48 protein-coding genes (2 of these 48 cut by a window edge) are annotated in these 57,671 nt (G+C 72.4%); 15 read left to right on the top strand and 33 right to left on the bottom strand.

The genetic code is table 11. The annotated features are described in order from the left end of the window. Both E0H26_RS16530 and truB read right to left on the bottom strand, forming a co-directional pair. Positions 1–755, bottom strand: the 5' portion of a protein-coding gene (locus E0H26_RS16530) for a bifunctional riboflavin kinase/FAD synthetase (RefSeq protein ID WP_131304540.1). Its footprint begins 175 nt before the window's first position; only the first 755 of its 930 coding nucleotides appear in the window; its start codon is at positions 753–755; its stop codon lies off the left edge, out of view. 68 nt (positions 756–823) lie between these two features. Beyond that, entirely contained in the window at positions 824–1,708 is an 885-nt protein-coding gene (gene truB / locus E0H26_RS16525) for a tRNA pseudouridine(55) synthase TruB (RefSeq protein ID WP_131304539.1), read from the bottom strand. A 145-nt stretch (positions 1,709–1,853) separates the two neighbouring features. Between truB and E0H26_RS16520 the strand changes: the two genes are divergently transcribed. Next, complete coding sequence (locus E0H26_RS16520) at positions 1,854–2,174, top strand: hypothetical protein (protein ID WP_131304538.1); 321 nt, start codon at positions 1,854–1,856, stop codon at positions 2,172–2,174. Here the strand turns inward: E0H26_RS16520 and E0H26_RS16515 are convergent, their stop codons facing one another. From E0H26_RS16515 to rimP, 10 genes are all read right to left on the bottom strand, one after another. Further along, positions 2,175–3,524, bottom strand: a complete 1,350-nt coding sequence (locus E0H26_RS16515) for an MATE family efflux transporter (RefSeq protein WP_131304537.1) — start codon at positions 3,522–3,524, stop codon at positions 2,175–2,177. Positions 3,525–4,075: 551 nt separating this feature from the next. Then, positions 4,076–4,285, bottom strand: a complete 210-nt coding sequence (locus E0H26_RS16510; RefSeq protein WP_181445169.1) for a DUF6186 family protein — start codon at positions 4,283–4,285, stop codon at positions 4,076–4,078. Next, the gene (locus E0H26_RS16505; protein ID WP_131304671.1) at positions 4,285–4,692 is read right to left on the bottom strand and encodes a hypothetical protein; all 408 of its coding nucleotides are present in this window, start codon (positions 4,690–4,692) and stop codon (positions 4,285–4,287) included. The genes E0H26_RS16510 and E0H26_RS16505 overlap by 1 nt, the downstream gene beginning before the upstream one ends. A 64-nt stretch (positions 4,693–4,756) precedes the next feature. Continuing rightward, positions 4,757–5,752: a DHH family phosphoesterase gene (locus E0H26_RS16500; RefSeq protein ID WP_240742227.1), complete on the bottom strand. Its 996-nt coding sequence runs from the start codon at positions 5,750–5,752 to the stop codon at positions 4,757–4,759. A 128-nt stretch (positions 5,753–5,880) separates the two neighbouring features. Continuing rightward, positions 5,881–6,366 carry a 30S ribosome-binding factor RbfA gene (rbfA, locus tag E0H26_RS16495; protein ID WP_131304536.1) on the bottom strand — a complete coding sequence of 162 codons (486 nt, stop codon included), beginning with the start codon at positions 6,364–6,366 and terminating at the stop codon, positions 5,881–5,883. Between the two features lie 144 nt (positions 6,367–6,510). Beyond that, positions 6,511–6,804, bottom strand: coding sequence for a DUF503 domain-containing protein (locus E0H26_RS16490; protein ID WP_131304535.1), 294 nt, complete (start codon positions 6,802–6,804; stop codon positions 6,511–6,513). Between the two features lie 90 nt (positions 6,805–6,894). Next, positions 6,895–9,891 (bottom strand): translation initiation factor IF-2, encoded by a 2,997-nt coding sequence (gene infB, locus E0H26_RS16485; protein WP_131304534.1) that lies wholly within the window; start codon positions 9,889–9,891, stop codon positions 6,895–6,897. 115 nt (positions 9,892–10,006) lie between these two features. Next, complete coding sequence (locus tag E0H26_RS16480; protein WP_240742226.1) at positions 10,007–10,282, bottom strand: YlxR family protein; 276 nt, start codon at positions 10,280–10,282, stop codon at positions 10,007–10,009. A 49-nt stretch (positions 10,283–10,331) separates the two neighbouring features. After that, positions 10,332–11,375, bottom strand: a complete 1,044-nt coding sequence (gene nusA, locus E0H26_RS16475) for a transcription termination factor NusA (RefSeq protein WP_131304532.1) — start codon at positions 11,373–11,375, stop codon at positions 10,332–10,334. After that, positions 11,372–12,016: a ribosome maturation factor RimP gene (rimP, locus tag E0H26_RS16470; RefSeq protein WP_131304531.1), complete on the bottom strand. Its 645-nt coding sequence runs from the start codon at positions 12,014–12,016 to the stop codon at positions 11,372–11,374. Before rimP ends, nusA begins: the two co-directional genes overlap by 4 nt. 220 nt (positions 12,017–12,236) lie before the next feature. Here rimP and E0H26_RS16465 point away from each other — a divergent pair, with 220 nt between their 5' ends. From E0H26_RS16465 to E0H26_RS16435, 7 genes are all read left to right on the top strand, one after another. Beyond that, a complete protein-coding gene (locus tag E0H26_RS16465; RefSeq protein ID WP_131304667.1) occupies positions 12,237–12,695 on the top strand; it encodes a hypothetical protein in 459 nt (152 codons plus the stop codon). After that, on the top strand, positions 12,692–13,132 hold the full coding sequence (locus tag E0H26_RS16460) for a ferritin-like domain-containing protein (RefSeq protein WP_131304530.1): 441 nt from the start codon (positions 12,692–12,694) through the stop codon (positions 13,130–13,132). Before E0H26_RS16465 ends, E0H26_RS16460 begins: the two co-directional genes overlap by 4 nt. Before the next feature lie 66 nt (positions 13,133–13,198). After that, on the top strand, positions 13,199–13,780 hold the full coding sequence (locus E0H26_RS16455; RefSeq protein WP_131304529.1) for a PadR family transcriptional regulator: 582 nt from the start codon (positions 13,199–13,201) through the stop codon (positions 13,778–13,780). A gap of 29 nt (positions 13,781–13,809) precedes the next feature. Then, the gene (locus tag E0H26_RS16450; protein WP_131304665.1) at positions 13,810–14,577 is read left to right on the top strand and encodes an ABC transporter ATP-binding protein; all 768 of its coding nucleotides are present in this window, start codon (positions 13,810–13,812) and stop codon (positions 14,575–14,577) included. Next, the gene (locus E0H26_RS16445) at positions 14,574–17,321 is read left to right on the top strand and encodes an ABC transporter permease (protein ID WP_240742213.1); all 2,748 of its coding nucleotides are present in this window, start codon (positions 14,574–14,576) and stop codon (positions 17,319–17,321) included. Before E0H26_RS16450 ends, E0H26_RS16445 begins: the two co-directional genes overlap by 4 nt. 20 nt (positions 17,322–17,341) lie before the next feature. Next, positions 17,342–17,842, top strand: coding sequence for a nitroreductase family deazaflavin-dependent oxidoreductase (locus E0H26_RS16440; protein WP_131304528.1), 501 nt, complete (start codon positions 17,342–17,344; stop codon positions 17,840–17,842). Between the two features lie 71 nt (positions 17,843–17,913). Continuing rightward, positions 17,914–18,633, top strand: coding sequence for a nucleotidyltransferase domain-containing protein (locus tag E0H26_RS16435; RefSeq protein WP_131304527.1), 720 nt, complete (start codon positions 17,914–17,916; stop codon positions 18,631–18,633). A gap of 162 nt (positions 18,634–18,795) precedes the next feature. Here E0H26_RS16435 and E0H26_RS16430 read toward each other — a convergent pair whose 3' ends face one another. Further along, positions 18,796–19,509, bottom strand: a complete 714-nt coding sequence (locus E0H26_RS16430) for a VIT1/CCC1 transporter family protein (RefSeq protein ID WP_131304526.1) — start codon at positions 19,507–19,509, stop codon at positions 18,796–18,798. After that, a complete protein-coding gene (gene map, locus E0H26_RS16425) occupies positions 19,506–20,363 on the bottom strand; it encodes a type I methionyl aminopeptidase (protein ID WP_131304525.1) in 858 nt (285 codons plus the stop codon). Before map ends, E0H26_RS16430 begins: the two co-directional genes overlap by 4 nt. Before the next feature lie 94 nt (positions 20,364–20,457). Here map and E0H26_RS16420 point away from each other — a divergent pair, with 94 nt between their 5' ends. Beyond that, positions 20,458–20,772, top strand: a complete 315-nt coding sequence (locus E0H26_RS16420; RefSeq protein ID WP_131304524.1) for an STAS domain-containing protein — start codon at positions 20,458–20,460, stop codon at positions 20,770–20,772. Between the two features lie 21 nt (positions 20,773–20,793). Here the strand turns inward: E0H26_RS16420 and E0H26_RS16415 are convergent, their stop codons facing one another. From E0H26_RS16415 to pcaF, 8 genes are all read right to left on the bottom strand, one after another. Then, positions 20,794–24,444 (bottom strand): SpoIIE family protein phosphatase, encoded by a 3,651-nt coding sequence (locus tag E0H26_RS16415; protein ID WP_131304523.1) that lies wholly within the window; start codon positions 24,442–24,444, stop codon positions 20,794–20,796. Positions 24,445–24,606: 162 nt separating this feature from the next. Further along, positions 24,607–25,374, bottom strand: coding sequence for a 3-oxoacyl-ACP reductase (locus E0H26_RS16410; RefSeq protein ID WP_131304661.1), 768 nt, complete (start codon positions 25,372–25,374; stop codon positions 24,607–24,609). Between the two features lie 2 nt (positions 25,375–25,376). Further along, on the bottom strand, positions 25,377–26,732 hold the full coding sequence (locus E0H26_RS16405; protein WP_131304522.1) for an aldehyde dehydrogenase family protein: 1,356 nt from the start codon (positions 26,730–26,732) through the stop codon (positions 25,377–25,379). Positions 26,733–26,849: 117 nt separating this feature from the next. Continuing rightward, the gene (locus E0H26_RS16400; RefSeq protein WP_131304521.1) at positions 26,850–28,214 is read right to left on the bottom strand and encodes a glutamine synthetase family protein; all 1,365 of its coding nucleotides are present in this window, start codon (positions 28,212–28,214) and stop codon (positions 26,850–26,852) included. Positions 28,215–28,756: 542 nt separating this feature from the next. Beyond that, the gene (locus E0H26_RS16395; RefSeq protein WP_131304520.1) at positions 28,757–29,257 is read right to left on the bottom strand and encodes a DUF456 domain-containing protein; all 501 of its coding nucleotides are present in this window, start codon (positions 29,255–29,257) and stop codon (positions 28,757–28,759) included. Positions 29,258–29,333: 76 nt separating this feature from the next. Then, the gene (locus E0H26_RS16390; RefSeq protein WP_131304519.1) at positions 29,334–31,469 is read right to left on the bottom strand and encodes a putative bifunctional diguanylate cyclase/phosphodiesterase; all 2,136 of its coding nucleotides are present in this window, start codon (positions 31,467–31,469) and stop codon (positions 29,334–29,336) included. 4 nt (positions 31,470–31,473) lie between these two features. Then, complete coding sequence (locus E0H26_RS16385; RefSeq protein WP_131304659.1) at positions 31,474–32,292, bottom strand: SAM-dependent methyltransferase; 819 nt, start codon at positions 32,290–32,292, stop codon at positions 31,474–31,476. Positions 32,293–32,406: 114 nt separating this feature from the next. Next, positions 32,407–33,609: a 3-oxoadipyl-CoA thiolase gene (pcaF, locus tag E0H26_RS16380; protein WP_131304518.1), complete on the bottom strand. Its 1,203-nt coding sequence runs from the start codon at positions 33,607–33,609 to the stop codon at positions 32,407–32,409. 106 nt (positions 33,610–33,715) lie between these two features. On the opposite strand from pcaF, the gene E0H26_RS16375 reads away from it, so the two are divergent. The 3 genes from E0H26_RS16375 (at position 33,716) to E0H26_RS16365 (ending at position 36,572) form a co-directional block, all read left to right on the top strand. Continuing rightward, positions 33,716–34,681 carry a glutathione S-transferase family protein gene (locus E0H26_RS16375; RefSeq protein ID WP_131304517.1) on the top strand — a complete coding sequence of 322 codons (966 nt, stop codon included), beginning with the start codon at positions 33,716–33,718 and terminating at the stop codon, positions 34,679–34,681. After that, entirely contained in the window at positions 34,674–35,426 is a 753-nt protein-coding gene (locus E0H26_RS16370; protein WP_240742212.1) for a DUF998 domain-containing protein, read from the top strand. Before E0H26_RS16375 ends, E0H26_RS16370 begins: the two co-directional genes overlap by 8 nt. A gap of 78 nt (positions 35,427–35,504) precedes the next feature. Then, the gene (locus E0H26_RS16365; protein WP_131304516.1) at positions 35,505–36,572 is read left to right on the top strand and encodes an NADH:flavin oxidoreductase/NADH oxidase; all 1,068 of its coding nucleotides are present in this window, start codon (positions 35,505–35,507) and stop codon (positions 36,570–36,572) included. A 57-nt stretch (positions 36,573–36,629) separates the two neighbouring features. Here the strand turns inward: E0H26_RS16365 and E0H26_RS16360 are convergent, their stop codons facing one another. Next, positions 36,630–40,295 carry an ATP-binding cassette domain-containing protein gene (locus E0H26_RS16360; RefSeq protein WP_131304515.1) on the bottom strand — a complete coding sequence of 1,222 codons (3,666 nt, stop codon included), beginning with the start codon at positions 40,293–40,295 and terminating at the stop codon, positions 36,630–36,632. A gap of 149 nt (positions 40,296–40,444) precedes the next feature. Then, entirely contained in the window at positions 40,445–41,284 is an 840-nt protein-coding gene (locus tag E0H26_RS16355; protein WP_131304514.1) for a GNAT family N-acetyltransferase, read from the bottom strand. Positions 41,285–41,447: 163 nt separating this feature from the next. Between E0H26_RS16355 and E0H26_RS16350 the strand changes: the two genes are divergently transcribed. Next, entirely contained in the window at positions 41,448–42,032 is a 585-nt protein-coding gene (locus tag E0H26_RS16350) for a PadR family transcriptional regulator (RefSeq protein ID WP_131304513.1), read from the top strand. A gap of 205 nt (positions 42,033–42,237) precedes the next feature. On the opposite strand, the gene ispG is transcribed toward E0H26_RS16350, so the two are convergent. The 8 genes from ispG to E0H26_RS16305 all read right to left on the bottom strand — a co-directional run bounded on the left by ispG (position 42,238) and on the right by E0H26_RS16305 (position 53,770). Further along, a complete protein-coding gene (gene ispG, locus E0H26_RS16345) occupies positions 42,238–43,410 on the bottom strand; it encodes a flavodoxin-dependent (E)-4-hydroxy-3-methylbut-2-enyl-diphosphate synthase (protein WP_131304512.1) in 1,173 nt (390 codons plus the stop codon). A gap of 9 nt (positions 43,411–43,419) precedes the next feature. Further along, positions 43,420–44,670: a M50 family metallopeptidase gene (locus E0H26_RS16340; protein WP_131304511.1), complete on the bottom strand. Its 1,251-nt coding sequence runs from the start codon at positions 44,668–44,670 to the stop codon at positions 43,420–43,422. Next, entirely contained in the window at positions 44,670–45,881 is a 1,212-nt protein-coding gene (dxr, locus tag E0H26_RS16335; protein ID WP_131304510.1) for a 1-deoxy-D-xylulose-5-phosphate reductoisomerase, read from the bottom strand. Before dxr ends, E0H26_RS16340 begins: the two co-directional genes overlap by 1 nt. A 262-nt stretch (positions 45,882–46,143) precedes the next feature. Continuing rightward, positions 46,144–48,081 (bottom strand): hypothetical protein, encoded by a 1,938-nt coding sequence (locus E0H26_RS16330; protein ID WP_165521891.1) that lies wholly within the window; start codon positions 48,079–48,081, stop codon positions 46,144–46,146. Positions 48,082–48,696: 615 nt separating this feature from the next. After that, the gene (locus tag E0H26_RS16320) at positions 48,697–49,326 is read right to left on the bottom strand and encodes an endonuclease V (protein WP_240742225.1); all 630 of its coding nucleotides are present in this window, start codon (positions 49,324–49,326) and stop codon (positions 48,697–48,699) included. Between the two features lie 65 nt (positions 49,327–49,391). Then, the gene (locus E0H26_RS29585) at positions 49,392–49,886 is read right to left on the bottom strand and encodes a hypothetical protein (protein ID WP_206025172.1); all 495 of its coding nucleotides are present in this window, start codon (positions 49,884–49,886) and stop codon (positions 49,392–49,394) included. A 572-nt stretch (positions 49,887–50,458) separates the two neighbouring features. Beyond that, positions 50,459–53,023 carry a M14 family metallopeptidase gene (locus tag E0H26_RS16310; RefSeq protein ID WP_131304507.1) on the bottom strand — a complete coding sequence of 855 codons (2,565 nt, stop codon included), beginning with the start codon at positions 53,021–53,023 and terminating at the stop codon, positions 50,459–50,461. Positions 53,024–53,206: 183 nt separating this feature from the next. Beyond that, positions 53,207–53,770, bottom strand: coding sequence for a GNAT family N-acetyltransferase (locus tag E0H26_RS16305; protein ID WP_131304506.1), 564 nt, complete (start codon positions 53,768–53,770; stop codon positions 53,207–53,209). Positions 53,771–53,865: 95 nt separating this feature from the next. On the opposite strand from E0H26_RS16305, the gene E0H26_RS16300 reads away from it, so the two are divergent. Continuing rightward, positions 53,866–54,693 carry a YhjD/YihY/BrkB family envelope integrity protein gene (locus E0H26_RS16300; RefSeq protein WP_131304653.1) on the top strand — a complete coding sequence of 276 codons (828 nt, stop codon included), beginning with the start codon at positions 53,866–53,868 and terminating at the stop codon, positions 54,691–54,693. 100 nt (positions 54,694–54,793) lie between these two features. Beyond that, positions 54,794–56,389 carry a phytoene desaturase family protein gene (locus tag E0H26_RS16295; protein ID WP_131304651.1) on the top strand — a complete coding sequence of 532 codons (1,596 nt, stop codon included), beginning with the start codon at positions 54,794–54,796 and terminating at the stop codon, positions 56,387–56,389. An 85-nt stretch (positions 56,390–56,474) separates the two neighbouring features. Here the strand turns inward: E0H26_RS16295 and E0H26_RS16290 are convergent, their stop codons facing one another. After that, positions 56,475–57,671, bottom strand: partial view of a Rieske 2Fe-2S domain-containing protein gene (locus tag E0H26_RS16290; protein ID WP_131304505.1) — the 3' portion only. The gene runs 390 nt beyond the window's last position; only the last 1,197 of its 1,587 coding nucleotides appear in the window; its start codon lies beyond the right edge, outside the window; the stop codon is at positions 56,475–56,477.

Raw genomic sequence — 57,671 nt, 5'->3', positions numbered from 1 at the left:
CCGGAGAAGGTCGGGTTCGTACCGATCGACACGGCCGCCGCCAGCGGCTGCCGCAGGCCCCGGCGGACCAGCCAGGCGGCGTAGATGCCGTCGGCGGGAATCGCGGCGTACCGGTGGCAGAGCAGGTTGGCGGTGGGAAAGCCCAGCTCACGGCCGCGCTGGTCGCCCCGGACCACCACGCCCTCCAGCCGGTGCGGGCGCCCCAGCGCGGCGGTCGCCGCGGTCACGTCGCCGGCATCCACGCACGAGCGGATGTACGTCGAGGAGAAGACCGTGCCGTCCTCGGCGACCAGCGGGGCGCCCTCGACGGCGAAGCCGAACGTACGACCGAGCCGCTCCAGCAGTGCCACGTCCCCGGCCGCCCGGTGCCCGAACCGGAAGTTGTCCCCCACCACCACCAACGCGGCGTGCAGGTGTTCGACCAGCACGTCGTGGACGAACGCCTCGGCGGGCAGCCGGGAGAACTCGGGGGTGAACGGCACCACACAGAGCACGTCGACGCCGAGCGCCTCGATCAACTCCGCTTTGCGCGCCGGCTCGGTGAGCACCGCCGGATGGGAACCCGGCCGGACCACCTCCGCCGGATGCGGGTCGAAGGTGACCACGACCGACTGCACGCCCAGTTCACGGGCGCGGGCCACGGCGTGCCCGATGGTGGCCTGATGGCCCTTGTGCACGCCGTCGAAGACGCCGATGGTGACGACCGACCGCCCCCAGCCTCCCGGCGCCGCGTCGTACCCCCGCCACCGCTGCATGCTGTTCCTCTCCTGTCGCCGGTTCTGCCGCTGTCCGGCCCGGCCATCGGCCAGGTCGGCGGTCCCGGTCAGGCCGGGGCGAGCACGATCTCCGCGCGGGCCCGGCCGGCCCGCTCGCTGACGATAGCGATCAACCCGCCGGCCGGATCGAAGACCGCGTACGGCCCGGCGAGGCCGACCGCGTCGAGCGGTCCGCCGTGGGAGAGCACCTTGGCCTCGTTCGCGGTGGCGTCCCGACGGGCGAAGAACCGGCCGGCCGCGACCGCCAGCGGCAGATCGACCACGTCCGGTGCCCGCCGCTCCAGTTCGTCGAGAGTGGCGGACTCGGCCAGCGCGAACCCGCCCACCGCGGTACGTCGCAACGCGGTGAGGTGGCCACCGACCCGCAGCGCCAGGCCCGCGTCCCGGGCGATGGCCCGGATGTACGTGCCGGTCGAGCAGGCCACCTCGACGTCGACATCCACCACGTCGGGCTGGTCACGCCGGATCGCCAGCACGTCCAGCCGGGACACGGTGACCCGCCGGGCCGGCAGGTCGACGCTCTCGCCGTCGCGGACCCGCTTGTACGCCCGCTGCCCGTCGATCTTGATGGCGCTCACCGCGCTCGGCACCTGGTCGATCTCCCCGGTCAGCGCGCCCAGGGCGGCTCGGATCGCCTCGTCGGTCAGCCCGCCGGCCGGCGTGGTGGCGATCACGTCGCCTTCCGCGTCGTCGGTGACGGTGGACTGCCCGAGCCGGATGGTGGCGGCATAGCACTTGTCCGCGCCGATCACGTACGTCAGCAGGCGGGTCGCCCGCCCCACCCCGATCACCAGCACGCCGGTGGCCATCGGATCGAGGGTGCCCCCGTGCCCCACCCGGCGGGTCCGCGCGAACCGGCGGATCCGGGCCACCACGTCGTGCGACGTCATGCCGCCCGGCTTGTCCACCACGATCAGACCGTCTGTGCTCACGACGTGCAAGCCTGCCAGATCGGCTCGGCGCCCCCGGCAGCGGACGACCGCCCGCCGAAACCGGATTTACGACGTGGAGCCGCACTGCCACGATGGGCGCATCGGCGTCGGTCGAGCTGGCGCCGCAGACCACGGGGAGACCGAGATGACCAGCGACGGCACACCCGCCGGCAGGCCGACAAGCGAAGAGCCGCCGCGCCTGCGTACGCCCCGGCAGCCGACCACGTTGCCCGACTGGATGCTCGACCCGCCGCCACCGAGGCGCACCCTGGGCGTTCGGGTCGCCGAGGCGGTCGCCGCGCTGCCCGGCGCGGCGCGGGTCCGCCGCCGCTGGTGGGCCTGGCAGGACCGGGACCGGCTCTACCAGCGGTATCCGAACAGCTTCAAGTTCGTCGCCATCGTCGTCTCCTGGGTCGTGGTGATGGTCCTGGTGATGCTCATCTACGCCCTCTACAGCCAGGCGTGATCAGGCGGCGCTACCGGCGTGGCGCTCGGTGCGGACCGCGCCGGTCACCGCCCAGGCGCCGCCACCCAGGCGCAGCAGCAGCCCGATCAGCCGGATCACGGTGAACAGCAGCAGGCCGGCCCAGATGCCACCGAGGCCGAGGCCGAAGGCGTGCGAGAGCCAGATCGCCGGGAGGAATCCGCCCAACGCACCGGCCACGGTGAGATTCCGCAGATAGCGAATGTCGCCGGCACCGATCAGCACGCCGTCGAGCGCGAACACCACCCCGGCCAGCGGCAGCATGGCGACGAACCAGGGCCAGGCCACCAGCGCCTGCTCGTGCACCGACGTATCAGAGCTGAACCAGGTCGGTACGACGCCCGTGCCGGCCGCCGCGAGCACGGCGAACGCCACGCCGCAGACCGCGCCGAACCGACCGATCCGCTGCGCCAACGCGCGGGCCGCCGCGGCGTCGCCGGCGCCGAGCGCGGCCCCGACCAGCGCCTGCGCGGCGATGGCCAGCGCGTCGAGCACGAGCGCCGCGAAGAACCAGAGCTGTATCGCGATCTGGTGGGCGCCGACCGCGGCGGCGCCGAAGCGGGCGGCGACCGCCGTCGCGGACAGGAAGCTGGCCTGGAAGGCCAGGCCACGGATCAGCAGGTCACGGCTGAGCACGAGTTGCTGGCCGATGATCCGGGGATGCGGACGCAGTGACACCCGCTCGGACACCAGTGCCGCGACGAAGAGTACGCCGGAGAGGGTCTGGGCGATCACGTTCGCTACCGCGCTGCCGTTCAGGCCCATCCCCACCGGGTAGACCAGCACCGGACAGAGCACCGCGGAGAGCAGGTTGGGGCCGACCACGAACAGCAGGGGCCGGCGGGTGTCCTGCACGCCGCGCAGCCAGCCGTTCCCGGCGGCGGCGAGCAGCAGGCCGGGTGCGCCGAACGCGGCGATGCGCAGCCACTCCCCAGCGGCGGTGCCGACTTCGCCACCGCCGGCCAGGGCACCGGTCAGCGCCGGGCCGCCGACCTGCATGCCGACGACGACCAGCATCCCCAGGCCGAAGGCGAGCCACGAGGACTGGACTCCCTCGGCCACCGCGGCGGCCCGGTCTCCGGCACCGTAGCGGCGGGCCGCGCGCCCGGTCGTGCCGTACGCGACGACGGTGCCCACCCAGGCGGTGAGGGTCATCACCGTGCCACCGACGGCGACCGCGGCCAACGGCACCCGGCCCAGGTGCCCGACGACAGCGGTGTCAACCAGGACGTAGAGCGGCTCGGCGGCGAGCACCACGAGGGCCGGCAGGGCGAGCGCGGCGATCCGGCGCGGCGAGGCGACCCGGTCGACGGGCACGGTGGGCTGGTTCATCGCCGCTGATCGTGGCACGCGATGAGTAAGGAGGCAAGGCGGTAGCGCTACTTACCGTCCGCGCGGGTTGCGCCGGGCTCGCCGGCGGGCAGCGGACGATCCGGCGGCGCGGACCGGTCGAGCAAAGTGGGTGGCTTGCCGGGCGGCGACGCCGTACGCACGAGGCGGCTCGGCGTCACCGCCGGTCGGGTACGGTCACTGACGGGTGTCCATGGAGGTCTGCAGGGCACGACGGGCCTGCTCACGGGCCTCGTCAGTGGTCTCCGGCTTGGGCTTGGCGGGCATGGTGGACCCCTTCCAGGGCGCGCACCGCCGAGCGCGGCGGCGCATCACGGGCGGTGTTACGAAGGCGTCCGGCCCGCCACTCCGGGGTCACCGGAACAGTGGATGGACACCGTACGGCCCGGGTCGGTCGACCCTGGAGGAAAGCGGCTCAGGGTATGGCTCCGCCGTCCTGACCTGCGCCAAGGCGGCGCCGGCCGATACCCAAGTTATCGTTCAGGTCCACATGTTGCGCGGTGTTCCCGACATCTGGACGGGTCGGGTCGGCGTCACCGGGCCAGGAAATGCCAGCCGACCCACCACCAGAAGCCGAACAACCCGATCCGCCCGACCGGTACGGGGCCCACCTCGTAGCGCATCACGTACGCGCAGACCTCACCGAGGGTCGGAATCCGTGAGCCCTCCCGTCGGGCCAGCCACTCGACCAGGCCGAACAACGCCAACCCGACCAGGAATCCGCCGATCGCCAGCGCCCGCATCATCGCCGCACCAGCCCCCAGAACGCCGACAGCCACACCAGCCAGGCGGCGGATCGCACCAGCCGGTCCTCCAGCAGCGGGTCCGCCAGCCGGGAGAAGGTGGGAAAGTCGTCACCGGCCGCCGCGAAGAACGTCGCCCCCTCGAAGACGCCGAACACCAGCACCGGCAGCGTCCACCAGACCGCACCCGAACTCAGCCGCTGCGGCGCCGGTCGACGTGGCGCGCGGTTGCTCAGACCCAGCCAGATCAGCGCCCCGCCGGCGCCGAAGACGTAGAGGTTGGCCTCCGTCGAGAAGGACGGGAAACGACCGCCGACCAGGGAAAGAGCGACGAGCACCGGCACGCAGACGACCGGACGCTCCCAGGTGCGGGGTGCCTCGACGGTGAGGTCGTGGGGCTGCTCCATCATCCGATTCTCCCGATCCTGGCCAGGGACGGAAACCCCAACACCCCCGGAAGCACCCCTGACATCACCGCTGCTTGTCGATGTCACCTCTGGTCGCGGGCACGGCCAACTCCGTCCGGATCCGGTCGACCACCTCGTCGACCGTCCCGCGCCCGGTGAAGCCGGCGGCGAGCCGGTGCCCGCCACCGCCCAGCGCGACGGCCACCCGACTGACGTCCACCGCACCCTTGCTGCGCAGGGACACCGCCCACTCGGCCGGTCCGGTCTGCTTGACCACACAGCTGACGTCGGCCTCCGCGGTGCACCGGACCGGGTCGATCAGGGCCTCCAACACGTACGGCCGTTGGTCGTGGCGGGCCAGGTCGTCCAGCGTCGCGTAGGTCCACACCAGGCCATGACCGGCAGCGGCGGCGGGCTCCAGCCGGGCCCGGCCGAGCACCTCGCCGAAGAGTCGCACCGCGCCGAACGGACGACTATCGAAGATCCGCCGGGAGATGTCGCCGGGGCGGATGCCGGTGGCCAGGAGGCGGGCCGCCATCTCGTGCACCGCCACGGTGGTCGCGTCGAACCGGAACGAGCCGGTGTCCGTGCTCAGCGCCACGTACAGGCATTCGGCGATGCCGGCGTCGAGTGAGACGCCGAGCCGGGCCAGCAGTTCCTCCGCGACCACCGACGTCGCCGCGGCGGCCGGGTCGACCAGGTTGACGTCACCGAAGCCGGTGTTGGAGGCGTGGTGATCGAGTACCAGAGCGATGCCCGTGCCGGTCAGCCGGCCGGCCAACTCGCCGAGCCGCGACTCGCTGGCCGCGTCGAAGCAGATGACCAGATCCGGCTCCGGGTCAGCCGCCGCCGCCGGCACCAGCAACTCCAGACCGGGCAGCCCGCGGAACGGTTCGGGGACCTCCGGCGGGCCCGGAAAGGTCGCCTGTAGCCGATCGACACCGAGCCGGCGCAGACCGAGCCCGAAGCCGAGCATGCTGCCCAGCGCGTCACCGTCCGGATTGACGTGGCAGATCAGCAGCACCCGACCGTCGGCGGGCAACCGACGCACCGCCGCCACCGCCGCGGCCCAGTCGGCCTCGGTCGGACCGGCCGAACCCGCCGCCGCACCGTCGACGCCAGCCCGAGCCGGCCCCGGCGGCGTGGCAGCCGGTTCCACCTCGGTCGCGGCGCCGGCGGAGGGGGCGGTCACCGCCGGTCCCCGCCCCGGGCCTCGTCGCCGCCCTCGGACTCCGTCGAATCCTCGGCGTCCTCGTCGTCCTCCAGGCGGTACGGCTGGGCCTCACCGGCGTACGCCGCCCCGGCCGCGAGGCGCTGCACCTCGGCGTCGGCGTTACGGGCCGCCGCGAGCAGGTCGTCGATGTGCTTGACCTGATCCTGCACGTCGTCCAGGACGAAGGTCAGGGTCGGCGAGTGGCGCAGCCCGAGTGCCTTGCCGACCGTGCTGCGCAGCATGCCCTTGGCGCTGTCCAACGCGGCGGCGGTGCCGGCCTGGGCCGCCGCGTCGCCGAGCACGGTGTAGAAGACCGTGGCGTCGCGGAGGTCGGCGGTGATCCGGGCGTCGGTGATAGTGATCATGCCGAGCCGTGGGTCCTTGATCTGACTCCGCACCACCGACGCGACCAGTTCACGCACCCGCTCCGCGTGCCGGCGTACCTTGGCCGGATCCGACATCTCGCCACCTCCACGGCGTCCCACTACCGGCCGGGCCGGTTGACGCCAACGCCACCGGGCCGGGACCGGCCCCCAACACTTCGAACCCTACCCGCGCCGCACCGACCGCCGCGCGGCGCGGCGGATGGCAGTGACCGCCCCGGGTCAGTCGTCCTCGCCGTACCACCGGCGACGCACCGACAGCAGTTCGGCCTCCGGCCGACCGGCCACCAGACGCTCGCAGGAGTCGAGCACCTCGCGGGCGTGGGCCGCCTCAGCGGCCACCACCGCCACACCTATCTCCGCTCGCCCGTGCAGGTCGAGCGCGCCTACCTCGGCAGCCGAGACCTCGAACCGGCGCAACGCCGCCACGATCGGCCGCACATACGATCTCTTGGCCTTCAGCGACCGGGAGTCACCCGGTAGCAACAGGTCGAATACTGCGGTTGCGGTGTACATCGTCTGCGGACACTACCCGTACCCCACCCCACATGATCAAGGGGTTTACGCCGACCGGCGTAAACCCCTTGACCAGTGCTCACCGCAGGATCAGGCGCGAACCTTCTCCCGCATCTCGAAGGTCTCGATGATGTCGCCGACCTGGACGTTGTTGTAACCGGCCAGGGTCAGACCACACTCGAAGCCCTCGCGGACCTCCGTCGCGTCGTCCTTGAACCGCTTGAGCGAGCTGATCGTGATGTTGTCCGCCACGACCGTGCCGTCGCGCAGCAGGCGCGCCTTGGCGTTGCGCCGGATGATGCCCGACCGGACGATGCAACCGGAGATGTTGCCGATCTTCGACGAGCGGAAGACCTCGCGGACCTCCGCGCTGCCCAGCTCGACCTCTTCGTACTCCGGCTTGAGCAGGCCCTTGAGCGCCGCCTCGATCTCCTCGATGGCCTGGTAGATGACGGTGTAGTACCGGATCTCCACGCCCTCGCGGTCGGCCATCTCGCGGACCTTGTTGGAGGCCCGCACGTTGAAGCCGATGATCGTGACCGGCTCGGACGAGGCGCTGGCGAGCATGACGTTGCTCTCGGTGATCGCGCCGACGCCCCGGTCGAGGACCTTGAGCTGGACCTCCTCGGGGATGTCGAGGTTGAACAGCGCGTCCTCCAGGGCCTCCACCGAACCGGAGACATCGCCCTTGAGGATGAGGTTGAGCGACGTCTTCTCGCCCTCCTTGAGCTGCTCCATGAGCGTCTCAAGGGTGGCCCGGCCACGGGAGTTGGCGAAGGCCGCCGCCCGCCGTCGTGCCTGGCGCTGCTCGGCGATCTGCCGCACCGTGCGGTCGTCCGCCGCGGCGAGGAAGGTGTCGCCGGCGCCGGGCACCGCGGTCAGACCGAGGACCATGACCGGACGCGCCGGACCCGCCTCGGTGACCTGGTTGCCGTTCTCGTCGAGCATCGCCCGGACCCGGCCGTGCGCCCCACCGGCGACGATCGAGTCGCCCGCCCGCAGGGTGCCCTTCTGCACCAGCACCGTCGCCACCGCACCACGGCCCTTGTCCAGGTGCGCCTCGATGGCCACACCCTGCGCCGGCCCGTCGGTCGGAGCGGTCAGCTCCAGCGACGCGTCGGCGGTGAGCAGCACCGCTTCGAGGAGATCCTCGATGCCGATGCCGGGCTTCGCGGCCACGTTGACGAACATGGTCTCGCCGCCGTACTCCTCGGCGACCAGGCCGTACTCGGTCAGCTGCTGGCGGACCTTGTCCGGGTTGGCCTCCGGCTTGTCGACCTTGTTGACCGCGACCACGATCGGCACGTCCGCCGCCTTGGCGTGGTTGAGCGCCTCGATGGTCTGCGGCATCACGCCGTCGTCGGCCGCCACCACCAGGATCACGATGTCGGTGACCTGGGCACCACGGGCACGCATGGCGGTGAACGCCTCGTGACCCGGGGTGTCGATGAAGGTCACCGCCCGGTCCTCGCCCTCGTGCGGGACGTGGACCTGGTACGCGCCGATGTGCTGGGTGATGCCACCCGCCTCGCCGGCGACCACGTTGGCCTTACGGATCGCGTCGAGCAGCTTGGTCTTACCGTGGTCGACGTGACCCATGACGGTCACCACCGGCGCACGGCTGACCAGGCGGTCCTCCGCGACCTCGGCGTCGAGGTCGATGTTGAACTGCGCGAGCAGCTCGCGGTCCTCGTCCTCCGGGCTGACGATCTGCACGTTGAAGCCGAGGTGCTCACCCAGCAGCAGCAGGGTGTCGTCGGAGCACGACTGGGTCGCGGTGACCATCTCGCCCAGGTTGAACATCTCCTGGACCAGCGAACCCGGGTTGGCGTTGATCTTGTCGGCGAAGTCCGACAGCGAGGCGCCACGGGAGAGCCGGACCATCTGCCCCTGACCCCGGGGAGCACCCGAGCTCATGGTCGGGGCCGACAGGTTGTCGAACTCCTGTCTGCGCTGCTTCTTGGACTTGCGACCACGGGTCGGCTTGCCACCCGGACGCCCGAAGGCGCCCGCGGCACCGCCGCCACGGCCACGACCGCCGCCACCCGGGCGACCGCCGCCACCGGCCGGCGCACCCGGACGGAAGCCACCGCCGGCGCCGGCACCGCCGCCGCCACCGGGACCGCCACGGTAGCCACCGCCACCGCCGCCACCACCGGGACCGCCACGGTAGCCACCGCCAGCGCCGCCACCGCCGCCGCCACCGGGACCGCCACGGTAGCCACCGCCACCGCCGCCACCACCCGGACGACCGGCGCCACCGCCGGGACGACCCGCACCGGGGCCACCCGGACGACCGGGGCGCTGGCTCGGCATCGAAGCCGGGCTGGGCCGCGGCGGCATCGACGCCGGACTCGGCCGCGGCGGCATCGACGCCGGACTCGGCCGGGGACCGCCGGCACCGGCGGCCGGCGGCCGCTGCTGCTGGCTGCCCTGGATGCCGAACGGGTTGTTACCGGCGCCACGCGCCGGCGGACGGCCCTGCCGGCCGCCCGGGCCGGAGGTGGGCCCACCGGGGCGACCCGCAGCCGGCGAACCCGGGCGGGGCGGCATGTTGCCGGGACCCGGACGGGGACCCGGACGGGCGCCACCCTCGGCCGGAGGCTCCCGGCGGACGTTCTCGCGCTGCTGCTGGCGGGCGGCCTGCGCGGCCTTGACCGCGGCCTCCTGCTCAGCCTTCAGCGCGGCCGCACGCGCCTCGGCGGCGGCCACCTCGATGTCGTGAGCACTCGCCGGCTTGGCGACCGGGGCCGCCGGTGGCGGCGGGCCGGGCACCGGGGCCTTCGGCTTGGGCCCGGGCATCGCCGGACGCCGGGGCGGCGTCGGCTTGGCGGTGATCCGGGGCTCGCCGGGGGTCGGCGACGGGGTCGGTGCCGCCGGAGCCGGTGCGGCCGACGGCGGAGCCGTCGGGGCGGCACCGGAGCCACCGGAGACGAAGGCGCCCCGCAGCCGCCGGGCGACCGGCGCCTCGACGGTGCTGGACGCGGACTTCACGAACTCGCCCATTTCCTTCAACTTGGCGAGAACGGTCTTGCTTTCGACCCCGAGCTCCTTTGCAAGCTCGTGTACGCGGGCCTTACCTGCCACTGCACTCCTCACTCCGAGGTCGTGCGGGCAGCACCCGCAGCGACCTCACTCGTGCACTTGAAGCCTGGTCATTTCTGGGACTTCATCGTGTGCTCATGTCGGTCGTCCTACCTTGCTAGCGACCCTCGCCCGGTCGGGTGACCGGACGTGGTGGTTGACGCGTCAGGTACTCCGCGAGGGCTCCGTCATCCGGAGCCCCGGCGAGACGCAGCGCCCGCCCGAAGGCGCGACGCCGCACTGCCTGCGCGAAGCAGGCCGGATCCGGGTGCATGTTCGCTCCCCGACCCGGCAGTCTGCGGGTCGGGTCGGGCCGGAGGCTGTAGCCAGCCTCGTCGTCGACCGCGACGATCCGCAGTAGTTCACTGGCCGGCGCACGCCTTCGGCAACCCACACAGGTGCGCTCCGGCTGCGCGCGTCGTGCCACTGCTGGAAGTCTACCCCTAGCTGCCCGAGACCGCGCCGCCCGGCTCCCGGACCTGATCGGCTCCCGAGCGACCACTGGCGCTGGCCTGTTCGGCGTCCGACCGGATGTCGATCCGCCAACCGGTCAACCGGGCAGCAAGCCGGGCATTCTGCCCCTCCCGCCCGATCGCGAGCGACAGTTGGAAATCCGGCACGGTCACCCGCGCCGCCCGGTTCGCCAGGTCCACCACCTCGACCCGCAGGGCCTTGGCGGGTGAGAGCGCGTTGCCGACGAAGGTGGCCGGGTCGTCCGACCAGTCGATGATGTCGATCTTCTCGCCGTGCAGCTCACTCATCACCGCCCGGACCCGCTGACCCATCGGGCCGATGCAGGCGCCCTTGGCATTGACCCCGGCTGCGGTGGAGCGCACCGCGATCTTCGTACGGTGACCTGCCTCACGGGCGATCGCACTGATCTCGACGGTGCCGTCGGCGATCTCCGGCACCTCCAGGGCGAAGAGCTTCTTCACCAGGTTCGGGTGCGTACGGGACAGCGTGATCTGGGGGCCGCGCATTCCCTTGGCGACGTGCACCACCACGCACCGGATCCGCTCGCCGTGGGTGTACCGCTCTCCGGGCACCTGCTCGGACTGCGGCAGTACGCCCTCCAGCTTGCCCAGGTCGACGGTGACGATGCCCTTCTCGGCCCGCGCCTCGTGCGCCTGCACCACACCGGTCACCAGGTCGCCGTCGCGACCCACGTACTCACCGAAGTGCACCTCGTCGGTGGCCTCCCGCAGCCGCTGGAGGATCACCTGCTTGGCGGTCATGGCGGCGATCCGCCCGAAGTCGTGCGGGGTGTCGTCCCACTCCCGTACGACGGCGCCCTCCGGCCCCATCTCCTGGGCGTAGACCAGGGCCACGCCGCTCTTGCGGTCGATCTCCACCCGGGCGTGCGACTGGGCGCCCTCGGTGTGCCGGTACGCGGTCAGTAGCGCGGTCTCGATCGCCGCGAGAATCGTGTCGAACGGGATCTCCCGCTCGCGCTCGAGTGCGCGCAGCGCCGCGAGGTCGATGTTCACCTCTCCTCGTCCTCCACATCGTCATCGTCGTCGACGTCTTCTGATTCGGGCAGCTCGTCGAGGCGGCTGAATTCGACCTGCACCCGGCCCGGGCCGAGTTCGGTGTAGGACCATTCGGCACGCTCGCCGTCGATCTCCAGCAGCACGCGCTCGTCGTCCGCGGCGGTCACCCGGCCGGTGACCTGCCGGTCGCCCGCCGGTCCGGTACCGGACTCCGCCGCGCCCCGGACCGTCACCCGGACCAGCCGGCCGACGTTACGCCGCCAGTGCCGGGGCAGCGTCAGCGGGCGATCCACGCCCGGGGAGCTGACCTCAAGCTGGTACTCCCCGGCGACGATGTCGCCACCGGTCTCCTCGGCCGCGTCCAACGCCGCCGAGACCGCTCGGGAGACGTCCGCCACCGCGTCCAGGTTGATTCCGCCGTCGGCGTCGACGATCACTCGGACCACGTGCCGGCGGCCGGCCCGGGACACGGACAGGTCCTCCAGGTCGTAGCCGGCGCCGTCGACCACCGGGCCGATCACCGCGCGTAGCCGTTCCCGGCGGGCGGCGAGGTCACCCCGGGGAGCCTGACCGCCTCGCGGAGCCGGGCCGCCACGGGGTCGCCCCGTTGTTCTGGTGGCACGGCCACGCTGCGTCATCTGTCCGACCCTTCCACTGCTCGTCGGCCGCCATGCCGGCACGCCACCGGAGCGGACGCGCCGGTGGCTGCGCAGAGCGTAACGCGCCGGCCCGGGGACGGCCCGAGCGGCGCACCGACGCCACTGCCGTACACGGGCCGTGGCGATGGTGTTGACTTGTCCGGTGGTGATGGGCAGAACGACTCGGCGGGACGAATCGTCCCCGCTTACCCGACGCGCGGTGCTGCGGGTCGGCGCCTTCCTGGCGCTCGGCGGGGCCACCGCGCCGCTGACCGGATGTGATCTCCTCGACCGCGACGAGCCACCGCCGCCGGACCCGCTCGCCCCGCTGCTCGACGAGTCGCTGCGGCTCGCGGCCGGGCTGCGCGCCGCCGCCGACGCCCATCCCGACCTGGCGGTCCGACTCGTCCCGTTGGCCGAGACACATGAGGCGCACGCCACAGAACTCGCCCGGGTGACCGGCACGGCCACCCCGTCACAGCCTTCACCGGGATCGACCGCCCCACCGTCGCCAGGGACACCGGCGGGCCCGGCCACCACCCTGACCACGCTGCGCAAGGCCGAACGCGCCGGCCGGGACTCGGCGGCCGCCGCCTGCGCCGCGGCGCCCGGCGAGCGGGCCGCCTTGCTCGGCTCGATCGCCGCCGCGCGGGCCACCCACCTGGAGGCGCTCAAGTGACGACCGCACCGACCGCCGAGGAGACCCTCGCCGCCGCGCTGACCGCCGAGTACGCCGCGATCTGGGCGTACGGCCCGATCGGCGTACGCCTCGCCGACGCCGAACGCAAGGCCGCCGCCGAGGCGGAAGCCGCACACCGCAGCCGGCGGGACGCCCTGGTGGTGCAGTTGAGCACCGGCGGCGGCCGGGTGCCACCGGACCGGCCCGGGTACGCGCTGCCCTTCCCGGTCACCGACCGGGCCAGCGCGCTACGGCTCGCGGTCGAGGTGGAGGAGCGCACTGCGGCGTTCTGGCGGGCGGTGCTGCCGACCAGCACGGGCGCGGAGCGGGATCGGGCGCTCTCCGCCCTGATCGAATACGCGGTACGGGCGACCCGCTGGCGTCGCGCCGCCGGGATCACCCCGCTGACCGTGGCGTTTCCGGGCCGCCCGAGCTGAGCCACCGGGCGACCGGCGAGCCACCTGCGGTTGCGGACGGCATACCAGGTATGCATACTCCGCTGCATGTCCATCCGCCATGGTCTGCTCGCCCTGCTCGAACGCGGCCAGATGTACGGCTACCAACTGCGGGCCGCGTTCGAGGAGTCGACCGGCTCGACCTGGCCGCTGAACATCGGACAGGTCTACACGACCCTGTCCCGGCTGGAGCGCGACGGCCTCGTCCGATCCCTGCCCGAGAGCGAGGCCGGGCAGCGGCCGTACGAGATCACCGATGCCGGACGGGCGGACCTGGCCCTGTGGTTCGCCACACCGATCAGCCGCACCGACCGTCCCCGCGACGAGCTGGCGATCAAGTTGGCGCTGGCGTTGACCACGCCCGGCGTGGACGTCCGCACGGTGGTGCAGAACCAGCGCACCGCCACCATGCGCGCGTTGCAGGAGTTGACCCGGTTGAAGTACGCCAGCGACCGGCCGGAGGATCTGCCCTGGCGGCTGGTGCTGGACGCGATGATGTTCCAGGCCGAGGCCGAGGTGCGCTGGCTCGACCACTGCGAGACCAGCCTGGCGCGGCACCGCCCCCCGGCTTCTGGCCCAGCGCCCACCTCCGAGGCGGTGGGCCGCACGGGTGAGGAGGCACGACGGTGAGTACGGCCAACGAGCCGACCCTGCCAAGTCTGGGCACTCCGCCGGGAAACGCGGGAACCGGCGACGGCGCCCCGGCCGATGCCGTGCTCGAACTGCGTGACGTGCACCGCACCCACGGCAGCGGTCCGGCCGCCGTGCACGCGCTGCGCGGAGTCAGCCTGGTCGTACGCCCCGGCGAACTGGTCGCCGTGATGGGCCCGTCCGGCTCCGGCAAGTCCACCCTGCTCACCCTGGCCGGCGGGCTGGACAGCCCGACCGCCGGTGCGGTGTACGTCGAGGGGCAGTCGCTGCACGCGCTGGACCGCAGCGGACTGGCCCGGTTGCGCCGCCGCCGGATCGGCTACATCTTCCAGAATCTCAACCTGATCGGCAGCCTGACCGCCGTGGAGAACGTCGCGCTCCCCCTCGAACTCGACGGGACCGGCGTACGGCGGGCCCGCCGGCTGGCGTTGGACGCGCTGACCGAGGTGGGCATGTCCGAGTTGGGCGACCGGTTTCCGGACCAGCTCTCCGGCGGCCAGCAGCAGCGCGTCGCGATCGCCCGGGCGCTGGTCGGCGAGCGCCGCCTGGTCCTCGCCGACGAGCCGACCGGGGCGCTGGACTCGCAGACCGGGGAGGCGGTCCTGCGGCTGCTCCGCCGCCGGGTCGACGCCGGTGCGGCTGGCGTCCTGGTCACCCATGAGGCACGGCACGCCGGCTGGGCGGACCGGGTGGTGTTCCTGCGCGACGGTGTGGCGGTCGACTCGACCGCTCCGCTGGCCGGCATCGAGTCCCTGCTCTCCGGCAGCGGCCGGTGAGCGACGAGGGACACCAGGGTCTCGGCAGGGCGCGGTCGGCCGAGTTCCTCGGGTCGTGGCGGGCCGCACTGCGCATCGCCCGCCGGGAGGCGAAACGGGCCCGCGGGCGCACCGCCCTGGTGCTGGGCATGATCATCTTGCCGGTGCTGGCGCTCACCTTCGTCGCGGTCAGCACGGACATGGCCCGGCTCACCCCCGCCGAGGAGCTGGATCGTCGGCTGGCCGGCGCGGACGCGGAGCTGCGCGTGATGCCCGACCTTGGCCCGATCCGGCAGAGTGCCGACGGCCGCAATTGGTGGCCCGAGAGCGCCGCGACCGAGGACACCGAGGACACTGCCACGCCGGTCAGTGCGGAGGATGTCGTCGCGCTCCTGCCCACGGGCAGCCGCGTCCTGCCGATCGTCCGCTGGATGCCGTTCGCCGCCTGGGTTGACGGCCGGGTCCACGATCACCTGGCCGCGACCGTGGTCGACCTCACCGATCCGCTCGCGCGCGGGCTGACCCGGATCCACACCGGCCGGGTGCCCGCCAGCGCCGACGAGATCACGGTGAACCCGGCTGCCCAGCGCCAGCTCGGCGTCGCCCTCGGTGACCAGCTCAGCGCCGCAGACGGCAGCCGCCGCTGGACCGTCGTCGGGGTGGTCGAGTTCCCCGAACAGTTGAGTCCGGCGGTCATCCTGCATCCCGCCGGGTCACCGTCCGAGCCGTTCGTCGAGCCGGTCTTCCTGGCCGACCTGCCGGGCCCGATCACCGCCGAACTCTTCGCTCAGCTCAACGCCCGGGGCGTGTTGGTCACCGCACGGCTCACCACACCGCCTCCGACGGTAATCGAATCCGAGCAGCACAGCGGCCTGCCGGCGGACGAGAATCTCGGCATCGGGCTGCTGCTCGGCGGGCTCGGACTGCTTGAGGTGGTGCTGCTGGTCGGTCCGGCCTTCGCCGTCGGGGTACGGCGCCGACGGCGGGAACTCGCGCTGGTCGCGGTGGCCGGCGGCGACGCCGCCCAGCTACGCCGGGTGGTGCTCGCCGACGGCGTGGTCCTGGGCACCATCGGTGCCTCGATCGGGATCGCGCTCGGGGTGGGCGTGGCCTTCGCCACCCGACCGCTGGTCGAGCAGTTCGTCTTCGCACAGCGTTTCGGCGGGTACCGCGTCTGGCCCGCAGCCCTCGTCGTGATCGGGCTGGTCGCGGTGCTCGCCGGGGTGCTGGCGGCGCTGGCGCCGGCCTGGACGGCCGCCCGGCAGGACGTGGTCGCCGGGCTGGCCGGCCGGAGAACGCCGCCGGTGCACTCGCGCCGGTGGCTGGTCATCGGCGTACTGCTGGCCGCCGGTGGGGCCGGCGTGGCCGCGCTCGGTGCGGTGGTGACCCGACAGTCGATCATCCTCGGCGGGCTGCTGATCGGTGAACTCGGGCTGGTCTTCGCCACTCCGACACTGGTCGGCATGGTGGCCCGGCTCGGCCGGTTCCTTCCGCTCGCGCCCCGGATCGCGCTACGCGACGCCAGCCGCAACCGGTCCTCCGCCGCGCCGGCCATCTCCGCGGTGATGGCCGCGGTCGCCGGCAGCGTCGCCCTCGGTCTCCTCCTGGCCAGTGAGCAGGCGCGCAACGAGGAACGGTACCGGCCCGCGCTGCCGGATCGCAGCGTGTTGGTCACGCTCAACGAGGCGCCTGGCAAGAACCCGCCACCCGCGCTCGACAAGATCACCGGACCGGCGCGGGAGCACCTCGACGCCCGGGCGATCGTTCCGCTGCTCTCGGCCGGTTGCCTGCCGGACTTCACCAGCTGTCAGGTCAGCGCCACGCTACCGGCCGAACGAGCCTGCCCGTGGCGGGCCGACCAGCCGCTCAGCGAGGGCGAGCAGCGCTGGGCCCGGACCGACCACCGCTGCCAGGGCTCGCCCGACGACCACTACGGTCCGTACTTCCGGGTGGCCGTCGACGACGGGCGGGCACTGCCGATCCTCACCGGCGCCGGGCCGGACGAGGTGGCCGCCGCCACCGCCGTGCTGCGGGCCGGTGGGGCGGTGTTGACCGATCCACGCTACGTGCTGGACGGTCGACTGGAACTGCGCCTCCTGCGCGGCCCCGGCGGGGACCTGGCAGAGCCCACGCGGACCCTGGAGGTGCCCGGCCACGCCCTGCACAACGAACTCGGCGGGGACTGGCTGGTGCTCTCCCGGGCCGCGGCCGACCGGCTCGGGCTCGTGACCGGGCACATCGGCTGGGCGATCGATGCCGGCGCCGCAGTCGAACCGGACCGCCGGGACCAGTTCTCCGCCGCGATCCGGCCGCTCGGATCGCTCGGGGTGGAGATATCGGACACTCGCGGCCGCAGCGACAGCGTACAGTTGCTGCTCCTGCTGGCCGGGGTGTCCGCAGTGGTCACGGTGGGTGCCGCAGGCATCGCCACCGGACTGGCGGCGGCCGAGGGACGAGCCGACCTGTCCACCCTCGCCGCGGTCGGCGCCGGCCCGGCCGTACGCCGGTTGCTCTCGCTCTGCCAGGCCGGCGTGATCGCCGTACTCGGTTCGGCGCTGGGCATCGTCGCCGGTATCGGCGCGGCGATCATCGTGCTGAGCTTCACCAACCAGCGGTACGCCGCCGCCTGGCCGATCGAACCGGGGTATCCGCTGGTGGTGCCCTGGCTCACGCTCGGCGTACTGGTCGCGGTGCCGTTGGTGGCGATGCTCGGGGCGGCGCTGTTCACCCGTTCCCGGCTGCCGGTGGAACGACGACTGGACTGAACGTACGGCACACTGTGCGGATGTCCGCACTGGGAGCCCTCACCCGCCGGCTCGGCCGACACCGCTGGTTCGGCACCGCCATGCGCCTGCTCGTGCCCGCCGACCGGGCCATCGGGCGGCTGACCCGTGGCCGGGTGGTCGCGCTCGGACTCGTGCCGTCCCTGGTGATCACCACCACCGGGCGCCGCTCCGGCAAGCCCCGCAGCAACCCGCTGCTGTACGTGCCCGACGGTGACGGGTACGTGGTGATCGGCTCCAACTGGGGGCAGGCCCAACAGCCGGCCTGGGCACTCAACCTGCTCGCCCTGCCCGAGGCCGAAGTGGACGTCGCGGGGCGCCGGATGCCGGTGCGCGCCGAGTTGGCCACCGGTGCCGAACGCGACCGGCTGTGGCGACTGCTGGTCGAGGAGTGGCCGGCCTACCAGGCGTACGTCGAACGGGCCGGCGGGCGGGAGATCCGGATCTTCCGGCTGGTGCCGGCCGAGCGCGGCACCCCTGGAGCGCCGGGCACCGCGCACTAGGGTGGGGCGGTAACCGGATCGTCGCTTGCGGCGACGGTGGACACCGGCGACGCTATCGCGGGGTGGTCGGCATGGACGAGGTCCGAGAAGACCGGGACGATCCGCGGTGGACCGTGGCCGAGCGGGTCGCCGCGGCGGCCCGGCGCCGCTTTCCGGCCGACGTGCTCGCGGTGGCCGTACACGGCCCGCTGGCACACGGCGACGACGACGGTGGTGGCGACGGCGAGGTCGGGCTGCTGCTGGTCACCTACCGCCCGGGCACCGGGCCGCCCTCGGCCACCCGCCGGGTCGACGGGGTGCTGGTCGACCTGACCGTGGTCGCCGCCGAGGAGCGACTGGCGCAGGCCCGGCAACTGACCTCACGATGGCCGCTGACCGCCGACCGCTACGTGACCACCCGGGCGTTGCACGATCCGACCGGCTGGCTGCGTACGCTGCGCGACGAACACCTCGGACGGTTGGCTCGGGCCCGGCCGGCGGAGTTCACCACCGCCGCCCGTGCCGCCTGGTACCGGGGCAGCGCGGCGCATGCCCGGGCCGCCCGGCTCGCCGAGTGGTACGAGACGGACCAGGCACTGCTGATGCTCGGCGCGGCCCGGCTGGCGGCGGCCACGGTGAACGGCCTGCTCAGCCGCACCTACTTCCGTGATCGTGGCGACGCGATCCGGCGCACCGGCCTGGCCGGCGCCGACATGACCGAGATAGCCGCCGTGCTGGCCCGCCAGTCCGCCGAACTAGCCGCCCGCGGCCACCCCACCGACGGCACCATCGACGACCTCCTCACCCCCTAACCCACGCCCCGCCCCGCCCCGCCGCCCCCCGCCTCGCCGCGCCCCGCCTTGGCTCGGCGATCTTGCACTTTCGGTCGCCGAGATGCGGCTTTTGCGGCTTCTATCCCGACCGGAAGTGCAAGATCGGCGAGGGGGTGGGGGGGCGGGGGCGGGGGGGTGGGGTTAGAGGCCGCCTTGGATGCCGATGAGGGTGCCGATCGCGTAGGTGGCGGCGGCGGCTGCGGCGCCTAGGAGCAGCTGGCGCAGGCCGCCGGTCCACCAGCGGCGGTTGGTGAACCGGGACACCACCGCGCCGGCGACGAAGAGGCCGAGGCCGCCGACCGCCAGGGCCAGCGCCAGGCTGGTCGCACCGAGCAGGTACGGCAGCAGCGGCACCAGCGCGCCGACCGAGAAACAGAGGAACGACGAGAACGCCGCCGTCCACGGGTTCGGCTGCTCGTCCGGGTTGACGCCCAACTCCTCCTGCACGTGCACGCGCAGGGCCTGCTCCGGGTTCTGGCGTACCGCCTCGGCCATTTGGCGGGCCAGGTCCGCCGGTAGTCCTCGGGCGACCCAGATCTCGGCCAGTTCCCTGGCCTCGCCCTCGGGGTTGCGTTCCAGCTCGCGCCGTTCCTTGGCCACCTCGGCGGCGATCTGCTCGTTGGCCGACCGGACGCTGGTGTACTCCCCGAGCGCCATCGAGATCGCGCCGGCGACCAGGCCGGCGGTGCCGGTCAGCACGATGTTGCGCGGCGACACCCCGCCGCCACCGACGCCCGCGATCAGGGCGATGTTGGTCACCAGGCCGTCCATCGCCCCGAACACGGCCGGCCGGAGCCAGCCCCCGGACACGTCCGCGTGGTGCGGCTCCCGAAGCGCCGCCGGGGTCTCGGTCATGGCAGGGTCAGGATCTCGTGGCCGTCCTCGGTCACCAGGATGGTGTGCTCGAACTGGGCGGTCCACTTCCGGTCCTTGGTGACCACCGTCCAGCCGTCGTCCCAGAGGTCGTACTGGTAGGTGCCGAGGGTGATCATCGGCTCGATGGTGAAGGTCATGCCCGGCTCCATCACGTCGGTGGGCCGAGGGCTGTCGTAGTGCGGCACGTAGAGACCGCTGTGGAACGCCTCACCGATGCCGTGGCCGGTGAAGTCGCGGACCACGCCGTAGCCGAACCGCTTGGCGTACGACTCGATGACCCGGCCGACGACGTTGATCTGCCGGCCCGGCGCGACCGCCCGGATGCCGCGCATCATCGCCTCGTGGGTCCGCTCGACCAGCAGCCGAGCCTCCTCGCTGACCTCACCGACGCAGAAGGTGGCGTCGGTGTCGCCGTGCACCCCGCCGAGGTACGCGGTGACGTCGACGTTGATGATGTCGCCGTCGGCCAGCACCGTCGAGTCGGGGATGCCGTGGCAGATCACCTCGTTGAGGCTGGTGCAGCAGGACTTCGGGAAGCCCTTGTAACCCAGCGTCGACGGGTACGCGCCATGATCGACAAGGAACTCGTGCACCACCCGGTCGATCTCGTCGGTGGTCACGCCGGGCTTGCAGTGCTCCCCGGCGAGCTGCACCGCCTGGGCGGCGAGACGCCCCGCGACCCGCATCTTCTCGATGATCTCCGGCGTCTGCACGTGCGACCCCTGCCATGGCCGGGGCGCCTTCTTGCCGACGTACTCGGGTCGGGCGATGTGGGCGGGCACCGGCCGCCACGGGGAGAGCCTGCCTGGGGTCAGCGGCGCACGGACGGTCATGCGGCAAGCCTATCGCCGACCGCTCGGCGACCCCCACCACCGTCCGTGGCCGAGGGTTGTTGCCCCATTAGGACCACTGTGTCAAGGTGTCTGCGTGGATCAAGGGGGCGCACCTCCCGTCTTCTCCGCCGTCGCGGAGACCGACGATGATCACCTCAGAGTGGTGGTCACCGGCGAGGTCGACATGGCCACCGCCGACACCATGCTGCAGACCGCCCTGCGCGAGCCGGCCGCCCGGGTGACGCTCGACCTGCGCGCGGTCACCTTCTTCGACTCGGCGGCCATCCACGCGGTGGTCCGGCTCGCCGGCCACTATCCGGACGCCCTCACCGTGCTGCCGTCCCGGCAGGTCAACCGGGTACTCACGATCGCCGGCCTGGGCGGGCAACCCTGGCTGCGGGCGGACTGACCGACCCGGCACACCGCGGGTTCAGTCGCCCAACTGCCGCCGCAGGGTGACCTGCGTCCCCTCCGGGGTACGGCTGACCGACAGCTCCCCGAGTGCCCGGATCAGCGACAGCCCCCGGCCCCGGAAACCCGACCCGGTCGACTCCCGCCACCGGCCGGTGTCCCGCACCGTCGCCACCACCTCCCGGTTCTCCACCCGCACCTCGACCTCGATCACCGGCTCCACCGGGTCGACCGGATGCTCGATCGCGTTCGCCGCCGCTTCGGACACCGCCACGGTGAGGTCGAACAGGTCGGTCTCGCTCACCCCGTGCGCGACGAGGAAGTCCTCCAGCCGCTTACGCAGCACGCTCAGCCGGGTCGGGTCGGCGGGCAGCCGCAGCGCGAAGCGGTGGAGTTCGGTCGCCTCCAGGGCGAGCACCGCCACGTCGTCGCGGCGCGGCCGGTCGGCGACCCGGTTGACCACCGCGTCGACCAGGTCCGCCACGTGGTCACCGGGCCGGGCGGCGTCGGCCCGCAACTGGGCCAGGGCCGCGTCGATGGCGACGTGCCGGTCCTCGATCAGCCCGTCGGTGTACAGCAGCAGACGGTCACCGGCCCGCAGCTCGCCGGAGACCGTCTCGTACCCCGCCCCGGGGATCGCCCCGACCGGTGGTCCGAGCGCCCGGCAGTGCAGAAACGCCACGTCGTCACCACGGATCAGCAGGGGCGACGGGTGCCCGGCGCTGGCATAGCGCAACTGACCGGTACGCGGACTGAACCAGAGGCAGAAGACCGTGGCGAACGAACGCGAATCGGTCGAACCCACCAGCCGGTTCAGCCGGGTCAGCGACTCGCCGGGGTCGAAACCCTCCAGGACGTACGCGCGCAGCGCGTTGCGCAGCTGGCCCATCGCGGCTGCCGCCGGTACGCCCTTGCCGACCACGTCACCGATCACCAGCACGAGTTCGTCGTCGTCCCGGGCGACCACGTCGTACCAGTCGCCGCCGACCTCGACATCGGCGCTGCCCGGCAGGTAGCGGCTGGCCACCACGGCGCCGGGCAGTTGCGGCAGCGTACGGGGCAGCAGGCTGTGTTGCAGGGTGGTGGCGATGCGGTGCTCGGCCTCGTAGAGCTGGGCGTTCTCCAGTCGGACGCCGACCAGCCGGGCGAGCTGGGTCAGCGCGGCCTCGTCGGTGCCGATGCCCTCCACCGCCGGCCGCCACACCCTCAGCTCACCGAGCTGCCGGCCGGCGACGCCGGTCAACGGCAGCACGAAGGACGGCTCGACCGGGGCGGCGCCGCCACCGTCGGCCTCGTAGCGTGCCCCACCGGCGGCGACCACCACCCGGACGGCCTCGGCGAAGCTGAGCGCGTGCCGGGCCGCGACCTGGAGCACATCGGCCGTGGATCGGGCGGTGTTCACCGCGACCGCGGCGTCGGCGAGGGCCCGCAGTCGCCGGATGATCTGGCCACGCAACTGGCCCAGTTCCACGTTGGCGCGGACCCGGGCGATCAGCTCCTGCCCGGAGAAGGGCTTGGTCAGGTAGTCGTCGGCGCCGACCGCCAGCCCGGCCACCTCCTCCGCCGAACCGGCGCGGGCGGAGAGCAGCACGATCGGCACGTACCGGGTGCGGGGGTCGGCGCGCAGCGCGGCGACCAGGCCGAACCCGTCCAGCCGGGGCATCATCACGTCGGTGAGCACCAGGTCGAAGGCGGCGTCGGTGGCCAGCCGCAGGGCCTCCACACCGTCGGTGGCGGTCACCACCTCCCAGTTCGGCGCGAGCAGCCGGACCACGTGTTCCCGCAGGTCGGGGTTGTCGTCGACGACGAGGATGCGGCCCTGCGGCCCGGCGCTGGCCGGACCGGGCGCGGGCGCGGTGGCGACGTCACTGGTCCAGCGGGCCGATTCGGCCACGAAGAGCGGGGCCTGACGCGGCTCGCGCTCGATGTCGTCGGCGTCGGCCACCCGGTCGGCGGGCAGGTGCGCGGTGCCGAACGGGATGGTGACCGCGAAGGTGCTGCCCTTGTCGACCTGACTGCTGGCGTCGACCTGCCCGCCGTGCATCTCGACCAGTTCGCGGACCAGCGCGAGCCCGATCCCGGTGCCCTCGTGGCTGCGTGAGCGGGCCCCGGGCACCCGGTGGAAGCGTTCGAACACGTGCGGCAGTTCATTCGGGTGGATGCCCACGCCGGTGTCGGTGATCTCCAGCCGGGCCGTGGTGCCGTTCGGCCGGACCCGGATCTGGATCTCGCCGTCGAAGGTGAACTTGACCGCGTTGGAGACCAGGTTGAGGACGATCTTCTCCCACATGTCCTGGTCGACGTAGACCGGCTCGGCCAACGGCGGACAGTCCACCACCAGCCGCAGCCCGGCCCGCTCGGTGGCCGAACGGAAGGTGCTGGCCAACCGGCTGGTGTAACCGGCCAGGTCGGTCGGCTGGAAATGCGCGGCCAGCCGGCCCGACTCCAGCCGGGAGAAGTCCAGCACGGTGTTGACCAGCTTCAGCAGCCGCAGCGCGTTGCGGTGCATCACGGTGAGCCGCTGGATGTACGCCGCCGGCAACGCCGGATCGGCGAGCATCTCCTCCAACGGGCCGAGCACGAGCGTCAGCGGCGTACGGAACTCGTGGCTGACGTTGGCGAAGAAGTTGGTCTTCGCCAGGTCGAGCGCGGCCAGTTCGGCGGCCCGAGCCCGCTCCTGCTCGTACGCCCGCTGCTTGCCGACCGCCCGGGAGATCTGGGCGGCGACGAGCTCGAGGAAGGTGCGGTAGTCGTCGGTGAGCGGCAGCCGGCGGGCCACACCGAGCACCAGCGCACCGGCCGGCTCGTTGGTCGCGCTGATCGGCAGCACCACCGCCTCGTCGGCGGCGTCGGCCGGAACCCGGCCGAGCAGCTCGACCGTGGGCACCCTCTCGGCGGTGCCGGTCGTCGCCACCTCGATCAGCCGGCCGGGCAGGTCGGCGGGGACGTCGTCGACACCGCTGATCCCGGCCCGCCGCAGGTGCCCGTCACCGGAATCGAGATAGAGCAGCCCGAACGGCACATCCGGCCGATGCCGGTCGAGTACGGCGGCAGCGGTGCGGCCGAGTTCCTCGATGCTGCCCGGGTCGGCCAGCTCGGAGCCGAGTTCGGCCAGGGCGCGCAACCGGCGCTCGCCGAGCACCCGGCCGGTGGTCTCGTTGCAGATGCAGAGCACGCCGCTGATCGACCCGTCCGCGCCACGGATCGGGTCGTACGAGACGTCGAAGTAGACGTCCTCCACGAAGCCGTACCGGTTGAGCAGGAAGTGATGGTCCTGCGCCTGGTACGCCTCGCCGTCGCGCAGCACCCCGGCCAGCAGCGGCCCCAGCACGTCCCAGGTCTCCGCCCAGTGCTCGCGGGCCGGCTCCCCGAGCACGCCCGGGTGCTTGTCCCCGATGGTGGGGCGGTAGGCGTCGTTGTAGAAGGCGCGGAGCTCCTCGCCCCAGAACATGGCGATCTGCGCCTTGGAGGCGAGCATCATGCTCAGCGCGTTGCCCAGCCCGTCGGGCCAGCTGTCCGGGGTGCCCAACGGGCTGGCCGACCAGTCGTGGTCGCGCAACAGCCGGCCCAGCTCGCCGCCACCGGCGAACGCCGCCTCGAGAAGTGGCGGAATCCCGCCGTCCGCCCCGGACGGATGGCTCCCGCCCGCATCCCCCTGGGCCGAGTTCATGCAGCCTCCCCCGGCCGTGTCCACAAGCGCTCCGATCATCCCTTGCCGCGTCCGCCTTCTACCCCGACGGACCAGCAACGTAACGCAATCTCGTGGCCAGACGCTGCCGAGCGCCGCCACCAACGGCGCCGTCCGGGTCGGTCGCTGCCGTGCGTGGCGGGGTCACAGCGGCGTGACGTACGCCCCGGTGATCCCGCCGTCCACCACGAACTGCGCAGCGGTCATGAACGACGCGTCATCGCTGGCCAGGAACGCCACCGCGGCGGCGATCTCGCTCGGCTCGCCGAAGCGCCCCATCGGCACGTGCACCAGCCGGCGTGCGGCGCGCTCCGGATCGGCCGCGAACAACTCCCGCAGCAGTGGGGTGGCCACCGGCCCGGGACACAGGGCGTTGACCCGGATGCCCTCCCGGGCGAACTGCACCCCCAACTCGCGGGTGAGCGCCAGCACCCCGCCCTTGCTCGCGGTGTAGGCGATCTGCGACGTCGCGGCGCCCATCAACGCCACGAAGGAGGCGGTGTTGATGATGGATCCTCGACCCTGCCGGCGCATGTGCGGGATGACGTGCTTGCAGCAGAGGTAGACGCTCGTGGTGTTGACCCGCAGCACCCGTTCCCAGGCGTCCAGGCCGGTCTCCAGGATCGAGTCGTCGTCCGGCGGGGAGATGCCGGCGTTGTTGAACGCGACGTCCACCCGACCGTACCGCTCGACCACCCCGTCGAAGAGGGCCCGCACCGCCGACTCGTCGGCCACGTCGGCCGCCACGAAGCTGCCGTCCACCTCGTCGGCGGCCCGCTGGCCGGCTTCGGCGTCGATGTCGACGCAGACCACCCGGGCTCCCTCGGCGGCGAACCGTCGTACCGTCGCCAGCCCGATCCCGCTGGCCGCCCCGGTCACCACGGCCACCCGGTCCTGCAACCGTCCCTGCATCATCACTCCTCCGTGCTGATGAACACGTTCTTGACGTCGGTGAACGCGTGCAGGGCGTCCGGGCCCAACTCACGACCCAGCCCGGAGCGCTTCATCCCGCCGAACGGGGTCCAGTACCGCACCGAGGAGTGCGAGTTCACGCTCAGGTTGCCCGACTCCACCGCCCGGGCCACCCGCAACGCCCGGCCCACGTCCCGGGTCCAGATCGAGCCCGACAGGCCGTACTCGGTGTCGTTGGCCAGCCGGATCGCGTCCGCCTCGTCGTCGAACGGAAGCACCGAGACCACCGGGCCGAAGATCTCCTCCCGCCAGTGCCGGTCGGCGGGCGAATCGGCGAGCAGCACCGTCGGGGCGTACCAGTAGCCGGGGCCGTCGGGGCAGCTACCGGTGAAGGCGACCCGGGCGCCGTCGACGTGGCCGGCGACGCGGTCCCGGTGCCCGGCCGAGATCAGCGGGCCCATCTCGGTGCCCTCGGCGGCCGGGTCGCCGACCCGGAAGGCTCGCACCGCCGGTTCGAGCAGTGCGAGGAAACGGTCGTAGACCGGCCGCTGCACCAGCAGCCGCGAACGCGCGCAGCAGTCCTGGCCGGCGTTGTCGAAGACCGCGTACGGGGCGGTGGCCGCCGCCCGCTCCAGGTCGGCGTCGGCGAAGACCAGGTTCGCCGACTTCCCGCCCAACTCCAGGGTCAGCCGTTTCACCTGGGCCGCACAACCGGCCATGATCCGGGTGCCGACCTCGGTGGAGCCGGTGAAGACGATCTTGCGTACGGCCGGGTGGGTGACGAAGCGCTCGCCCACCACGTCACCCCGGCCGGGCAGCACGGTGAACACCCCCTCGGGCAGGCCCGCCTCAAGCGCCAGCTCGGCCAGGCGCAGCGCGGTCAGCGGGGTCAGCTCGGCGGGCTTGAGCACCACCGTGTTGCCGGCGGCCAGGGCGGGGGCGAATCCCCACGCGGCGATGGGCATCGGAAAGTTCCACGGCACGATCACCCCGACCACGCCGAGCGGCTCGTGGAAGGTGACGTCCAGGCCGCCCGGCACCGGGATCTGCTGCCCGGTCAACCGTTCCGGCGCCCCCGCGTAGTAGTCGAGCACGTCCCGTACGTTGCCCGCCTCCCAGCGGGCATTGCCGACGGTGTGCCCGGCGTTACGAACCTCCAGCCCGGCCAACTCCACCAGGTGCGCGTCCACCACCGCCGCGAACCGCCGCAGCAGCCGCGCCCGCTCCCCCGGCGCGACCCCCCGCCACCGCTCGAACGCGACACCCGCCCGCGCGATCGCCGCGTCGACCTCCCCCACCGAACTCTCCGCGACCTCCCGCAACACCTCCCCCGTAGCCGGCTCCCAAACCACCGTCACCCGCACCCTCCCCTGCTCTCAACTCGTCGATCTTGCACTTACTGTCCGGACATAAGCCACTCGTCACCACGAATCGGCGACCGAAAGTGCAAGATCGACGCGGTGAGCGGGGGCGGGTCAGAGGCGTTCGAAGCCACGGGTTAGTTCCCAGTCGGTGACGGCGGCGTCGAAGGCGGCCAGCTCGACGCGGGCCATGTTGGCGTAGTGGGCGACCACCTCGGGACCGAAGGCGGCTCGGGCCACCTCGGAGGACTGCCAGAGGGTGAGCGCGTCGCGGAGGGTGCCGGGGACGCGTTCCGCCGTCTCGTCGTCGTACGCGTTGCCGGTGCACTCCTGACCCAGTTCCAGTTCCTGCTCGATGCCGTGCAGCGCGCCCGCCACCAGGGCCGCGATCGCCAGGTACGGGTTCACGTCCGCGCCCGGCACCCGGTTCTCCACCCGCATGCCCTGGCCGTGCCCCACCAGCCGCAGCGCGCAGGTGCGGTTGTCGGTGCCCCAGCGCAGCGCGGTCGGCGCGAACGAGCCCGGCTGGTACCGCTTGTAGGAGTTCACGTTCGGCGCGAAGAAGAGGCTGAGCTCCCGCATGGTGGCGAGCAGCCCGGCGAGCACCCGCTGCCCGGTGACGCTCAGGTGGGCCGGGCCGTCGCCGAGCATCGCCGAGTCGCCGGCGGAGTCACGCAGCGAGAAATGGATGTGACAGGAGTTGCCCTCCCGGGCGTTCGGCTTGGCCATGAAGGTGATCGACATGCCCTCCTGGGCGGCGATCTCCTTCGCCCCGTTCTTGTAGATCACATGGTGGTCGGCGCAGGCCACCGCCGCGTCGTACCGGAATGCGATCTCGTGCTGGCCGAGGTTGCACTCGCCCTTCGCGCTCTCCGGGGTGAGGCCCGCGCCGGCCATCTGGTTGCGGATCCGACGCAGCAGCGGCTCCACCCGGGCGGTGCCCAGCAGCGAATAGTCGACGTTGTACTGGTTGGCCGGCGTCAGGTCACGGTAGCCGCCCCGCAACGCCTGCTCGTACGAGTCACGGAACAGCACGAACTCCAGCTCGGTGCCGGCGTACGCGGTCAGCCCGTGGGCGGCCAGCCGGTCCAGTTGGCCGCGCAGGATCTGCCGGGGTGAGGCGGCCACCGGGCCCGTGCCGTCGGGCCACTCCAGGTCGGCCAGGAGCATCGCGGTGCCGGGCTGCCACGGCACCCGGCGCAGGGTGTCGAAGTCGGGCTTCATCACGAAGTCGCCGTAGCCGCGTTCCCAGCTCGACATCGCGTACCCATCGACGGTGTTCATGTCGACGTCCACGGCGAGCAGGTAGTTGCACCCCTCGCTGCCGTGCCCGACCACCTGATCGAGGAAGTAGGGCGCGTGGAACCGTTTGCCCTGTAGCCGGCCCTGCATGTCGACCAGGGCCAGCACCACCGTGTCGATCTCACCCTCGGTCACGGCGACCCGCAGTTGTTCCAGCGTGAGCGGTGCTCTTCTCATCCGCGAGCCTCCATCACCAAGGTCTACCGGCCACGCCGGTGACCGTCAATGGGCCGCACCGCTGGTACCCCGTTCCCCTCCCCCGACAAACCGGCATCGCCACGGCGACGCCACCTCGGCGCGTACCAGACATCTGGTCTGCGGCGACCGCGCTCGCGCTGCCGCCACGCTCCATCGCCCCCCGGCACCGCCCCAGGACCCAGCACCGCGCAGTAGCGACACGCGGGACCGCTCCCGGTGGTCGTTGGCGGACGACCCACCGGCGGCCCCGCAATTGCGTTGCCGCGCGCCGCCGGCATGGCGCATCCTTGAGCCTGTGACCAGGCCCGATCGCGACGGGCCACCCCGGGCCCTCGGAACGGCCCGGCGGCCGCGGCGGTGCGGGGAAACGTCACCTCTCTCTCGGGTACGGCGCTGCGCCCTACCCTGACTCCGCCCCGCACCGCCCGGCGTCCGGCACTCCGCCACACCGGCTACGTCACCACCGAGTGCACCACCCGCCGGGCGCGTCACCCCGCCGGGCGCGTCACCCCACCGGGCGCTCAGGTCGCCACGAGACCGACCACCCAGAGCCCGCCGATCACCACCCCGGACAGGAACTCGATCAGCATCGACAGGCCGGCAGCGCCGACCGCCTGCTTGGTCGCCGGCCAGGCCAGTCGGGTGTCGCCCAACCGCAGTCGCTCCATCGCGAAGATGCCGCCGACGAAGCCGATGACCAGGCCGACGACCGGGATGACGAAGAAACCGACCAGGCCGAGCACCGCGCCGGCCAGCAGCGACGAGGTGGGTACGCCGGCCCGCTTGAGGTTACGGCCCGGCCAGGCGTACTTGACCACGGTGCCGCCGGCGGCGACCAGCGTGGCTGCCGCGAGCACCAGCCAGCGACCCGGACCGGCCCCACCGAACAGTGCCCACACCAGCACCCCGCCCCAGCACAGCGGCAGCGCCGGCAGGCCGGGCACCACCACGCCGGCCAGCCCGGCCAGGATGGCCAGCGCGGTGACCACCGCCACCAGCGCTCCGGTGTCCGTCAGGCTCACGTCGGCTCCGATCGTTGCAGGGGTTAGTTAATAGGGGGCCCTTCCTATGCACGAGGCGTTAAGAAGGTGCCCTTCCTTACCCGCCGTCCAGGCGGGTGCGGATGGCTTCGGCTGGTTCCGGGGGGCCGAAGAGGCGACCCTGGGCGGAGTCGCAGCGCAGCGCCCGCAGCCGCTCGGCCTGCGCCTCGGTCTCCACCGCCTCGGCGGTCACCCAGAGTTCGAGGGCGTGGGCCAACCGCACCAGGGCGTCCACGATCCGCTCGTCGCGGTGGTCGGCGGCATCCGGCTCGTCGCCCCGGATGCCCTCGACGAACGGCGCCGCCAGCTTCAGGCAGGTGATCGGCAGCCGACGCAGGTACGCCAGGTTCGAGTAGCCGGTACCGAAGTCGTCGACGGCCAGCCGGACGCCGAGCGCGGCCAGCCGGTACAGCGTCCGTAACGGCTCACCCGCGGAGCCCATCACGGCGCTCTCGGTCAACTCCAGTTGCAGCAGGCCCGCCGGCAACCCGCTGCTGGCCAGGGCGTCGGCCACGGTGTCCACGATCACCGGCGTGTCGGCCTGGCGGGCGGCCAGGTTCACGCTGACCACCAGCCGGGACTCAGGGAACTCGACGTGCCACCGCTGGGCGTCCTGGCAGGCCCGCCGCAGCACCCACTCGCCCAGCCGGACGATCAGACCGGTCTCCTCGGCCAGCCCGATGAAGCGGTCCGGGCCGATCAGACCCAGTTCCGGATGCTGCCAGCGGACCAGTGCCTCGACCGCCAGCATCCGGCCGTCCAGCAGCGACACGATCGGCTGGTAGTGCAGCACGAACTCGTCCCGCTCCAGCGCCACCGGCAGTCCGGCGACCAGCGCTGATCGGGCGATGTCCCGGGCGCTGCGCTCCGGGTCGTACACCGCCCACCGGCCCCGGCCCTCCGCCTTGGCCCAGTACAGCGTGGTGTCGGCGGCCTTCATCAGCTCGGAGGCGCTGGTGCCGACGATGCCCGAGTCGACGATGCCGACGCTGGCGGAGACCATCAGCTGCTGCTCGCCGATGAACACCGGGGCGGACACTGCGGCCAGCGCCAGGTCGGCCACCGCGATCATGTCGTCCACCCCGGCGTCGCCGTCGACCAGGATGACGAACTCGTCGCCGCCCATCCGGGCGACCAGGTAGCCGTGCTCGGCCACGCAGCCGGCCAGCCGCCGGGCGATGGTCACCAGCAGCCGGTCACCGAGGTCGTGCCCGAGACTGTCGTTGATCGCCTTGAAGCCGTCGAGGTCGAGGAAGCAGACGCCGACCCGGCCCGCGCCGTCCAGCAGGCGGCCCAGCGTATCGAAGAACAGCGTACGGTTGGGCAGTTCGGTCAGTGGATCGTGCAGTGCCTGGAACCGCAGTCGGCGTTGGAGTTCGTACCGCTGGGTGATGTCCTCCACCACGGCGACGGTGAACCGGGGCCGGCCGTCGTCGTGACGGATCAGGGAGACGGCCAGGTCGGTCCAGACGGAACTACCGTCCTTGCGGTGGTATCGCTTCTCGACCCGCACCGAGTCGTGCTTGCCCTCGACCAGTTCCCGGTACAGCTCCCACATCCCGGGCGCGTCGTCGTGGTGGAACAGCGCCGCCACGTTGAGCTGCCGCAACTCCTCGATCGAGTAGCCGAGCATGTCGGCGAAGGGCTGATTGACGTCGATGATCTTCCCGTCGACGTCGGCGATGCCGATGCCGATCGCCGCCCCCCGGAACACCGCCCGGAATCTGGCCTCGCTGTCGCGCAGCGCCTGCTCGACGCTGTCCCGGGCCTGCCACGCGGAGCGCGCGATCCGCTCCTGCTGGCTGAGGGTGCGATCGCGCAGCGCCCGGGCGAAGCCGGCGGCCAGGCCGCCCTGCATCGCCGCGATCCGATCGTCGAGCCCGGCCGCCCCGCCCAGCACCTGCTGCGGAAGCCGGTCGGCGAGGGAGCGCACCGACCACTCGATCACGCCCGGCTCGGTCAGGTGTGCCTCGACCAGAGCCTGGCCGACCTCCGCTGCCACCGGCGTCACCGCCTCGGCAGCGAGCAGCGCGTCGGCCAGCCGGAGGGTGTACGCCAGCAGCAGCCGCTCGGTGTCGACCGCGCTCATCGGGACGAACCCGAGCCGGCGTACCGCCTGAGCCCACTCGGCCGCGTAGCGCTGCGCGCCGGCCCGGTCGACGGCACGCCCACTGGGGGCGCCGACGGCCGACATCAGGTCAACCCGCTGTGCGGTCGAGGCGGGCTACCGCGCCGAAGGCACCGAACCGCTGCGCGTCGGCGACCACGTCGGAGGGCGACTCGGGGCGCCACAACTCCATGTGCACCACGCCCGGTTCGAGGATCGTCCAGTCACCGAAGAAGCCGGTGATCTCGGCCCGCGAGCGGAGCGTGATCTCGGTGCTGGTACGCGCCGAGAGCCGCTGCGCGTCGAGCATCTCCTGTGGCTGGTCCTCGAAGGTGGAGTGCGAGATGACCAGGTGACTGCCGGGTGCCGCAGCGGCGCGCAAGGTGGCCATGATGTCGGCGGGACGGTCGGCGTCGGGGACGAAGTGGACCACGCCGGCCAGCAGGATGCCCAGCGGCCGGTCGAAGTCGAGCAGGCCCAGCCGCCGGGCCTCGGCCAGGATCCGCGCCGGGTCGCGCAGGTCGCCGTGGATCACCCCGGTCAGGTCGTCGCCGGCCAGCAGCTCCCGGCTGTGCGCCACCGCCACCGGGTCGATGTCGACGTAGACCACCCGGGCCTTCGGGTTCGCGGCCTGGGCGACCTCGTGCACGTTGCCGACGGTGGGAATACCCGAGCCGATGTCGAGAAACTGGTCGATGCCGGCGTCGAGCAGCACCCGTACGGTCCGGCGCAGGAACTCCCGCCCCGCCCACATGGTCGCCGGGAGGTTGGGCGTCATGGCCGCGATCTGGTCGGCCAACTGCCGGTCGATCTCGAAGTTGTGGGCGCCGCCCAGGAAGTAGTCGTACACCCGGGCCGCGCTGGGCCGGGAAAGGTCGATCTCGGTGGGTGGTCCGTCCGGCTGCTGCACTGGTGACCCCAAGTCGTCGCCTCGGATCTGGTGATGCCGACCACTCTAGGCCCGCGCGTCATGCCCCGGGAGATCCACAAGGCTCTTTCCCGCAGGCCGCTCCGGCCGGGCCGGTCAGGCGGCTTCCAGCAGCAGCGAGATGCCCTGCCCGACGCCGACGCACATGGTCGCCAGGGCCCGCCGCCCGCCCCGGCGACGCAACTCCAGCGCGGCGGTGAGCGCGAGCCGGGCGCCGCTGGCACCGAGCGGGTGACCCAGCGCGATGGCGCCACCGTTCGGGTTGACGTGCTCGGCGTCCTCGGGCAGCCCCAGTTCCCGCAGCACCGCGACGGACTGGGCGGCGAACGCCTCGTTCAGCTCGATCACGTCGATGTCGGCCACCGTCAGGCCCTGCCGGTCGAGCAGCCGCCGGGTCGCCGGCACCGGGCCGATGCCCATGATCCGTGGCGGTACGCCCGCCGTCGCCGTCCCGGTGACCCGGGCCAGCGGGGTCAGGCCGTACTCGGCCACCGCCCGCTCCGAGGCGACCAGCAGCGCCACCGCGCCGTCGTTGACCCCGGAGGAGTTGCCGGCGGTCACCGTGCCGCCGGTACGGAACGGGGTGGGCAGCGCGCCGAGCTTCTCCACCGAGGTCTGGCGGGGGTGCTCGTCCACCTCGACCAGCCGCGTCTCGCGCCGACCGGCCGGCACGGTCACCGGCACGATCTCCTCGGCCAGCCGGCCGTCGGCCTGCGCCTTGGCGGCCCGCAACTGCGAGCGGTACGCGAACTCGTCCTGGGCGCGCCGGTCCACGCCGAACTCGACCGCGACGTTCTCCGCCGTCTCCGGCATCGAGTCGATTCCCCAGCCCTGCTCCATCAGCGGGTTGACCAGCCGCCAGCCGATCGTGGTGTCGTACACCTCGGCGGCCCGGGAGAACGCGGTGGTCGCCTTCGGCATGACGAACGGCGCCCGACTCATGCTCTCCACCCCGCCCGCGACCATCAGGTCGGCCTCACCGGCGACGATCGCCCGCGCGGCGGTGGCCAGCGCGTCGAGACCGGAGCCGCAGAGCCGGTTGACCGTGCTGCCGGAGACCTGCTCCGGCAGGCCGCCGAGCAGCGCCGCCATCCGGGCCACGTTGCGGTTGTCCTCACCGGCCTGGTTGGCGCAGCCGAGCACCACGTCGTCGGTACGGGACCAGTCCACCGACGGGTGCCGGGCGACCAGTTCACGGATCACGTGCGCGGCCAGGTCGTCGGGGCGTACGCCGGCCAGCGCGCCGGCGTACCGGCCGATCGGGGTGCGGACACCGGCCACCAGGTATGCCACGGTCATCGCGAGTCCTTCGGGGGTGGGAAGGCGGGGGTGGTGGGCGCCCGCCGGGTCCACGGGGACGTCCAGCGGCCAGGATATCGCCGGCTGATCCGGATAGGTTGTCGGCATGGCACGAGCCCAGTTCGGCGCGGAAACCAGCATGGGCGGCGCGTTCGTCCGGCAACCCAACCGGTTCACCGGGCGGGTCACCCCGCACTCCACCTCGCCACCGGGGGCCGGGCCGGACGAGCGGGACCGCTGGCCGCTGGAGCCGGGCCGGTACCGGCTGATCTGGTGCCGGGCCTGCCCGTGGGCGCACCGGGCGTTGATCGTCCGCAACCTGCTGGGGCTGCGGGACGCCATCTCGCTGGGCACCGTCGACCCGATCCGGGACGAACGCGGCTGGCGGTTCACCCTCGACCCGGACGGCTTCGACCCGGTGCTCGGCATCGGTCATCTGTCCGAGGCGTACCTGGCCACCGATCCCGACTACTCGGGCCGGGTCACCGTGCCGGCGCTGATCGACACCCGCACCGGGCGGGTGGTCACCAACGACTACCCACAGCTCACCCTGGACCTGTCCACCGAGTGGCGGCGACTGCACGCCCCGGACGCGCCGGACCTCTACCCGGTCGAGCAGCGTCCGGAACTGGACCGGCTGATGGCCGAGATCCACCGCGACGTGAACAACGGCGTCTACCGCTGCGGCTTCGCGACCTCCCAGCAGGCGTACGACGAGGCGTTCACGGCGCTGTTCGCGCGGTTGGACGCGCTGTCGCAGCGGCTGGCCGGTCAGCGGTACCTGATGGGCGACGCGATCACCGAGGCGGACGTGCGGCTGTTCACCACCCTGGTCCGCTTCGACGTGGCGTACCACGGGCACTTCAAGTGCAACCGGCAGAAGCTCACCGAGATGCCGGTGCTGTGGGCGTACGCCCGGGATCTGTTCCAGACTCCCGGTTTCGGGGAGACGGTCGACTTCGACCACATCAAGCGGCACTACTACGCCACCCATCACGAGATCAACCCGACCGGGATCGTGCCGCTCGGCCCGGACCTGCACGGCTGGACGACGCCGCACGGGCGTGGCTGAGCCACCCGCCCCGGACCAGACCTCCGCCGGCCGGACGACGGGCACGGTGGGCGCCACCGGACCGGGCATCGTCGGGTCGCGGGGCGCCGCCATCGGCGCGGCGGTCTGCGTACTCACCGGCACGGCCGCGGTGGTCCTCGCCGTGGTCGCCGGTCCCGGTCCGGGCCTGACCGGGTACGTCAGCGAGGCCGGCGTGGCCGGCAGCGGGTACGCCTGGACCTACCGGATCGGGGTGTTCGCCCTGGGTGCCGCGCTCCTGTTGCTCGCCACCGCACTGCGCGACCAGCCGCCCGGCCAGGGGCAGCCGCCGGTGCGGGGTGACGGGGCGCTGCGGGCGGCGGTGGCGCTGCTCGTCGCGGGTGGGCTGGCCACCGCCCTGTCCGGCGCGGTGACCTGTAGTGCCGGCTGCCCGCTGCCGCCGTTCGAGACGGCCACCGTGGCGGACCTGGTGCACGGCGCGGCGAGCGTCGCCGCCACCGCCGCCGTGGTCTTCGCCATGATCGCGATCGTGCTCTCCGGGGCAGCGGCGAGCCGGCTGCGCCGGACCGCCACCATCACCGCGGCGGTGGCCCTGCCGCTGGCCGGCGCGGTCGGCCTGGCCATGCTGCTCGTCGGACGGGGGTCGCTGGTCGGCGTCCTGGAGCGGCTGCTGCTGATGGTGGCGGCCGTCTGGGGCGTGGTCACCGCGCTGATCCTGGCAGCCGGGCCGCAGCTCCCCCGGAAGCCGTACGCGTCGAGGCGGTGACGTCACCGGACCGGCCGCGACCTGCCTCGCCGGCCCCTGCGTCGCGAGCGCATCGGCCGGCCGGGAGAAGATGGCGCGATGAGTGCGTTGTTCACACCGCTGACGTTGCGCGCGGTGACGCTGCCCAACCGGATCGCGCTGGCGCCGATGTGCCAGTACAGCGCTGGCCCGGACGGACTACCCACCGACTGGCACCTGGTGCACCTCGGCGCCCGCGCGGCCGGCGGCGCCGGCCTGGTGCTGACCGAGGCGACCGCCGTGCTGCCCGAGGGACGGATCAGCCCGCAGGACACCGGAATCTGGTCCGACCAGCACGTCGACGCCTGGCGCCCGGTCACCCGGTTCCTGGCCGCGCATGGCGCGGTGCCCGCCGTGCAGCTCGCGCACGCCGGGTTCAAGGCGTCGACCTACCGGCCCTGGGATCCGCGCCGGGGTGGGGTGCCCGACGCCGAGGGCGGGTGGAATCCGGTCGGACCGACCGGCGAGCCGTTCCTCCCGGAGTACCGGGTGCCGAGCGCCCTGGACGAGGCGGGGATCGCCGCCGTGGTGGCGGCGTTCGCGGTGGCGGCCAGCCGGTCGGTGGCAGCCGGGTTCGCTGCCGTGGAGGTGCACGCCGCGCACGGTTACCTGCTGCACGAGTTCCTGTCACCGCTGACCAACCGGCGTACCGACGGCTGGGGCGGGGACCGGGCCGGGCGGATGCGGCTGACCCTGGAGGTCGCCCGCGCGGTCCGCGCCGCCGTCGGCGAGGACGTGCCGGTGCTGGCCCGGATCTCGGCGACCGACTGGGTCGAGGGCGGCTGGACGATCGACGACAGCGTGGTGCTCGCCACCGAACTCGCGGCGGTCGGGGTGGACCTGGTCGACTGCTCCTCGGGCGGCGCCGCGCCGAAGGCCGCCATTCCGGTCGCCCGTGGCTACCAGGTGCCGCTGGCCGCCCAGGTGCGCCGGGAGGCGCGGGTGCCGACGGGTGCGGTCGGTCTGATCGTCGAGCCGGAGCAGGCCGAGGCGATCGTCGCCGACGGCGAAGCCGACCTGGTGCTGCTCGGCCGGGAGTTGCTGCGCAACCCGTACTGGCCGCACCAGGCCGCCGCCAAGCTCGGTGCCGACACCACCTGGCCCGAGCCGTACCTGCGAGCCGTCTGAGCCCCGGTCCGGCCACGCCGCAGCCCGCGCGCGGGCCGCGGGCCGGGCTGGCGGGGCTCAGCCCGCCAGGTGGCCCCAGCGCTGTTCGAGGTCGCGCCACGGGCCCTGGGCCGCCACCGCGCCGTCGGTGAGCACCACGACGTGGTCGGCCCGCACCAGCGCGGCCCGCTTCGACGTGGAGCCGACCACGGTCACCCCGTGATCGCGCAGGGCCTGCCAGAGCGCCAGTTCGGTGGTGACGTCCAGGGCGGAGGAGACGTCGTCGGCGACCAGCAGTTCGGTACGCGGCGCCAACGCCCGGGCCAGGGCCAGGCGCTGTAGTTGCCCGCCGGAGAGCCGGGTGCCCTTGTGCCCGATGAGCAGGCCGAGCCCACTACCGGTGGCCGCCAGGTCGTGCTCCAGTTGCGCCGTGGCCACGGCGTGACCGGCGTCCACCTGGTGCCCGAGGGTGATGTTCTCGGCGACCGTGCCGGAGAGCACCCGGGGCAACTGGCCGACATAGCCGACCTGGTTGGGACGCAGGAACAGCTCCGGCTCGGTGATCGGGTCGCCGTTCCAGGTCATCCGCCCATGGTGCGGGGCGATCCCGGCCAGGGCCCGCAGCAGCGAGGACTTGCCCGAGCCGACCGCACCGACGACCAGGACGAGTTGCCCGCGCTGCACGACCAGGTCGACATCGCGTACCGCGACGATGCCGTCGGTGTGCCGTACGCCGAAACCGGCCAGCTCCAGCCGACGCAGCGGGGTACGCGGAGCCGCCGGTGGGGCGGGCGCCGTCCCCGCCGCGAGATCGACCCCCGGGATCCGTGCCGAGTAGACGTCGACGCCGACCATGTCGGTCGTCCGGCGGGTCCACACCCGAGCCGACGGCACCTGCGACACCAGCGACGCGGTGGTCCACGCGAACCAGCGTGCCGCGCCCAGCGTGGCGACCGCGACCAGCGCCGCTCCGGCGGAGAGCGCACCGGCGAGGAACAACGCCCAGACACCGATCGGCAACAGGCCGCTGGCCAGCGCGGGTGTGGAGCGGGCCCACACCTGCACGGCGATCTCCCGACGCTGCCGGTCGCTGCGTACCGTGTCGAGGTCGGCGAGGTGGGTCAGCACCGGCCGGGTGGCCCCGGCGAGTTTCACCGTCCGGGCGGCCGACAGGCTGGAGACCAGCGCGGTGGCGAACGCGGCCCGCGCGGCGACCGTGTCCCGCGCCGCGCGCTCCAGCCGGGGCCCGAAGGCCGTCGCGGCCAGCCCGGAGAGCACCATCGTGCCGAAGAAGAACAGCCCCGGCACCACGCTGCCGGTGACCAGGGTCATGGTGACCAGCAGGACCACGCCGACCGCCTGGTCCAGCACGTTGTCGGCGAGCTGCACCACCCGCTCGGTGTCACCGCCCTGGGCCACCACCTCGGCCGGGGTGTGCCGGCTGACCCGGCGCGGGCCGGTCTGGCCGTACACCAGGCGGGCGCTGATCCGCAGCATCTGCCGTACCCACCAGGCCGGGAACCACAGGTGGGTCCAGTAGTGCGCGGGGATGGCGAAGACCAGGCCGGCGGCGATGCCCAACGCGGGCAGCCACGGATCGCCGGTGCCGTCGACCACGTCGGCCCAGAGCCAGGCCAGCACCGGCCCGTCCAGGCCGAACACGGCCAGCACCGCGAAGACCCCGACCGCCGCCGCGCCGTAGCGGGGATCGTTGAGGCAGAGCCGGAAGATCTCCCGGAGGGTACGGCTACGCGACGCCGGTCGACGTTCGCCGCCCGGCTCACCGCCGGGGGTCCGACCGGTCGACTCACGCCCACCGACCTCACGTCCACCCGGCGGCTCGATCGGCTCGGGTCCGACGACCGGCGCCGGATCATCGCCGCCGACCGGCCGCTCGGCGGCGGCCGTCGGCAGGCTGGTCTGGTCGGCGGTGACCGGCACGATGACCGGCCGGGTGCCGTCGCCGGCAGTGCCGGCGGCCGTGCCCGTGGGGGCGGCGCCGACCAGTGCTGGTTCACCCTGCGCCCAGTCGACGCCCGGCTCGACCAGCAGGGCGGCCCCGTCGCCGTACCCGCCCGCGTGGCTGGCCGCGAGCAGTTCGGCGAAGCGGCGCGAACGGGCCAGCGGGCCGGCTTCGACCACCGCGCCGTCGGCCAGCACCACCACCTCGTCGCACTGGCGCACGGAGGACAACCGGTGCGCGATGACGATGCCGATCCGGTCGCGCAACAGCCGCTGGGTGGCCTGCTGTACGCGGGCCTCGGTGACCGGGTCGAGCCGGGCGGTGGCCTCGTCGAGGATCACCACGTGCGGATCACGGACCAGGATGCGGGCGAAGGCGACCAGTTGTTCCTGCCCGGCCGAGAGGACGTGTCCGCCCTCGCCGAGACGGGTGTCCAGGCCGGCGGGAAGTTCGGCGATCCAGCCGGCCAGACCCAGCTCGTGCAGGGCCCGCCCGGCGGCGTCGAGCAGTTCGGGGTCGAACAGCGCCACGTTCTCGGCGAGGGTTCCCGCCAGGATCTCGGTACGTTGCGGCACCACCGCGATCCACCGGCGCAGCTGTTCCACGTCCAGGTCGAGCACGTCCCGTCCGCCGAGCAGCACCGTGCCGGGTGGCACGTCGACGGCCCGGGTGAGCACCTTGGCCAGCGTCGACTTGCCCGAACCGGTCCGCCCGACCAGCGCGTACGACCGGCCACGGACGAAGGTGAGGTCGACCTCGCGCAACGCCGGGCCCCGTTCGGTGTCCGCGCCGGCCGGGTAGTGGAAGGTCAGGTCGCGGATGACCAGGTCCCCGTCGATCGGGGAGTCGCCGCCGGTGGGTTCCTGCTCGGCGTTCTGGAGCAGTTGCACCCGCCCCCAGGCACCGAGGGCGTACTGCACCTCGGGCACCATCCGGCTGACGTGTTCGACGGTCATGCCCAGGGAGAGCGCGAGCAGCCAGATCGCCGTCAGCCGGGCGGCGTCCACCCGGCCGGTGCTCAACGCCCACACCCCGCCGAGCACGACCAGGGCGACACCGGCCCGGGTCACGCCGGCCGCGACGGTGTTCACCTGTGCCGACATCCGCCAGACCAGCAGTCCCCGCCGGAGCACCTCGGCCGCCCGAAGGGCGTACAGGCGCAGCACGTACGGCCGGGCCAGGCTGGTGCGTACGTCGTCCTGGCCGTGGATCGACTCCTCCATCACCGCGGCCAGGTCGGACCAGGCCGCCTCCTCCTTCATCCGGGCCGGGGCGATCCGCCCGGCGGGCCGCCGCAGGGTGACCGCGAGCAGGATGGTCACCAGCAGCATGCCGAGCCCGGCCGGCCACCAGACGGTGAGCCCGACCACGGTCGAGAGCAGGCCCACCGCCAACGCCTGGGCCAGCCGTACGCCGGGACCACGCACCCCGGAGGCGACGTCGTAGACGTCGCCGTCGATGCGGTCGAGCATCTCGCCGACCGGCGTCGTCTCCAGCGCGGGCACGGGTTGGCCCAGCGCCACCTGGCACAACCGGCGACGCAGGTCGGCCGACCAGTCGGCGGTCACCCCGGCCATCACCAGGCTGACCACCAGGTCGCTGAAGACCGCGGCCACCAGGGCGACCGCCAGCAGCGCGAAGAAGCCGACGGAACGGTTCACCAGCACCGGCCCGGCCAGGGCGGCGGTGGCCGCCTGCCCGATGCCGCCGAGCACGATCAGGACGACGACCAGGTTCATCCGGCGGGGAGAGGTGACCCACAGATCACGAAGCAGACGCATGGGTCAGTTCCTCCGATTTCGTGGCGGAGGTTCCAGCCTGCTGTGCCGGGCTGGGATGACTCAACGCATTTTTCGACGCTGCCGGCAGATCTGCCGAAAATTCCCGCCGGAACCACGCTGAGCTGCGCGGGTTGCCGCCGGCCAGGCCGTTAGAACAACACCGTGGCCAGCGTGCCGACCGGGCGGAACCCGCAGCGCTCGTAGACCCGCCGGGCGGGCAGGTTGAAGTCGTTGACGTACAGGCTGACCGTCGGGGCGACCCGGTCGAGCGCGTCGCGCACCACCGCCGCCATCGCCGCGGTGGCGATCCCCCGGCCGCGCCACTCGGGCGCCACCCAGACCCCCTGGATCTGCGCGGTGCGCCGGGTCACCACCGCGAGTTCGGCCTTGAAGACGACCCGGCCATCGACGAACCGGGCGTACGCCCGACCGGAGCGGATCATGTCGGTGACCCGGCGGCGGTATCCGCGCCCGCCGTCCTCGGTCAGCGGCGAGACGCCGACCTCCTCGGTGTACATCGCCACGGCCGCCGGATAGAGCAGGTCGAGTTCGGCACCCCGGACCAGGCGTACGTGCGGGTCGGCCGGGACCTCGGGCAGCGCCTCGGTGGCCAGCAGCGGCTGGTTGGGGCGTACGTCCCGGGCCGGGCCCCAGGTGTCGGAGAGGCGGTCCCACAACTCCAGCACCGCGTCGGCCCGCCCCACGATCGACGAGCAGATCCGGTCCTCACCGGCGAGCAGGTCGGCGAAGGCGGCCACCGCCTGTCGGGTGGCCAGCACCGGGGTCAGGTTGCCGCCGAGCCAGCAGACCGATTCGAGTTGCCGGCGGGAGCCGTACCCGAGCACCCGTCCCTCGGCCCGCCACCACGCCAGCCCGCGCGCGGCGACCCGCTCCGCGACCTGCGCCCCCGCGTACGGGTCCAGGTCGAGCAGCCGCTCGACCGCGCGACGCTCCGACTCCCCCAGTTGCCGCACCGGCGCCGTCAGCACGGTTACCAGCCTGCCAGATCCGTCCCACTCGTGTTGGCGGACGGTAACCGTCGCCGGCACGGTCGGCGCCCGCCCAGCGTCACCGCCGCGTCGGATGAGTTGTCGGCGTTGCATTGCCGATATATCGTAGATGCATCAGCGACAGTTCTACGAGAGGATCACCATGAGGTTCCATCGACGCGGGCACCGCCTGCACGAGGCCCGGATGCGCGGCTTCGGCTTCCCGCCCTTCCCGCCCGACTCACCCTTCCCACCCGGCACGCCTGGTCACCGCCACGGCCGGGGCGGACGGGGACGCGGCCGGGGACGCCGGCCGAACGTCCGCAACGCCGTACTCGCCCTGCTCACCGAGCGCCCGATGCACGGCTACGAGATGATCCAGGAAATCGACTCCCGCACCGGCGGCGCCTGGCGGCCCAGCCCCGGGTCGATCTATCCCACGCTCCAACTGCTGGAGGACGAGGGAGTCGTCGTCGCCACCGAGGAGTCCGGCGGTGGCCGCAAGCGGTTCACCCTCACCGAGCAGGGGTGCCCCGAGGCCGACACGGCGGCCCAGACCCCGCCCTGGGCCGAGGTCGCCGAGGACACCATCAACAGCTGGCACGACATCCGGCACGCCGGCGCGCAGGCGATGCACGCCCTCCGGCAGGTGATGATGACCGGCACCGACGACCAGCGGGAACGCGCCGCACAGGTGCTCGACGAGACCCGCCGCAAGCTGTACGCCATCCTCGCCGAATCCGAGTGAGCCCCGCGTCGGGGGTCGATCGCGCCGCACGATCGCGCTCGCACGCAGTTCGAGTGGCCTCACGTTCACAGTGAGGCCACTCGAAGAGCGCGATCATGGACGGCCCGGCACATCGCCGGCCCGCCGGGGTGCGGGCCGGCGCCGTTCACGGTGCGGGCCGGAGCCTGTCACAGCACGGGCCGAAGCCCGTACAGTGCGGGCCGGGTCAGTGCACGGTGACGTTGGCGCCGGGGAGCAGGCCGCGCAGTTCCTCGGGCAACTCGGCGCCCATCTCGTCGGCCAGTCGCAGCGCCTCCTCGATGAGGGTCTCCACGATCTGCCCCTCGGGCACGGTCTTGATGACCTGGCCCTTCACGAAGATCTGCCCCTTGCCGTTGCCGGAGGCCACGCCCAGGTCGGCCTCGCGGGCCTCGCCGGGGCCGTTCACCACGCAGCCCATCACGGCCACCCGCAGCGGCACCGGCAGCCCTTCCAGGCCGGCGGTGACCTCCTCCGCGAGCTTGTAGACGTCCACCTGGGCCCGCCCGCAGGACGGGCAGGAGACGATCTCCAGGCCGCGCTCACGCAGGCCGAGTGACTCCAGGATCTGGGCGCCGACCTTGATCTCCTCGACCGGCGGCGCGGACAGCGACACCCGGATGGTGTCGCCGATCCCCTCGGCCAGCAGCGCCCCGAAGGCGACCGCCGACTTGATGGTGCCCTGGAAGGCCGGACCGGCCTCGGTCACGCCCAGGTGCAGCGGGTAGTCGCACTGCTCGGCGAGTTGGCGGTACGCCCGGATCATCACCACCGGGTCGTTGTGCTTGACCGAGATCTTGATGTCCCGGAAGCCGTGCTCCTCGAACAGCGAGCACTCCCACAGCGCCGACTCGACCAGCGCCTCGGCGGTGGCCTTGCCGTACTTGGTGAGCAGCCGCTTGTCCAGCGAACCGGCGTTGACCCCGATCCGGATCGGCGTACCGGTGGCGGAGGCCGCTGCCGCGATCTCCTTGACCTTGTCGTCGAACTGCCGGATGTTGCCGGGGTTCACCCGCACCGCAGCGCAACCGGCGTCGATCGCGGCGAAGACGTACTTCGGCTGGAAGTGGATGTCGGCGATCACCGGGATCTGCGACTTGCGGGCGATCGCCGGCAGCGCCTCCACGTCGTCCTGGCTGGGCACCGCGACCCGGACGATCTGGCAGCCGGACGCGGTCAGCTCGGCGATCTGCTGGAGAGTGGCGTTGATGTCGGCGGTCAGGGTCGTGGTCATCGACTGCACGGAAACCGGCGCGCCACCGCCGACCGGCACCGAACCGACCATGATCTGGCGGCTCGCCCGGCGGGGGGCCAGCGGCGGCGGCGGTACGGCGGGCATACCGAGGCTGACAGCGGTCACTTCAGGCACTCACCTTGGGAAGAGGGTGATCGGGTTGACGACGTCCGCGGTGATCGTGAGCAGCGTGAACACGCCACCGATCAGGATCACCACGTACGTGAAGGGCATCAGCTTGAAGTAGTCGACGCGGCCCGGGTCGGGGCGGCGCAGCCGCGCGTACACCCAGGAGCGGGCCCGTTCGAACCAGGCGATGGCGATGTGCCCGCCGTCCAGCGGCAGCAGCGGCAGCAGGTTGAACACCCCGATGAAGAAGTTCAGCGAGATGAACAGCATGATGAAGATTTCCCAGGCGTTGTTGGCGACCGCCTCGCCGCCGAGCACGCTGGCGCCGACCACGCTGATCGGGGTGTCGATGTCCCGCTCGCCGCCGGTGATGGCGTGCCACAGCGCCGGGATCTTCTCCGGCAGCCGCTGCAACGCCTGGGCGGTGGCCACCGCCATGTCGCCGATGAAGGTGCTGGTCGCGCCGACCGCCGCGACCGGGCCGTAGGTGACCAGGCCCGGAGTGGAGAGGACCAGGCCGACGCCGAGCGCGGAAACCTCGGTGACCGGCCCCTCCGGGTTGTCGATCGGCGGACGCTTGGTGGTGGCCAGCGTCGTCTCGGTGCTGCCGGACTGGCCGTCGCGGACGTAACCGATGGTGGCGGTGCTGCCCGGGGTGGTGGCCCGCAGGGTGGTGAGCAGCTCGCCGTAGTTGTTGATCGGGGTGCCGTTGATCGAGGTGATCCGGTCACCGTTCTGCAATCCACCCGCGCCGGCCGGGCTCGGCGCGTCACCCGCAGCGCACTCCCGGTAGGTGGTGTCCGGCAGGACACAGTCCTGGATCGCGATCACCGCCGGCTCGGCGCGGATCTGCTCCTCGTTGCGCGGGAAGTCGGGGTTGGGCAGGCCGAAGGTCATCGCCGCCAGCCAGGCCGCGAAGATGGCCAACCCGAAGTGGGTGATCGAACCGGCGGACATCACGATGGTCCGCTTCCACACCGGGTACCGCCACATGGCCCGCTTCTCGTCACCGGGCTCGACGTCGTCGTCCTGCGGCGTCATCCCGACGATCTTGCAGAAGCCACCGAGCGGGATGCCCTTGAGGCCGTACTCGGTCTCGCCCCGCTTGAAGGAGAAGATGGTCGGGCCGAAGCCGACGAAGTAGCGGGTGACCTTCATCCCGAAGGCCTTGGCGGTGAGCATGTGGCCCGCCTCGTGCAGGCTCACCGAGATGAGGATGCCGAGGGCGAACAGCGCCACCCCGAACGCGAACGACATCAAGCTCCTTCCACCGCAGCAGCGATGATCTCCTGCGCGTGCGCGCGGGCCCACGACTCGGCGTCGAGTACGTCCTCGACGGTACCCGGTTCACCGAAATTGGGAGCCTCCTCCAACACCCGCTGTAGCGTGTCGACGATGCCGAGAAACGGCAGTCGCCCAGCGACGAAAGCCGCCACACATTCCTCGTTGGCCGCGTTGTAGATCGCCGGCCGGCAGCGCCCCGCCGCACCGGCCGCCTTGGCCAGCGCCACCGCCGGGAACGCCGCGTCGTCCAGCGGCGCGAACTCCCAGGTGTGCGCGGTGGTCCAGTCGACGGCTGCGGCGGCGTCGGCGACCCGCTCCGGCCAGCCCAGGCCCAACGCGATCGGCAGCCGCATGTCCGGCGGGCTGGCCTGCGCGAGGGTGGAACCATCGACGAACTCCACCATCGAGTGGATCACCGACTGCGGATGCACCATCACGGTGATGTCGGCGTACGGCACGTCGAACAGCTCGTGCGCCTCGATCACCTCCAGCGCCTTGTTCACCATGGTCGCCGAGTTGATCGTGACGACCGGTCCCATGTTCCAGGTCGGATGGGCCAGCGCCTGCTCCGGCGTGACTCCGGTCAGCTCGTCGCGCCGCCGGCCCCGGAACGGCCCGCCGCTGGCGGTGACGACCAGCCGGCGTACCTCACCCCGGGTGCCGCCGCGTAGGCACTGGGCGAGCGCCGAGTGCTCCGAGTCCACCGGGACGATCTGCTCCGGTCGGGTCACCGCGGCCTTGACCAGCGAGCCGCCGGCCACCAGGGACTCCTTGTTGGCCAGCGCGAGCGTACGCCCGGCGCGCAGCGCCGCCAGGGTCGGCGCCAGCCCGAGCGACCCGACCACCCCGTTGAGTACGACGTCACCCGGCCACTGCGCCAACTCGGTCATCGCGTCCGGCCCGGCGACGATCTTGGGCAGCTTGAACTCACCGCTGGCCCAGCCCCGCCGACTCGCCTCGGCGTAGAACGCCAACTGGAGATCCTGCGCGGCGGACGCCTTGGCCACCCCCACCGCCTCGACGCCGAGTTCCAACGCCTGCGCGGCGAGCAGCCCGACATTTCCACCACCGGCGCCGAGCGCCACCACCCGGAACCGGTCCGGGTTGCGCCGCACGATGTCGACGGCCTGGGTTCCGATCGAACCGGTACAGCCCAACAGCACAAGATCGCGGGGGGTGCTCACGCCGCCCATTGTTCCCCACGACGCCTGGGTGCAAGGAAGGGCACCTTATTAACGCCTGCGGTAGAGGAAGGGCCCCCTGTTAACGGCAAGGAGCTACCTCGCCTCCGGCCGGCCGTACCGTCCTCCGACGTAGCGTCCTGTGGTGCCTCGTCGTCGCGCAGGTCGGCCGGGGTCTGGTGCGACGCCCCGCACGACGGCCCGGACCGGCGCCGCCGCCCCGACCAGCACCAGGGGCCGGGCACCCCCGTTCCACCCGCACTGATCAGGTCGAACGCTGGCCACCATCGACCAGCGGCCACGGCGGATCGAGTTGCGCCTGCTCGACCTGCTGGGCGGCGAATACCCGGATGACGTAGCGGATGGCCAGCGGAACACTGATCAGCACCACGGCCACCGCGGTCGCCACCGCGACGTCGGTCAGGGTGTGCTGCTGCGGCCATCCGGTCAGCACGCGCAGCAGGTACGGCAGCCACACCAGCGTCCCGCCGAGCAGACCCGCCAGACAGAACCGGCCAGCGACACCCCGCGACCGCTCGGTGACGGCGGTGGTGAGCACGATGGCACCGGCCGGCAGCAGCGACAGACCGAGGGTCACCGCGACGACGAACAACGGTGCCAGCAACTCGTCCGAGTTGGCCCCGGCCATCGCGTACGGGATGAACGCAACGAGCCCCAGCAGGTTGAGTGCCGCAGCGGGGGCGATCGCCGCGACCAGGGGCCAACCGCTCCGCCGGACCAGCAGGGTGGCGCAGCCGACCAGGGCCACGAAGCTGCCCACCACGATCGACAACGGTACGGCGACCCGCCAACCAGCGGTGACGGTCGCCTCGGCGACGCTCGGGATCGGCATCGCGGCTGTCTCGGCCCGGAAACCGTCGGCGGTGAAGGCACCGAAGCCGATCCGCTTCCAACGGCCGGTGGTGTCCCGGCGGGCGACACCGTCCCGGCCGTTGGCCACCAGCACGACGACCCCGCCGTCCGGCTGGTCCCGCACCAGCAACGCCCGGGACGACAGGTACTCCTCGACGTCACCCATGGCGGGCATGGCCACGCCGAGCCGCGCCCGGGCATCCTCGTCGACCTCCCAGGCCAGCTGCCAGGTCGCGCCGCCGTCCCGACTCTCCTGCACCGCCAGGCGACGCGGCACGACCCGGAAGCAGTGCGTCGGCTCCCGCGTCGAACAGTCCGATCCGGACGCGGGCGTCGGCAACTGCTGCTGGAACAGCTCACGGCGGTGCTCCGGCAGTTCCGTGAAGCTCGGTCCGTCGTCCTGGCTGACCTGCCAACGGTAGGGCTCCCGGTTGCCGTGGTAGGCGTTGCCGACACCGACCACGGCGACGTCCTGCCACTCGTACAACTGCACAGCGTCGTCGTACTGCGGGGCGGAGGTGGCCGCGACGCCCAGCCCGGCGATCGGCAGCACCACCAGCACCGCCACCATCCGCAGCCAGCGGACCAGCGTCGGACGATTCGCCGCCGACCGCCACGTCCACCAGGCCAGCCCGAGCGCCGGCAGGGCCAGCAGGTCCGTGACGTCGGCCAGGATCACCGACGGACCGTTGACCACGCTCCACAGCGCAGACGCCGTCGTCGCACCCGCCTGCGTCGCCTTCACCGCCGCGAACCCCACCCCCACCAGGAGGATCGAGCCGGCCGCCAGCAGATCGCGGCCGTCCGGCCCGCGCTGCGGACCAGGTCTTCCGGCGGTACGCCACAGCCCCGCCAGCCAAACGCGGTCACCACCGCGTAGCGGTGCGCCAGGAACACCTCCAGCAGCGCGACCCGCCAGCCGAACGCTACCGACCAGCCGTACCCGGCCCGCCAGCAACCGAGAGCGGCCCGCCGTCAGCCGAACGCGACCTGCCAGCAACCGAGCGCTGTCCACCGCCAGCCGAGCGCACCCGGCCAGCAACCGAGCACTGTCCGCCACCAGCCGTACGCGGCCCGCCAGCAACCGAGCACTGTCCGCCACCAGCCGTACGCGGCCCGCCAGCAACCGAGCGCTGTCCGCCGTTAGCCGAGCGCAAGCGGCCAGCAGCAGGGCCAGCAACGGCGGTGCCATCACCAGTCCGGCCACGTCACTGAGCTTGCCGGTCAGCCACCCCGGATAGGCCGCCTTCAACACGTGGTCATTGAGGATCAGCAACGCGGTGGCCGCCACCGTCACCGGGTGGATCAGCCAACTCAGCAAGGCATCCACCGATCGCCGACGCGAGCCGTCCGTACCCCAGTGGTCCTGTAGCGCCCCGTCCATGCTTCCCCCTGTGGTCCCGTTCCCCGCGCCCGCGCCCGCGCCCGCGCCCGCGCCCGCGCCCGCGCTCCGACGAGCATCCGGACTCTCACGGTCGACCCGGCCGGTCACGTTGCCGTCTCGCCCGCACTTCGAACCGGCATAACCGCCGATCCGGGAGCCCCGCCCGTGCAGATCTTGGAACGTTTCCGTTAGCCGCTAACGGAAACTGTCCAAGGTCTACAGCCGACCTGACCACGCGCCGCCCGAGGCAGTCGCGGCACAACCCCGAGCGACAGGGCACCGCAGGCGGTACGGGCAACGCCAGCAGCACGGGCGACGCGGACGGCACAGGCGACACGGACGACACGAGCGACACGGACGACACGGACGACACGAGCGGCGCGGACGACGCGGGCGACGCGGGCGGCACGGGCGGCACGGGCGGCACGGGCGACGCGGGCGGCACGGGCGGCACGGACGACACGAGCGGCACGGGCGGCACGGGCGGCGCGGGCAGCGCGGGCAGCGCGGAGGTCGTTGGGTTCGGCGTCGGCCGCGCGGCGTTTCAGCGCCGTACCTGCGTCATCGCGGTGTCGGCGGACCTGTGCGTAGGGCCTGTCTGGAGAGGAAGTCCGCGCGGCGGATCACCTCTGGAAGCCGGTAGCGCGGGCTGAGGTCGAGCGTCAACGCGGTCGCCTGATCGAGGCGGGTGCGGTGACCGACCGACACAAACACCGGCTTGACGCCCGTCTGGGTCCGCAGCACCCGGCCCAGCACCTCGTCACCGTCACGCAGCGGTGACCAGTCACCCCGGCGTACGCCCGGCTCGGCGTAGTCGGCGACGAAGGGGGTCTTCGCCACCCCGAAGGTGGGCAGACCGGTCACCACCCCCAGGTGGCAGGCCAGCCCGAAGCGGCGGGGATGCGCTATGCCGTACCCGTCGCAGACCACCACCTCGGGGACGGTGCCGAGCCGGTCCAGCGTCTCCAGCAGGATCGGCACCTCACGGAAGGCCAGCAGCCCCGGGACGTACGGGAACCTCACCTCACCGGGTACGACGGCGCTCTCGACCTCGACACCGGCGCGCAGGTCGAACACGACAGCGGCGCCCACCAGCCGCGTTGACGCCTTGTCGTACGACACGTCCACGCCGGCCACCAGCGTCGGCGCGTGCGTCAGATGTCCGCCCAGGTCGAGTCGCTGCCGTAGCAGTTCCTGAATCCGCTCGGCCTCGGCCACCGACCGCGGGGACGACCCGCCCTGCTGAACCGCCCACGTCACGCCGCACCGGCCACGCCAGCGCTCGCCGCACCGGCCACGGCCACGGGACCGGCACCGGCACCGGCACCGGCACCGGCCACCACACCAGCCACGGCACCGCTCGTCGCACCAGGCGCGGCGCGGCTCGTCGCACCGGCCGCGTCGCTGGCCACCGCACCAGCTGCGTCGCTGGGCTGCTGCGAGCGCAGGCGCCGGATCTCGGCCACCAGGCGCGGTACGGCCTGGCGGGCCATCGCGATGAAGGCGGCGTTCTCGTCCCAACGTTCGTCGCCGGAGTCGACGCAACGGGGCTGCTGCACCAGGGTCGCAGCGACGATCTCCCGATGGTCGAAGTCCGGCCACCGGGCGCCCGCGCCGTCGTCGGGGACGACGCTCACCGCCACCAGGTTCATCGCATGCTCGTCGTCCAGTGATCGGACGAACCACGGCCCGGGGGTCGCCGCGGCGCACAACTCCTCGATCTCGGTCAGCTCGTCCTCGCGCATCCGCACCCCGTCCACGATCCTCGGCCTGCTGCGGGATCGTAACCGCGGCCGACGGCCTAGCCACGCGATCACCCCGCCAGCACCTCGCAGCAACGCGACCAGCCGGCCGGCAACGCGGACGACCTCACGGCAAAACGGACGACCTCACGGCAACGCGATCAGCCGGGCGGAAACGCAGTCGACCTCGCGGCAACGCGACCAGCCGGCCGGCAACGCGGCCGACCTCGCGGCAACGCGGACGACGTGCCGGCAACGCGATCAGCCGAGGTGCAACGCGGACTGCTTCCCGGCAACGCGGCCGACGGTGCCGGCCACGCGATCACCCCGCCAGCAACGCGGACGACCTCGCAGCAACGCGACCAGCCGGCCGGCAACGCGGACGACCTCGCGGCAACGCGGACGACCTCGCGGCGACGCGGACGACCTCGCGGCGACGCGATCAGCCTGGCGGAAACGCAGTCGACCTCGCGGCAACGCGGCCGACGGTGCCGGCAACGCGATCAGGCGGGCGGCAACGGAGTTGCCCCGGCCGGTGCTGGTCGCACCGGCCGGGGCAACGGTCACCCGAACTGGCTAGTTCACTGCCACAGGGCGGCGGCGACCTGCGGGTACAGGCCCTCGGGGTGGGCCCGGAACAGCGGCTCGGTGCCGAACAGGGTCACGTTGGCCCCCTTCGCCACGCCACTGACCACGACCGCCTGCCCGGCGGCGGCGGCCTGGCCACCCCAGTGGCCGGCGAGGAAGAAGCCCTCGGCGGCGAGACGCTGGTCGACGCGGACGCCGTCACCGACCCGGGTGAAGTACTGCGGCGCGTCGACGAACGCGGTCGGCAGCGCCGTGGCCGTGATCGGCGATGCCGGGTTGTTCTCCACCTTGACGATGCCGTTCGCGTCGCTACGTCCCGCCGCGATCGTCACGTCGAGCAGGCCGGCGCGGTCGTTGAACTGCTTGCCGCTGGCCCCGCGACCCACCACGGTGCCCCCGTCGGCCAGCCACTGGTCGAACGCGGCGAGCTGGGTGGCGTTGAGGCTGAGCGGGTTGAACGCCGTCGTCGAGACGAAGAAGGCGTCGAAGTCCGCGAACGACAGGGTGCCGTTGTTGAACGCGGTGTGGGTGACCGAGATCGGCGCGAAGCCCATCTGCTGAAGGGCGAAGATCTCACCACCGTTGGCGGCGACACCGAGCCGGGTCTTCGACACCGGCGTGGCGCCGCGTACCTGCGGCGGGGTGAGCCGGATGAACTCGACCCCGTACGCCTCGGCGATCGGCCGGACCACGGACAGGTCACCGGGCACCACGAAGGTGCCGTCGGCGGTCCGGGCCAGCTCCACCCCGTCGTTGAGCAACCGGTTGACGGCCTGGATGCCGGCCACCGAGTCCACGATCAGGCCGTAGTTCGCCTGCTTGCCCGGCGCCACGGCACCGGTGGCCCGGGCCTCGGTCACCGGACGCAGCGCCTGGGCGTCGAGGGCGACGTTCTCGCTGACCCGCTGCACCGTCGCGCCCCAGAGGTGACCGTGGCTCCACGCCGAGATGTCGTACATGGCGTTGAAGTCGTTGGTCACGTCCCGCCCGACCTCGAGCAGGGCACTCGCCAGGCCGCGCTTGGCCTGGTGCATGTCGACGACGTAGGTGCCGGCCTCGTAGTGCGTGCCGCCCAGCTTGAACGGCCGCCAGGCACGCTGGACCTTCAGGTCGTTGTCGACCATGAACTGGACCAGCCGGGCCGCCGCGGTGGCGCTGCGCTGGTCGGTACCCGCCGGGATGACGTACGCCCGGGCGAAGCCCTGCACGTGGGTCTTGATGTTGTCGCCACGCGCGAGCGAGATGGCCAGCGGGTCGTCGATCGGCCGGGTCGACTCACCGTCGACGCCGCGCCGGAACCACTCCAGCTGGTTGGTGAGCAGCTCGGCCCGGTTCTGGGTGGCGTAGTCGAAGTTGCCCTTGATCGTCGCCACGGCCACGGCCGTGTTGATCCGGGTACGCTCGTGGCGCTCCGCGACGGTCAGGTTGCCGCGCGGGTTCAGCGGCACCTCGATGGTGTGCCCGATCGCGCCGTGGTACATCGAGTACATCGGGGTGAAGATCGGCGGCCAGTCGTCCCAACCCTGCGTCCGGTCACGGAACGGGATGTCGTTACGGCGGCTGCCGTCCGGGTTCGCGCAGCTGGCCCGGGTCTCGCCGGTGGCGAGGACCTTCTGCTCCATGCTCAGCGCGTTGCGCAGCGCGTGCTTGATGTACAGGTCGTACTCGTAGTTGTCGCCGTGCGGGCCGGTGGTCGGCTCGATCAGCGTGCAGTTGACGTACCCGTGGATGTCCAGCATGGTGAGCGGGCTGTAGCGGACCAACTGCGCCCGCACCGCGCGGACCTCGGGCTGCGACGCCGTGATGTAGTCACGGTTCATGTCGAAGCCGTTGGCGTTGGCGCGGGTCGCCGCGACCCGGCCGTCCGGGTTGTTGGTGACCACGAAGGCGAGGACGTGCTTGTTGAGCATGTCCACGACCGTCGGGTCGGTGGAGAACGCCAACTCCTGCAACACCTGGAGGCTGGCGTCGGTGCCTTCCCACTCGTTGCCGTGGATGTTGTTGTTGACGAACAGCGGCGTACGCCAGTTGTCGTAACCGCCGGCGGCGAGCTTGGCCTGTGCCGCGTGCGGGTCGCTGAACCGCAGGTCCGACAGCTGCTGCCAGGTCTTCCACTGGGCGTCGCTCATCGGCGCGGTGGCCACCACCAGGTGCAGGTCCCGGCCGAGGACCGACTGGCCGATCACCTCCACGCTGATCCGGTTGCTGCGCTGAAGGTCACGCAGCGCCGACGGGATGCCGTGGTACGGAATGAGGTTGTACGCGATCGACGCGTCGGTCAGCTCCACCGGCACGTCGGCGATGACATCGTTCCGCGGCTTGCCCGCCAGCTTCGCCGCGGCTACCGGCTCGCTGGGCTGGCGGCCCGGGGCGTCGGCGGAGCGTCCCCGCTGGCCGGGGCCGATGCCGAAGGGAAGTTCGGTGTCGGACTGACCGCGCGGCGACGCGATGGCCGCGTCGAGTGCCTCCGGGTCAGCCGGTGCCGCCACGGCGGCGGACGCCGGTCCGAACAGGAGTGCGGCGGAGAGTAGGGCTATCAATGGTCGACGAACGGCCACGCAGGTACCTCGCTTCGAGGACTAGGGCGACAGGTGGCGACTCTTGATCGCCAGCGCCACGATGATTCGCTGTTCTACCAGCGACGACACCGCAAGTCGATAGCCCAGGGCAGCGGGAGCGCTTCCCCGACCGATTCGCCGAGGCGGACCGGCCGAACGGTGAGCCGCCCGTCACGTCCGGGTTCAGCCGTCCTGACGAGCGGGGGCGGTCAGCACGAAGGTCTCCACCTCGGTGCCGCCGTACCAGTCGGTGCGCCGGCCCACGTGGGTCATGCCGAGCCGCCGGCAGACCGCCATGGACCGCTCGTTGCCCGGCGTCACCACGGCGTACACCTCGCGGGTGGCGTCGGCGGTGGCGAACTCGCGGGCCAGCACGGCCCGGGCCGCCTCGGTGGCGTAGCCGTTGCCCCACGAGTCGGGATGCAGGTGCCAGCCCACCTCGATGTCCTCGGTCGGCGTACGGCCGTCGGCGCCCGGCAAGGGCTTGAGCAGGACGCTGCCGACCACCGTTCGGGTGTGGCGCACCTCGATCGCCCAGAGGCCGTACCGCCCGGCGTACGGGGCGTCACGCTGCCGCCAGACGGCGAGCCGCTCGGCGGCCTGGGCCGGTTCGACAAGCCGTCCCGCTCCCCCGCCGAGCCAACGCATCACCTCGTGCCGGGAGTAGATGTCGAAGATCCGGGCGAGGTCGGCCGGCGCGTCGGTCCACTCCCGCAGCACCAACCGGTCGGTGGTGGCTACCGTCATGGCTGGCGATCCTACGTCCCCACCCGCCCACCGTCGGGGCATCGTGGGCGTACGCCCCAGGCGTGGCCGGGGCCGCTACGGGGAACAGGGGCGTGATGGGCAGAGCATGGCGGCGCACGAGGCGGATCGCTCGGGCCGCCTTCCGGCCGGTACGCGGGCGGGATCTGTCGCTGCACGCCGCCGCCATCACGTTCTACGGGGCGATCGCCGTGGTGCCGGTGGCCCTGCTGGCGATCTGGCTCACCGGGCTGCTGGTCGGAGCCGACCAGGTACGGCGGCTCACCGCGTACGCCGTGGCGGCGCTGCCGGACGCGATCGGTGCGCCACACGCGGTGGCCGCCCTGGTCGAGGCCGGGGTGGACCTCACGCCGTGGCTCGCGCTGGCCGCGGTGCTACCCGCGTCGCTGTACGGCGAGGGGCTGCGGCGGGCGTTCGTCTCGGTCGCGGCGCCCCGCTCCGACGAGCACCTGATCGGCTGGCGGGGCCGGCTGTTGCTGCTGCCGCTGCTCGCCCCGGCACCGGCGCTGCTGTTGGCCATCCTGCTCGCGCTGCCGACCACCACGGGGCTGGTCCGCCAGGGTGGCTGGGCCGGGGCGCTCGGCGTGGTGCTCTCTTTCCTGGCGGTCTGGTTGGTGCTCACCCCGGTGCTGCTGTGGGTGTTCCGGGTGGTCGGTCCGGCCTCGCCGGACTGGCTCTCCGCGCTGCTGGTCGGCTCGTTCACGGCGGCGAACCTCTCCGGCTTCCTGCACGGCTTCGTGCTGTTCGCCTCGCTCCCGCTCGACCTGGGCCTACCCTTCGGCGGCCTGGTCGAGGTGGGCGCCGCCGTGGCCATCCTGCTCTGGCTCTACGTCTTCCACATCATCGTGCTGGCCGGCTACTCCGCCACCCTGGCCCTCTCCGCCCATCGCACCCACCCACGTTGATCACGACGGCGAATCCGATCTCCTGGACATCGCCAACCTATCGCCAACCTGATGATCAACGGGGTTCCGGCGGGGGTGCAGGGGTTAGGGTGCGGGGATGATGGGTGGCGAGGTGCCGGGGCGGGCCGACGTGGTGGTTGTCGGGTCGGGTCACAACGGGCTGGTGTCGGCGATCCTGCTGGCCCGCGCCGGGTTGGACGTGCTGGTGTTGGAGGCCGCCGAGGTGATCGGTGGGGCTACCCGCACCGAGAACCCGTTCCCCAAGGTGCCGTCGTTGCGGCACTCCACCGGGTCCTATCTGCTCGGGCTGATGCCGCCGGAGTTGCTCGCCGCGCTCGACGTACGGATCCCGGTGCTGCGCCGCGACCCGCACTACTTCCTGCCCACCCCGGGCGGTGCCGGCTCGCCGTACCTGCTGTTCGGCACCGACACCGCGGCCACCCGGGCGCAGCTCACCGAGTTCTTCTCCGCCGCCGACGTGGCCGCCGACGACGCGTTGCAGGCCGAACTGGCGGCGCTGCGCGAGGACCTGGCCCCGGCGTGGCTGGCCGAACCGTTCAGCGTCGAGGAGACCGCGCAGCGCTACATCCGCCCCGAGCTGCAACAGGTCTTCGTGGACCTGGTCCGTGGCTCGGTCGCCGACTACCTGGCCCGCTTCGACTTCCACTCCGAGCTGCTGGTCAGCATGTACGCGGTCACCGACGGCCTGTCCGGGCTCAACGCCGGCCCGGACGACCCCGGCACCGGGCACAACTTCCTGGTGCACAACATGTGCCGGCTGCCCGGCTCGGGCGGCACCTGGATGATCGCCGAAGGCGGCATGGGCACCGTCTCGCGCACCTTCGCCGACGCGGCCCGCGCCTCCGGCGCCCGGATCGTCACCGGCGCACCCGTCGCCGCGATCACCCTGGACGGGGGCGCCGCCACCGGCGTGGTGCTCGCCGACGGCCAGGAGGTACGCGCCGAGGTGGTGCTCGGCGCCTGCGACCCGTACCGGCTGATGGAGCTGCTGCCCGACGGCGCGCTGCCGACCGTGCTCAGCGACCGGATGGCGGCGGTCCGGCGTACCGGCACCACGCTCAAGCTCAACCTGGCGCTGCGCGGCCTGCCCCGCTTCTCCTGCCTCCCGCAGGACGCGCCGAGCCCGTTCGGCTCGACCATCCACCTGCTGCCCGGCTCGGCCTCGCTGATCGGCGGCGGCGGCGAATCCCCGATGGCCGCCCTACGGGGGATGTGGTCCGACGTGCAGGCCGGACGGCTGCCGGCGGAGCCGACCATCGAGTGGTACCTGCACACCACCGTCGACCCGTCGCTGGCCGACCCGGACGGACACCACTCGTCGGCGTTGTTCGTCCAGTCGGTGCCGTACGAGCTGGCCGGCACCACCTGGGACGCAGCCCTGCCCGGCTACGTCGAGCGGCTGGTGGAGATCTGCGAACGGTACGCACCCGGCACCGGCGACCTGATCGCCGACGCGGTGCCGCTGCCCCCACCCGGCATCGAGGCGCACTTCGGCATCACCGGCGGACACATCCACCACGTCGACAACACCGTCGCGTTCGCCGACCGGATGCCGTACGCCACCGGCGTCGACGGGGTGTACGCGGGCAGCGCCGGCTGCCACCCGGCGGGCAGCGTGATCGGCGCCGCCGGCCACAACGCCGCCCAACGCATCCTCGCCGACCTCGGTTGCTAAGCGCGCTACTCGGGCTGCGGGGTAAGGAAGGGCACCTTATTAACGCCTCGCGTAGTAAAGGGGCCCCTTCTTAACACCAACCGGCTTACGACCGGGCGACCTCCGTGGCGGGGGCCTCCTCGCCGACCCGGTGCGCGCGGATCTTGTGGCCGACGCTGGTCAGGCAGCGCCCGCTGGGCAGGTCGAAGCGCCAGCCGTGCAGCTGGCAGGTCAACTGGTCGCCCTCGACGATGCCGAATCGGCTCAGATCCGCCTTCAGGTGCGGGCAGCGCCGCTGCACCGTCCAGTCGCCGACGGTGATGTCCTCGGCGTCGACGGCCCGCTCGTGCTCGTCGTACCAGCCCTCGGCGTACTGGAGGCGCTCAGTGGACAGGCACTTGAAGAAGGCGTACACGAACTCGTTGTACTGGCCGATCCGGGCCGCCGAGAACCGGCAGGAGAGGAAGAGCGAGTTGACCCAGTCGACCTCGCCGATGTGCAGCAGGTGCTCCACCAGCGCCCGCTCGGTACGGAACCGGTAACGCACCTTCTCGTCGGCGTACGGCCGCACCTGCTTGCCCGGGAAGTCCACCACTATCGATTCAACGGTCTCGCCGCCTGAGCTGTCAGTGCCGACCAGGTCGAAGCGGACCGGACCGCCGACGCCCTTGGCCAGGTAGATCGACTCGTCCAGCAGCGGCTCGATGCGCTGCTTCAGCTCCTTGAGCACGTCGACCTCGGGGTGCCGCCAGGACGCCTTCTCCGCCTCGATGATCGGGCGCTTGCGCTCGCGCATCTCCTCCAGGTGGGCGACCTTGTTGGCGAAGAACTCCTCGACCGGCTGCGGGTGGGTGGTCGTCGCCCCGGAGGTGGTGACCTCGGCGACGCTGCCGGGCAGCAGCACGATGCCGTTGGTGCCGCCGACCTTGGCGTACTCGGCCAGGAAGACCGACTGGTCGGGGAAGATGTTCCCCTCGTCGTCGAAGATGTCGTTGAACTGCCACAGCTCGTCGTCGAGGAAGCAGGGCGGCCCGGCGATCGGGAAGACGTGGTCGGCCTTCAGGTCGTCGATGTAGCGCCAGGTGCGGTCGAACTGCCGGTCCCGCTTCTGCTTGCCGAACGCGGTCTTCGCCGACTGCGGCAGCTCGTAGACCATCGGGTACCAGATCGCTCCGGAAAACTGGAGCAGGTGCGCGTGCACGTGGCCCAGCTCGGCGAAGACGCTCAGGTCGGTGGGGCGGGCGTCGTTCTGGTTGAGCAGCCGTACGCCGTCGTACTCCACCCAGAGCGACGAGTCACCGAT

Source organism: Micromonospora zingiberis (genome assembly GCF_004331455.1).
GTDB classification, from domain to species: Bacteria; Actinomycetota; Actinomycetes; order Mycobacteriales; family Micromonosporaceae; genus Micromonospora; species Micromonospora zingiberis.
This window is presented reverse-complemented; position numbering and strand designations above follow the sequence as displayed.

Excerpts from the sequence above, each read along its gene's own strand:
- E0H26_RS16435 (WP_131304527.1), top strand. The coding sequence starts at position 17,914 with ATGGACGAGGTCCGAGAAGACCGGGACGATCCGCGGTGGACCGTGGCC.
- E0H26_RS16490 (WP_131304535.1), bottom strand. The coding sequence starts at position 6,804 with ATGTACACCGCAACCGCAGTATTCGACCTGTTGCTACCGGGTGACTCC.
- E0H26_RS16360 (WP_131304515.1), bottom strand. The coding sequence starts at position 40,295 with ATGCGTCTGCTTCGTGATCTGTGGGTCACCTCTCCCCGCCGGATGAAC.
- E0H26_RS16295 (WP_131304651.1), top strand. The coding sequence starts at position 54,794 with ATGGGTGGCGAGGTGCCGGGGCGGGCCGACGTGGTGGTTGTCGGGTCG.
- E0H26_RS16520 (WP_131304538.1), top strand. The coding sequence starts at position 1,854 with ATGACCAGCGACGGCACACCCGCCGGCAGGCCGACAAGCGAAGAGCCG.
- E0H26_RS16365 (WP_131304516.1), top strand. The coding sequence starts at position 35,505 with ATGAGTGCGTTGTTCACACCGCTGACGTTGCGCGCGGTGACGCTGCCC.
- E0H26_RS16505 (WP_131304671.1), bottom strand. The coding sequence starts at position 4,692 with ATGGAGCAGCCCCACGACCTCACCGTCGAGGCACCCCGCACCTGGGAG.
- E0H26_RS16430 (WP_131304526.1), bottom strand. The coding sequence starts at position 19,509 with ATGACCGAGACCCCGGCGGCGCTTCGGGAGCCGCACCACGCGGACGTG.
- rimP (WP_131304531.1), bottom strand. The coding sequence starts at position 12,016 with ATGACGCAGCGTGGCCGTGCCACCAGAACAACGGGGCGACCCCGTGGC.
- E0H26_RS16510 (WP_181445169.1), bottom strand. The coding sequence starts at position 4,285 with ATGCGGGCGCTGGCGATCGGCGGATTCCTGGTCGGGTTGGCGTTGTTC.
- E0H26_RS16340 (WP_131304511.1), bottom strand. The coding sequence starts at position 44,670 with ATGTCGTTCGCGTTCGGGGTGGCGCTGTTCGCCCTCGGCATCCTCATC.
- E0H26_RS16455 (WP_131304529.1), top strand. The coding sequence starts at position 13,199 with ATGTCCATCCGCCATGGTCTGCTCGCCCTGCTCGAACGCGGCCAGATG.
- E0H26_RS16300 (WP_131304653.1), top strand. The coding sequence starts at position 53,866 with ATGGGCAGAGCATGGCGGCGCACGAGGCGGATCGCTCGGGCCGCCTTC.
- E0H26_RS16350 (WP_131304513.1), top strand. The coding sequence starts at position 41,448 with ATGAGGTTCCATCGACGCGGGCACCGCCTGCACGAGGCCCGGATGCGC.
- E0H26_RS16390 (WP_131304519.1), bottom strand. The coding sequence starts at position 31,469 with ATGTCGGCCGTCGGCGCCCCCAGTGGGCGTGCCGTCGACCGGGCCGGC.
- E0H26_RS16375 (WP_131304517.1), top strand. The coding sequence starts at position 33,716 with ATGGCACGAGCCCAGTTCGGCGCGGAAACCAGCATGGGCGGCGCGTTC.
- E0H26_RS16400 (WP_131304521.1), bottom strand. The coding sequence starts at position 28,214 with ATGAGAAGAGCACCGCTCACGCTGGAACAACTGCGGGTCGCCGTGACC.
- E0H26_RS16415 (WP_131304523.1), bottom strand. The coding sequence starts at position 24,444 with ATGAACTCGGCCCAGGGGGATGCGGGCGGGAGCCATCCGTCCGGGGCG.
- pcaF (WP_131304518.1), bottom strand. The coding sequence starts at position 33,609 with ATGACCGTGGCATACCTGGTGGCCGGTGTCCGCACCCCGATCGGCCGG.
- E0H26_RS16305 (WP_131304506.1), bottom strand. The coding sequence starts at position 53,770 with ATGACGGTAGCCACCACCGACCGGTTGGTGCTGCGGGAGTGGACCGAC.
- rbfA (WP_131304536.1), bottom strand. The coding sequence starts at position 6,366 with ATGTCGGATCCGGCCAAGGTACGCCGGCACGCGGAGCGGGTGCGTGAA.
- E0H26_RS16410 (WP_131304661.1), bottom strand. The coding sequence starts at position 25,374 with ATGCAGGGACGGTTGCAGGACCGGGTGGCCGTGGTGACCGGGGCGGCC.
- map (WP_131304525.1), bottom strand. The coding sequence starts at position 20,363 with ATGACCGTCCGTGCGCCGCTGACCCCAGGCAGGCTCTCCCCGTGGCGG.
- E0H26_RS16515 (WP_131304537.1), bottom strand. The coding sequence starts at position 3,524 with ATGAACCAGCCCACCGTGCCCGTCGACCGGGTCGCCTCGCCGCGCCGG.
- E0H26_RS16440 (WP_131304528.1), top strand. The coding sequence starts at position 17,342 with ATGTCCGCACTGGGAGCCCTCACCCGCCGGCTCGGCCGACACCGCTGG.